Below are 54,192 nucleotides of genomic sequence, written 5' to 3' on the forward strand. Positions count from 1 at the left end.
AACGCCCGGTTACATTCCGAACCCGGAAGCTAAGCCTCACAGCGCCGATGGTACTGCAGGGGGGACCCTGTGGGAGAGTAGGACGCCGCCGAACTCATTTTAATAGCCGTGGTCCCTGGACTTTATTGTCCAGGGACCACGGCTTTTGTATTTCTGGGCCCTTTCGGGCCCTCGGCCACCCCTCTGCACCGCCGGCTGACAACTGAGGGTAAGGTCAGGGGGCATCATCGGCTCGTTTCCCACAGGAGGCCCCCGGGTGGAGGTCCAGGAGACTCGCGTCCAGACGGACCGGGTCCTCACCATCCCGAACATCCTCAGCATGGCGCGTCTCCTTGGCGTACCCCTCTTCCTGTGGCTGATCCTCAGGCCGGAGTTCGGCGGGCCCAAGAGTGACCACTGGGCGCTGCTGGTGCTGATGCTGAGCGGCATCAGTGACTATCTCGACGGCAAGCTGGCCCGCCGCTGGAACCAGATCAGCAACCTCGGGCGGCTGCTCGACCCGGCTGCCGACCGGCTCTATATCTTGTCGACGTTGCTCGGGCTCACGTGGCGGGAGATTCTTCCGCTGTGGGTGACCGCGGTGCTGCTCCTGCGCGAGCTGGTTCTGCTGGTGATGGTTGGGATCCTCAGGCGTCACGGCTATCCGCCGCCGCAGGTGAACTTCCTGGGCAAGGCCGCCACCTTCAACCTGATGTACGCCTTTCCACTACTGCTCCTCAGTGACGGCAGTGGCTGGATCAGCACTCTCGCTGCTATTTTCGGATGGGCGTTCGCAGGATGGGGTACAACTCTGTACTGGTGGGCAGGGATCCTCTACGTGGTTCAGGTCCGCCGACTTGTCCGTGCGGACGTCACGGCCGATTGAGCTTGCCGATTCGGCAGCTGTAGAGGCTTGCAGACCCGTAAGAGATATTTACGGGACTATCTTGGCGGGCTGAGTCGGCTAGATCGTCGCCTATTGAGGAGGACGCTTCCGACATGAAGGCCGTCGTAATGGCTGGAGGTGAAGGCACGCGCCTTCGCCCCATGACCTCGAGCATGCCCAAGCCGCTCCTGCCTGTGGCCAATAGGCCCATCATGGAGCATGTGCTGAGGCTGCTCAAAAGGCATGGACTCACCGAGACCGTAGTAACAGTCCAGTTCCTGGCCTCACTGGTCAAGAATTACTTCGGCGATGGTGAAGAGCTCGGGATGGAGCTCACCTATGCCAATGAGGAGAAGCCACTCGGCACTGCCGGGAGCGTGAAGAACGCCGAGGAGGCATTGAAGGACGATGCCTTCCTCGTGATCTCCGGTGATGCTCTGACCGATTTCGACCTCACCGAGCTGATCAACTTCCACAAGGAGAAGGGCGCGCTTGTCACCGTCTGCCTGACGCGCGTTCCCAATCCGCTGGAATTCGGCATCACCATCGTGGACGAAGAAGGAAAGGTCGAACGCTTCCTGGAGAAGCCGACCTGGGGACAGGTCTTCTCCGACACGGTGAACACGGGCATCTATGTGATGGAGCCCGAGGTCTTCGACTATGTCGACGCCGATGTGTCGGTCGACTGGTCCGGTGACGTCTTCCCCCAGCTCATGAAGGAAGGCAAGCCCGTCTACGGGTACATCGCCGAGGGCTACTGGGAGGACGTCGGCACGCACGAGAGCTACGTCAAGGCGCAGGCCGACGTGCTGGAGCGCAAGGTCGACGTCGAACTCGACGGCTTTGAGATCTCGCCCGGTGTGTGGGTCGCCGAAGGCGCCGAGGTGCACCCCGACGCCACGCTGCGGGGGCCGCTCTACATCGGTGACTACGCCAAGGTCGAGGCCGACGCCGAAATTCGTGAGCACACGGTCGTGGGCTCGAACGTGGTGGTCAAGACCGGCGCGTTCCTGCACAGGGCCGTCGTGCACGACAACGTCTACATCGGCCAGCACAGCAACCTGCGGGGCTGTGTCATCGGCAGGAACACCGACATCATGCGGGCCGCCCGCATCGAGGACGGTGCCGTCATCGGCGACGAGTGCCTCGTCGGTGAGGAATCGATTATCCAGGGCAATGTGCGGGTCTACCCGTTCAAGACGATCGAGGCCGGCGCGTTCGTCAACACGTCCGTCATCTGGGAGTCCCGCGGCCAAGCCCATCTCTTCGGTGCGCGCGGTGTCTCCGGAATCCTGAACGTGGAGATCACGCCGGAGCTCGCGGTGCGGCTCGCGGGGGCGTACGCCACGACCCTGAAGAAGGGCTCGACCGTCACCACGGCCCGTGACCACTCTCGAGGCGCCCGGGCGCTGAAGCGAGCGGTGATCTCGGCCCTCCAGGCCAGCGCCATCGACGTACGCGACCTGGAGAACGTGCCGCTGCCGGTGGCGCGGCAGCAGACGGCTCGGGGCAGTGCCGGCGGGATCATGATCCGGACGACGCCCGGGGTGCCGGACTCCGTCGACATCATGTTCTTCGACGCACGCGGGGCCGACCTGTCGCAGGGGAGTCAGCGGAAGCTGGACCGGGTGTACGCGCGCCAGGAGTACCGGCGTGCCTTCCCCGGGGAGATCGGGGATCTGCACTTCCCGTCCAGCGTCTTCGACTCCTACACCGGCTCGTTGCTGCGCAACGTCGACACCACGGGCGTGGCCGAGTCGGATCTGAAGGTGGTCGTCGACGCCTCCAACGGCAGTGCGGGCCTCGTGCTGCCGAGCCTGCTCGGGCGACTGGGCGTCGACGCGCTGACCATCAACCCCGGTCTCGACGAGTCGCGTCCGACCGAGACCTATGAGGCTCGCAGGTCGGGGCTTGTGCGGCTGGGCGAGATCGTGGCGTCGTCGCGTGCCGACTTCGGTGTGCGGTTCGACCCCGTGGGCGAGCGGCTTTCGCTCGTCGACGAGAAGGGGCGGATCATCGAGGACGACCGCGCGCTTCTCGTCATGCTCGATCTGGTCGCCGCGGAGCGCCGCAGCGGGCGGGTCGCGCTGCCGGTGACGACGACGCGCATCGGCGAGCAGGTGGCCGCGTATCACGGGACGCAGGTCGACTGGACGACGACGTCGCCCGACGATCTGACGCGCGTGGGGCGTGATGAGTCGACCATCTTCGGTGGCGACGGCCGCGGTGGATTCATCATTCCGGAGTTCAGCAGCGTCTTCGACGGTGCGGCGGCCTTCGTGCGGCTCATCGGTCTCGTCGCGCGGACGCAGCTCACGCTGAGCCAGATCGATGCCCGTATCCCGCGTGCGCATGTGCTGCGGCGTGACCTCGCGACGCCGTGGGCGGTCAAGGGGCTCGTGATGCGGACCGTGGTGGAGGCCGCGGGGGATCGGTCGGTGGACACGACCGACGGCGTCCGGGTCGTGGAGACCGACGGGCGGTGGGTGCTGGTGCTGCCCGACCCCGCGGAGGCCGTCACCCATCTGTGGGCCGAGGGACCCGACGACGCCTCCGCCCAGGCGTTGCTCGACGAGTGGTCCGCCGTGGTGGACAGCGCCGGTCGCTGACCGGCGGCGTGGGCCGGACGGCACCCGTGAGAGGTGCTGTCCGGCACGCCGGTGGGGCCATTCGGAGGTAGCGCCCGCGACGTGCGACGATGTGCGGCATGCCGCAGCAGCCCCCCGTTCGGAGCACCCCCTCGCGCCCCCGGCGCCCGGACGCCTCCATGTCGCTGCTGACCACGGTCATGGACCACAGTCTGGACGAGGGGTACGCAGAGGCGGCGGCCCGCAAGAAGGCGCAGGGCGCGGCCGGTGTGCCGCGTCCGCTGCGGGCGAAGCTCGGCCTCGCGCTCGGACTGGTGCTCGCGGCCCTGGTGGTGACGGTGGGTGCGGCGCAGGCGCGGATAGCCGCTCCGGTCGTCGCCAAGGAGCGCGTGGAGCTCATCGACCGCATCGAGTCGGCGACCTCGGACGCCGACGAGCTCGAAGAGGACGTCGAGACGCTCCGTGACGACGTGGGCGAGCGGCAGCGCGAGGCCTTGAAGAAACACGGGGGCAGCAAGGGCGAGTTGGTGTCCCTGCTCTCCGGTGCCACCAAGGTCCACGGGCTCGGTGTGAAGCTTGTCGTGGACGACGCGAAGGAAGCCGACCAGGGCGGGGGCGGGCCGCGCGAGAGCGCGGGATTCTCCGACACCGGACGGGTGCGCGACCGCGACATGCAGCGGGTCGTCAACGGCCTGTGGCAGTCCGGCGCTGAGGCGATCGCCATCAACGACCAGCGGCTGACGGCCCTGTCGGCGATCAGGGCCGCGGGTGACGCGATACTGGTCGACAACAAGCCGCTGGTGCCGCCGTATACGGTGCTTGCCGTGGGTGACGGTCAGCGCTTGAGCACGAGATTCCAGAACAGTCGCGACGGTCAGTATCTGCATGCTCTGCAGGAGAACTTCGGCGTACGGACCAGTATTTCCGTCCAGGAAGACGTCCGACTGCCGGCAGCACCGAGTGTGACCGTACGTACAGCAGAGCCGAAGGCAGGAAAGGGCACATCGTGATCGCCGTACTGGGCCTCGTCGTGGGAGTCGTGGCCGGATTGTTGGTCCGGCCCGAGGTTCCGGCGGTGGTCGAGCCGTACCTTCCGATCGCCGTGGTGGCGGCACTCGACGCGGTGTTCGGAGGTCTGCGGGCGATGCTCGACGGGATCTTCGACGACAAGGTCTTCGTGGTGTCGTTCCTCTCGAACGTGGTCGTGGCCGCCCTGATCGTGTTCCTGGGCGACAAGTTGGGCGTGGGCGCCCAGCTCTCCACCGGTGTCGTGGTGGTCCTCGGCATCCGGATCTTCTCGAACGCCGCCGCCATCCGCCGACACATCTTCAGGGCGTGACGCGCATGGGTACGGACGAGACGCCCGGGGGCGACAACCGCGGCAGGGCGCTTCCCGCCGAGGTGCACGGCGCTCCCGCGGAGCCCGTGCAGGCCGCGGGGCCCGAGCAGGGCGAACAGCGGGACGCACACCACGACGAGCAGCAGAACACGCAGCAGGACGGGCAGGCGCCGCTCAGCGGCCGTCGGCGGCTGGCGGAGGGGCTGTGGCCCCCTCGCGTCACGCGCCCCCAACTCATCGTCGCCCTGCTGCTGTTCGTGCTGGGGCTCGGTCTTGCCATCCAGGTGCGCTCCAACAACGACAGCAGCGCGTTGCGCGGCGCACGTCAGGAAGATCTCGTACGCATTCTCGATGAACTGGATGACCGTACACAGCGTCTGGAAGGTGAGAAGCAGCGTCTTGAGGACCAGCGCACCGGGCTTGAGAACAGCTCGGACCAGGCCGAGGAGGCCCGCAAGCAGACTGTCGAGAAAGAACGTCAACTCGGCATTCTGGCGGGCACCGTGGCGGCGCAGGGTCCTGGCATCACGCTGACCATCGATGACAAGAAGGAGTCGGTTGAGGCGGACATGCTGCTCGACGCCATTCAGGAGTTGCGTGCTGCGGGTGCCGAGGCCATCCAGATCAATGATGTACGCGTAGTGGCCAACACCTATCTGTCGGATACGGACAGTGGTGGTGTCCGGGTGGACGGCCGCAAGGTCGGCAAGCCCTACCGGTTCAAGGTGATCGGCAAGCCGCAGGACCTCGAGCCGGCGCTGAACATCCCAGGTGGCGTGGTGCAGACTCTGGAGAAGGAGCAGGCCACCGTCACCGTGACGCGAGCGGAGAAGATCGTGGTGGACGCCTTGCGAGCGGCGAAGCGGCCTGACTACGCTCGGTCGTCGTCCCAGTGAGGGCGGGGTGCATGGGGGCCGCCGGTCGAGGGCATGAGGTTGCGGGGGGTCGGCGCACTGTAAGCGTGGTGCGTGGTGGAAACTGTTTGGCGGATGCGGACGTTGTGAGGATGTCTGTGCTGCCGATGTATGCCGGTGTGTGCAATCAGGGTTCGTCCTGCCCCACGGGCGGGTCTGTTTCGGTCAAGGGGAATCGCCCGTGAAGTTGTTTGCGAAGTTGTTCGGCAAGAGCGCACGTGAGGACAGTGGCAACCCCGCCACTGCCCGGCACCGTGCCACGCGCCATGGAGATGCAGAGGAGCAGGGCGCCGAGCGCCCGATGTTCCGTGACCAGGTCGGTGGGCCAAGCGGTGACATTTCGGGCGCGCAGGGCGCGTCGTCTGTTGACCCTGCCGGTCCGGGCCGCATAGGTTTCGGAGAACCGTCAACCTCAAGTACGGGTGGAGGGTTTACCCCCGATCCGTACGCATCGAATGCCCCCGCGGGGCAGCCGCGGCAGGAGGATCCGTCCATGGCCCTGGTGTGTACGAGGTGCGGGAACCGCAACGCCGAGGCGAGCCGGTTCTGCTCCAACTGCGGCGCGCCGCTGCGGGCCGGGGCCGCGCCGGAGCGTCCCTCGGAGACGACCTCCACCATCTCCATCTCGGGCCTGGAGGCCTACGACGCGGAGGTGACGGGGCAGACCGCCTCGCCCGCCCTCTCGCCGGAGGCCCAGGCCGCCGTTGACGCACTGCCGCTCGGTTCCGCGCTCCTCGTGGTGCGCCGTGGGCCGAACTCGGGCAGCCGCTTCCTCCTGGACGGCGAGCTGACCACGGCGGGGCGCCACCCGCAGAGCGACATCTTCCTGGACGACGTGACCGTCTCGCGTCGCCACGTGGAGTTCCGTCGCCTCGGTGACGGTTCCTTCACCGTCGCCGACGTGGGCAGCCTCAACGGCACGTACGTCAATCGGGAGCGCATCGACTCGGTCGCGCTGTCGAACGGCGACGAGGTGCAGATCGGCAAGTACCGCCTGGTCTTCTACGCGAGCCAGCGGGCCATGGGTATCTGATCCGTCAGGAAGGTCCATGCTTCAAACACCGAGGGGCGGTGCCGGCAACGGCACCGCCGCCGAGGACCGTCGGCTGATGAGCATCGGCGCCGTGTTGAACGCGCTGCGTGACGAGTTTCCCGAGGTCACGATCTCCAAGATTCGTTTCCTGGAGTCGGAAGGGCTCATCGAGCCGGAGCGCACGCCGTCGGGCTATCGCAAGTTCAGCCCGCAGGACGTCGAGCGGCTCGGTCACGTCCTGAGGATGCAGCGGGACCACTATCTGCCGCTCAAGGTCATCCGGGAGCACCTGGACGCCCTGGAGCGCGGAGAGAAGGCTCCCGTGCCCTCTCTGGGGCAGCCGCGCGAGCCCGGTGACGCCTGGGGCGTGAGTGACGCCGATGAGCCCACTGCTGCCCGTGTGGGCCGTGCCGAGCTCCTTGCGGCCGCCGAGATCGACGCGGAGCAGCTCGCGGACTGGGAGACGTACGGGCTCATCGTGCCCTTGCCGGACGGCGGCTATGACGCGGAGGCCGTGACGGTGGCCGCGCTCGTCGTCGAACTCGGGCGGTTCGGTATCGAACCCAGACATCTGCGCACCCTGAAGTCGGCGGCCGAACGCGAGGCCGGGCTCGTCGACCAGGTCGTCGCGCCGCTGCGCCGGCACCGCAATCCGCAGACCAGAGCCCATGCGGAAGCTCGTACGAAGGAGCTCGCGGGACTGACCGGAAAGCTGCACTCTGCACTGGTGCAGACCGCGCTCGGGGTGCGGTTGCCCTGACTCAAGGGGTGCCCGACTACCCAAACCGGCCGGGCACGTCCTAGGGTTGCTGTGTGAACGAGCTCGACGTCGTAGGTGTCCGGGTGGAAATGCCCTCCAACCAACCGATCGTGCTCCTGCGTGAAGTGGGAGGCGATCGGTACCTCCCCATCTGGATCGGACCAGGTGAGGCGACCGCGATCGCCTTCGCACAGCAGGGGATGGCGCCCGCACGGCCGCTGACCCACGACCTGTTCAAGGACGTGCTGGAGGCGGTGGGACAGGAGCTCACCGAAGTGCGCATCACGGACCTCCGAGAAGGGGTCTTCTATGCGGAACTGGTCTTCGCCAGCGGAGTCGAGGTGAGCGCCCGGCCGTCCGACGCCATAGCGCTCGCCCTGCGCACCGGAACGCCGATCTACGGCAGTGACGGTGTCCTCGACGACGCGGGCATCGCCATTCCGGACGAGCAGGAGGACGAGGTGGAGAAGTTCCGCGAGTTCCTCGATCAGATCTCGCCCGAGGACTTCGGTACGAACAGCCAGTAGTCCGTCAGCCGGTGGTCCGTCGCTTCCGAAGGGGTCCGGCGGACCATTCGGCTAGCTTTTCCCGGCGGTGCGGTACGGCAAACCACTCTTAGGGTGATTATCACTCGGCGTGCCGAGTGTGGCGATCGTTGACGAGCCCCTGGTGACTGCCTACCGTCGAGAAGGCAGGTCAAGGACGGAGGTCGGCGTGGGAAGCAGCGGCGACGGTACGGCGATGGGCGGGCCGTATCCGCTTCACAGCAGCGCGGCCGGTCACTCTCCGAAGAGGCCGATGGTGGTTCAGGGGAGCGTTCAGGGGAGCGGGGACGCCACGTCCGGACAGTCCGAACAGGAACAGATCGGTTACCGGGGGCCGACCGCGTGCGCGGCCGCCGGCATCACCTACCGACAGCTCGACTACTGGGCCCGTACGGGTCTGGTCGAGCCCAGTGTGCGGTCCGCGGGCGGGTCGGGCACCCAGCGGCTCTACAGCTTCCGGGACGTCGTCGTCCTGAAGATCGTGAAGCGGTTCCTCGACACCGGTGTGTCCCTGCAGAACATCAGGACCACGGTCCAGCATCTGCGCGACCGCGGCTTCCAGGACCTGGAGCGGATGACGCTCATGAGCGACGGCGCGACGGTCTACGAGTGCACGTCGCCCGACGAGGTCCACGATCTGCTCCAGGGCGGCCAGGGGGTCTTCGGGATCGCCGTGGGTGTCGTGTGGCGGGACGTGGAGGCGGCGCTCTCGCAGCTGCACGGCGAGCGGATCGAGACCGGGGAGACGCTGGTGCGGCCGAACCCCGCCGACGAGCTCGCGCGGCGGCGCAACAGGGCCGTCTGAGGCCGCCGCGCGCGTCGCGGACCGGTCGCGGCCCGGTTGGGTGCGGGGTGGCGTTCTCGGGGCGTTGTCAGTGGCGTAGGGCAGCATCAGTGGTGTGAGAACCGCGCCCACGATTCTGCATCTGGACATGGATGCCTTCTACGCGTCCGCCGAGCAGGCCGCGAAGCCGAGTCTGCGCGGGAAAGCCGTGGTGGTGGGCGGGCTCGGACCGCGGGGCGTGGTGGCCACGGCCTCGTACGAGGCGCGGAAGTTCGGTGTGCACTCGGCGATGCCCATGGGGCAGGCGCGGCGTCTGGTGCCCAATGCCGCCTATCTGGTTCCGCGCTTCGCGCTCTACCGCGACATCAGCGACCAGGTGATGGCGCTGCTGCGTGAGCTGTCGCCGCTGGTGGAGCCGCTCAGCCTGGATGAGGCATTCGTCGACCTGGAGGCGGGCGGGGTGGCCGACGACCAGGCGTCGGCGCTGGCCGTGGGCGAGCGGTTGCGTGCCGACATCAAGGCGGTGACCGGGCTCGCGGGGTCGGTCGGGCTCGCCGCGTCCAAGATGCTGGCGAAGATCGCCTCGGAGGAGGCCAAGCCGGACGGCCTGCGGCTGATAGTGCCGGGGACCGAGCGGGACCTGCTCGGGCCGCTGTCGGTGCGCATCCTGCCCGGTGTGGGGCCGGCCACCGGGGACCATCTGCGGCGCGGCGGGATCACGACGGTGGGGGAGATCGCCGAGGCGGGCGAGGACGAGCTCGTCCGTCTCCTGGGCAAGTCGCACGGGAGCGCGCTGTACGCGATGGCGCTCGCGCGCGACGAGCGGCCCGTGGTGGCCGAGCGGGAGTCCAAGTCGGTCAGCGTCGAGGACACGTACGACGTGGACATCCATGACCGGGTGCGGGTCAGGGGCGAGGTGGCGCGGCTCGCCGACCGGTGTGTGGAGCGGCTGCGGGCGGCGGGGCACTCGGGGCGGACCATCGTCCTGAAGGTGCGGCGGTTCGACTTCTCGACGCTGACGCGTTCCGAGACGCTGCGGGGGCCGACGGACGACCCCGGGGTGGTGCGGGAGGCCGCCGCGCGGCTCCTGGAGTCCGTGGACACCACCGGAGGCGTGCGGCTGCTCGGCGTGGGCGTCACGGGGCTCGCCGACTACACGCAGGAGGATCTCTTCGCGCAGGCCCAGGCCCAGGCGCTGGCGCTGGCAGAGGGCCCTGAGCAGAGGGAGGGCGAGGCCGCGCCGGAGGGGGTGGCTGCCGAGACGGTGGAGGAGCCGGCCGAGGAGGTGCCGCTCGTCCTGCGCCGGTGGAGCGCGGGGCACGATGTGCGGCATGCGCGCTTCGGGCACGGGTGGGTGCAGGGGAGCGGGCTCGGGCGGGTGACGGTGCGGTTCGAGACACCGGGGTCTGCGCCGGGGCGGGTGAGGACCTTCCGGGTGGACGATGCCGAGCTCGTCCCCGCGGAGCCGTTGCCGCTGGTGACTCCGCCGGGGGAGGAGGGCTGAGCCGTGGGGTCAGGTGCTCTCCTGGCCCGCGATCTTTCCGAAGTCCTGGTCCGGCGGTGGCGCCGACTGCGGGGGCGTGATGTCCAGGCCGTAGTGGTGGTAGAGCTGTAGTTCCTGCTCGGGGGAGAGGTGGCGGCCCACGCCGAAGTCCGGGGCGTCCTTGACCAGGGAGCGGTCGAAGGGGATGCGCAGGGTGCCCTCGCTGGTGACCTCGCTGGGCTCCAGGGGGACGAAGGCGTCCCGGCTGAAGAGGCCCGTGCGTATGGCCGCCCACTCCGGGGCCCCGGTGGCGTCGTCGAGATAGACCTCGTCGATCGTGCCGATCTTCGCCCCGTTGCGGTCGAACGCCTTGCGGCCGATCAAGGTGCGTGGATCGATATCGGTCTGCACGGGCCCTCCAACTGGTCGAGGCTTGTCGAAGTGGGGCGTAACTCATCCTTGTTCGTTCGTATTCACTACGAAAGAGCACTTCGGGGCAGGCGGCCACTCGAGGGATCCTCCATCTCCTCGCTGGTAGGCTGGCGCTTGGCTGCTGACCCCGTGCGGGAGAGCTCTCCGGTGGACACACCGGAGGCGCCGAAGGAGCAACTCCTCCCCGGAATCTCTCAGGCCCCTGTACCGCACGGACGAGGTCACTCTGGAAAGTAGGGCGGGCGTCGGGCGGGCACGTTCGAAACCCTTCCTCACCGACGGTGAAAGCCGGTACGGCGTCTCTCGCGAGGCACGGACCGGTGAAGCTCTCAGGTTGAGATGACAGAGGGGGAGGCCGTCCGGGTACCCGCGCCGTGGTGCCCCTCGCAGGTCGCGTCAGACCCGCGTCAGACCAGGAGGCCTCCGCATGACCGCCACCCCTCGTATCCCGCTCTCGCAGCTCGAGCAGGGCATTCCCTTCGAGCAGCGGCACATCGGTCCCGATGTGGAAGCACGGGCCAAGATGCTCGCGCAGGTCGGATACGGCTCGCTGGACGAGCTGACCGCCGCCGCCGTGCCGGATGTGATCAAGAACGCCGAGGCGCTGAACCTGCCCGGGGCGCGCACCGAGGCCGAGGTCCTGGCCGAGCTGCGCTCTCTCGCGGACCGCAACCAGGTCCTCGACTCCATGATCGGGCTCGGTTACTACGGGACCTTCACTCCGCCGGTGATCCTGCGGAACGTGATGGAGAACCCCGCGTGGTACACCGCTTACACGCCGTACCAGCCCGAGATCTCCCAGGGGCGCCTCGAGGCGCTGCTGAACTTCCAGACCGTCGTCGCCGAGCTGACCGGGCTGCCCACCTCCGGTGCCTCGCTGCTCGACGAGGGCACCGCCGCCGCCGAGGCCATGGCGCTCTCGCGGCGCATGGGCAAGGTCAAGGACGGTGTCTTCCTGGTCGACGCCGACGCCCTGCCGCAGACCGTCGCCGTCATCCAGACCCGCGCGGAGCCGACCGGTGTCGAGGTCGTCGTCGCCGATCTGAGCGAGGGCATCCCGGCCGAGGTCGCCGAGCGCGGTGTCGTCGGCGTACTGATCCAGTACCCGGGCGCCTCCGGTGCCGTGCGCGACATCAAGCCGCTCATCGAGCAGGCGCACGAGATCGGTGCCATCGTCTCCGTCGCCGCCGACCTGCTGGCCCTGACGCTGCTCACCTCGCCCGGCGAGCTCGGCGCCGACATCGCCGTCGGCACCACGCAGCGCTTCGGTGTGCCGATGGGCTTCGGCGGCCCGCACGCCGGTTACATGGCGGTGCGCGAGAAGTTCGCGCGCAGCCTGCCGGGGCGGCTCGTCGGTGTGTCCGTGGACGCGGACGGGAACAAGGCCTACCGCCTGGCGCTGCAGACCCGTGAGCAGCACATCCGCCGCGAGAAGGCCACCAGCAACATCTGTACGGCGCAGGTGCTGCTCGCCGTGATGGCCGGGATGTACGCGGTCTACCACGGGCCCGAGGGCCTCAAGTCCATCGCGCGGCGTACCCACCGCTACGCGACCGTGCTCGCCGCGGGGCTCACCGCGGGCGGTGTCGAGGTCGTGCACGGCGCGTACTTCGACACCCTGACCGTTCGGGTGCCCGGCCGGGCCGAGGCGCTCGTGGCCGCGGCCCGCGAGGGCGGTGTCAACATCCACCAGATCGACGCCGACCACGTCTCCCTGGCCTGCGACGAGACCACCACGCGCAAGCAACTGACCGCGATCTGGACGGCGTTCGGCGTCGAGGCCGACGTCGAGGCGCTCGACGCGCAGACCGCGGACTCGCTCCCCGGCGCTCTGCTGCGCTCCGACGACTACCTGACGCACCCCGTCTTCCACCAGTACCGCTCCGAGACCGCGATGCTGCGCTACCTGCGCAAGCTGTCCGACCGCGACTACGCGCTCGACCGCGGCATGATCCCGCTGGGCTCCTGCACCATGAAGCTCAACGCGACCACGGAGATGGAGCCGGTCACCTGGCCCGAGTTCGGCCAGCTGCACCCCTTCGCCCCCGCCCAGCAGGCGCAGGGCTATCTGACGCTCATCCGTGAGCTGGAGGAGCGCCTCGCCGAGGTCACCGGGTACGACAAGGTCTCGCTGCAGCCCAACGCCGGTTCGCAGGGCGAGCTCGCCGGACTGCTCGCGGTGCGCGGCTACCACCGTGCCAACGGCGACGAGCAGCGCACCGTCTGCCTGATCCCGTCCTCCGCGCACGGCACCAACGCCGCGAGCGCCGTGATGGCCGGCATGAAGGTCGTCGTCGTGAAGACCAGCGACGACGGCGAGATCGACGTCGAGGACCTGCGCGCCAAGATCGAGAAGCACCGCGACGAGCTGTCCGTGCTCATGATCACCTACCCGTCCACGCACGGGGTGTTCGAGGAGCACGTCGCCGACATCTGCGCCTCCGTGCACGAGGCGGGCGGCCAGGTCTACGTCGACGGCGCGAACCTCAACGCCCTGGTCGGCCTCGCCCAGCCCGGCAAGTTCGGCGGCGACGTCTCGCACCTGAACCTGCACAAGACCTTCTGCATCCCGCACGGCGGCGGCGGCCCCGGCGTCGGCCCGGTCGGTGTGCGCGAGCACCTCGCGCCGTTCCTGCCCAACCACCCGCTGCAGCCCGCCGCGGGCCCCGAGACGGGCGTCGGGCCGATCTCCGCCGCGCCGTGGGGTTCCGCGGGAATCCTGCCGATCTCCTGGGCGTACGTACGCCTCATGGGCGGCGAGGGCCTCAAGCGCGCCACGCAGGTCGCCGTGCTCTCCGCCAACTACATCGCCAAGCGCCTCGAGCCGCACTACCCGGTGCTCTACACCGGCCCCGGCGGGCTCGTCGCGCACGAGTGCATCATCGATCTGCGCCCGCTGAGCAAGGCGACCGGTGTCAGCGTCGACGACATCGCCAAGCGGCTCATCGACTACGGCTTCCACGCGCCGACCATGTCCTTCCCGGTCGCGGGGACGCTGATGATCGAGCCCACCGAGAGCGAGGACCTGGTCGAGATCGACCGGTTCTGCGAGGCGATGATCAACATCCGCGCGGAGATCGAGAAGGTCGGCGCCGAGTGGACGGCGGACGACAACCCGCTGCGCAACGCGCCGCACACCGCCGCCGCGCTCGGCGGTGAGTGGGAGCACGCCTACAGCCGCGAGGAGGCCGTCTTCCCGGCCGGCGTCGTAGCCGCTGACAAGTACTGGCCGCCGGTGCGCCGCATCGACCAGGCGTACGGCGACCGGAATCTGGTCTGCTCCTGCCCGCCGCTGGATGCGTACGAGGACTGACAGCGCGTCCAGAACATGCGTGGGGGCCGGTCCGGAGGTTGTTGCTCCGGGTCGGCCCCTTTGTTGTCCGTGCCGTGATGGCGCCGCGTCAGGCGGCGGTCATGATCTTGTCCGTGCCCAGCGGTCGATGCGGGGCGATGATCTGGCCGTCCGGCAGCAGCTCACCGGTGTCCTCGAAGAGCAGGACGCCGTTGCACAGCAGGCTCCAGCCCTGCTCCGGGTGGCTCGCCGTGAGCAGTGCGGCTTCCCGGTCGGCGGAGTCGGCTGTCGGGCACGGTGGTTGGTGCTGGCACATGGAAGGGTTCTTTCGCTGCGGTGTGATGGCTGTGACGTCTGCCTTGCGGCTCGATGCGGTGTTCATGCCGCCCCCCGTTTAGTCGGTCCGATCCCAGTGTTGCCCTACGGACGTCAATCCGCAGGGATTTAGCGGCAGCGCTCCTTACTGCTTAATGACGTATCACCCGCCCGGACGGTTCAGCCCAACTGCACTGTCTCTTCGGGTGGTTCGGGGTGGTCATACTGGGCTAGTCCGTATGGGCACATCACGCGCCGAGCCCCGCGGCCGAGGTCGGCGGCGGGGCACGGGGACGTACGGCGAGGTCAGGCGGGCGAGCCGAGCAGCGGTGCCGGGGTCAGACGGTGGGTGAGGACCTTGAGGAGCTCCGCGGCGCGGTGCGGGCGGTGCGCCGCGATGCCGGGAGGCGCGGGCGCCAGGGGCACGAGGATGTCGGAGGGCGCGAGATCGCCGTCCGCGCCGTCCGCCGTGCAGTCGCCGTGCAGCCAGAGGGTCAGCATGTAGAGCTCGGGTACGGACAGCAGACGGGGTTGGTAGGGCATCGGCATCGCCTCGGCATGGCGCAGGGCGCGTTCGGTGGAGGCGATGTAGGGGCCCTCGAAGAAGTGGGAGAAGGCCCATCCGTCAGGGGTCAGCATCGTGTCCGCGGCGGCGACGGCTCGCTCGCCGGAGCGGATCAGGAAGCGCCACCCGGCGAGCCGGGTGGGCGATGTGCCCGACGGGGCGATCCGGTCGAGGACGTGGACGGGCAACGGGAGTTCGGGGCTCGTCGGTCCCTGCGCGGCACGCAGGGACGGGGTGCGGGCTTCGCGTACGGCGGTGGGTGAACCGAGTGCCGCGAGGACGCTGCGCAGGGCGGGCGCGGGAGCCGGGGGGACTTGCAGCGGCATGATGGGTCGCCTCTCTCATTCGACAGGCACGGTGGAACGAGGACAGGTGCGGACGTCGCTGTCTGCTCCGAAGTCAGAGGGGGCGGGGGCAGGGGACCGCGAGCGCCAACTCTCTGCCTCGTTCGCGGAGTTTATACGACACGTGTTCAGGCAGTGTTTCGTCTAACCGCACCCGATATTGCCTGCAAGGCGTTATTCGGTCGCCATTTTGCGGGCTTTATCCCGATCTCGGATGAGCCCAGGCGTTTGACCTCGGCTCCCTTCGCGGGAGCGGACGGCCGATTCTCGTCGGCGTTTTTCACCAGGGGTTCGGGGCGAGGAATCCCCGGCGTACCCCATGCCCGGTGAATGTGCCGCGTGGGCACGGCATCGAGCCTACTGGGCCGGAGGCATGTGCGGGGCGTTATCGATCACATTGCAGGGCATCATCCCCCGAGACATCGCGGCCGGATCATTGGCTGCCCATCCGAGGAGGGGACGCTTCGATGGGGGAGAAGGTCGTAGCAGGAACGTTTGACCTGGCCGAGCGGCACCGGTACCGGAGCAAGCTCAGGGAGTGTCTCGCGGGGCTGCGGAGACTGTTGGACGAGGAGCGGTTCGACCGCCCCCAGAACCTGATGGGGGTGGAGATAGAGTTGAATCTCGCGGGGCCCGACGGCATGCCGAGAATGCTGAATGCGGAAGTTCTCGAGCGCATCGCAAGCCGCGACTTCCAGACCGAACTCGGAATGTTCAATCTTGAAGTCAATATCGCCCCGCACCGATTGGGCGGACGGGTTCTCGACCGCCTCGCCGAAGAGCTGCGCACCGGCCTCGCCTATGCCCACCGGAAAGCCAACGAGGTGAACGCGGGCATTGTGATGATCGGTATTCTGCCGACGCTCGCCCACCACGACCTGGTCTCGGGGAACCTCTCCGACGTCGACCGCTACGCGCTGCTCAACGACCAGATCGTGGCCGCCCGCGGCGAGGACTTCGTCCTGGACATCCAGGGCATCGAGCGGCTGACCTGCACCTCCGCGTCGATCGCGCCCGAAGCGGCCTGCACCTCCGTGCAGTTGCACCTCCAGGTCACACCGGGCAGGTTCGCCGACGTGTGGAACGCGGCGCAGGCCGTCGCCGCGGCGCAGGTCGCCGTCGGCGCCAACGCGCCCTTCCTGTTCGGGCGCGAGCTGTGGCGCGAATCCCGGCCGCCGCTGTTCCTGCAGTCCACCGACACCCGCCCGCCCGAGCTACAGGCACAGGGCGTGCGGCCGCGGACCTGGTTCGGCGAACGCTGGATCAGCGACGCGTACGAGCTCTTCGAGGAGAACCTGCGCTACTTTCCCGCGCTGCTTCCCCTCATGGACGACGAGGACCCGCTGGAGGCGCTCGACGACGGCCGGGTGCCCCAGCTGGGCGAACTCGTCCTGCACAACGGCACCGTGTACCGCTGGAACCGTCCCGTGTACGGCATCGCCGGCGGCGTCCCGCACCTGCGCGTGGAGAACCGCGTCCTGCCCGCGGGCCCCACCGTCACCGACGTCATCGCCAACGCCGCCTTCTACTACGGCGTCGTACGCGCCCTCGCCGAGGAGCCCCGGCCCGTGTGGACCCGGCTGCCCTTCGAGGCCGCGGCGAGCAACTTCGACACCGCGTGCCGCGACGGCATCGAGGCCCGGCTGCAATGGCCCCGGCGCGGCCGCTACGGAGGGCTGGTCGAGGTGCCCGCGGTCGCTCTCGTACGCGACGAGCTGTTGCCGCTCGCCGCGGCGGGGCTCGACGCGTGGGGAGTCGAACCCGCCGACCGGGACTTCTACCTCGGCGTCATCGAGGAGCGCTGCAGGCGGCGGGTGAACGGGGCGTCCTGGCAGGCGGCGACCTACCACCAGGCCCTGGAGACCGGGCTCGAACGCGAGGCCGCGCTCGCGGCGACCACCCGGCGCTACGCCGAGCTGATGCACGCGGGGGACCCGGTGCACACCTGGCCGGTGGGGCTGCCCGAACCGGCCTTCCTGAGCTGAGGCGCCGCGCCGAGGCGCACGGGGGCGGGCTCAGCCGTGGCTGCCCGCCTCCATGATGGCCTTGAGGATGACCGCGTGGATCTGCGCCGGATCATCGACCTGGTGACCTGATCCGCCGGTCGCCTCCGCGATCTGCACGACCTCCTCCTTGTCCGCGTTCGGGCCGACCGCGATCGCGATGAGCGGCACCGGGCGCTTGGGGTCGGCGAGGTTCTCCAGCTGTGCGATGAGGTTGCTGCGCGAGATGGAGCCGAGGTCCTGGTTCGCGCCGTCCGTGAGCACCACGAGCGCGTTGAACTTGCCCTTCGCGTAGGTGGACGTGGCTTCCTTGTACGCCGCAAGCGTCGTGTCGTACAGGCCGGTCGCGCCGCCCGGGATGGGCGCCAGATCGCTGAAGGCCTCCGAGACCTTGTCCCGCTGGGTGCCGCCGCCCTTGCGGTCGCCGAGCCGCTCGGTCGGCACGAGCTTGCGGTAGTCGCGCTCGCCGTCCAGGAGGGTGGAGAACTCCCAGAGGCCGATCTCGTCCTCGTCGGTGAACCCCGCGAGGGCCTGGAGGAGCGAGGACTTGGTGACCTCCATCCGCGTCTGCCCCCGGCCCGGCACGAGCTGGCCCATGGAGTCCGAGACGTCGACGACGGTGCTGAGCCGGGCGCTCTGGACGGTGATCGTCCACATGCCGAGCGTCTCCTGCACCTCCTTCTCGGAGGGAGGATCGGTCGGTTCGTCGCCGTACGGCTGGGGGGTCCGGCCGCCTGCCGCCGTGATGAGCTTCGCCGACGGGGCCTCGGTGCCCGTCCTGAAGCCGTGCCTCTCCAGGATCGCGCGCCCCTCGTCGTCGCCGAACAGCGTCATGAAGCGCAGGGCGGCCCGGCTCTGGTCCGTGGACAGCTCGTCCTCCTGGACCAGCGTGTACGGGTAGTCGAGGCGCGGCGAGCCGTCCTTCGGATAGAACATGTCCAGGCTGTTCTCCTCGCCCGCCGTCGCGTTGTGCTTGAACGCGGCCTGCTCGGAGAGGATCAGCGCCTGGTTGCGGCGCGGGTTGCCCTGCTCGGTGCCGGAGGCGTCGCGGGCCAGGGTGTCAAGGAGCTGGCTGTCGCTGTCGGAGGTGCGCGCGGACAGGGCCTTGGCCAGCCCGGCGGCCTGGGTGTCGCCGTCCTTGCCGCCCGACTTCTTCGCCGAGGCGCTCAGCTTGGCGAGGGCCAGCAGGCCGGTCGCGCTGCGGGCCGGATCGGCGGCGCCGAGCCGCAGCTTGTCGCCCTTCATCGCCGCGCCGGTCAACTCCGGCCAGTCGTACGTCTTCTTGGGCCAGCCCAGGGATTCGGCGGCCGAAGGGACCATGGCCATGCCGACCGGCGACGAGGCTATGTTCCCCGCGGGCGACACCTTGTTCTGCCGGCCGCCCAGGCCCACGCGCTGCAGCCACAGTTCGGAGTCCGGCACCCACACGTCGTAGCCCGGATCGCCCTTGCCCGTGCGCAGCTGGTCGGCGACCTTGTAGGAGTCACGGGCGGTGACCCGTACGTCGATGCAGGCTCCGTCGGACGCGACCTCGTTCTCGCGCGCGTCGTCGGCGGCCGCGCGCAGGGCGGGGGCGATGTCGGGCGCGGCGACGACGTCCAGCTCCACCGCGTCGTCGCTGCACGAACCGCCGAAGGTGAGCAGGTCGCTGCGGACGGCGACCGCGGTGCCCGCCGCGACCGTCAGGACCAGTGCCGTCGCGATGGCCACGGTGCGGCCGCGGGTGCGTGGCCGAGGGTCGGGTGCGTCCGTCCCGTACTCATCGGGCAAGCTGTGACGTCCCATGGCGGTGGTGCCCCTCCTTGAGTGATGAAGCAAGGAAAGAGGGGGTGGCATGACCGCAGTCGGCGTCCGTCCCCCTCGGCCTGTCGCGCACGATCTTCGTAACTCTTTTCGAGACCCTAGCGGGGCGGAGATGGGGATGAGGCGGGAATACTCAACTGGAGGCGGAGTGCAAGCGGAGCCCGGGCCGTTGGCCGGTTCTTTTCGGGGCGAGGAGCCATCGCGACGGATCCTCCGGGACGAGACGCTGCTCGTCCTGGCACTTTCCCTGGGTGCGAGCGGTGTGTCCGCGCTGATCAGCTTTGTCGGGTCGGTCACCAAACCGGGTGGTCTGAAGGATCAGGCGGCGACCATGAACGCGTCGGCCGCTCCGGGGCGGCCATGGCTTGATCTCGCGTGGCAATTGTTCGGAATCTCCACCGCGTTGGTGCCGGTCGCGCTGGTCGCGCACTTCCTGATCCGGGAGGGCGCCGGGCTGCGCACGATCGGCTTCGACCGGAGCAGGCCGTGGCCGGACCTGGGGCGCGGGGCGGCGATCGCGGCGGTGATCGGCAGCACCGGGATCGCCTTCTATCTGGCGGCGCGCGGGCTCGGGTTCAACCTGACGGTGGTACCGGAGGACCTGCCCGACGTGTGGTGGAAGTACCCGGTGCTCGTGCTGTCCGCGGTGCAGAACGCGGTGCTCGAGGAAGTGATCGTCGTCGGCTATCTGCTGCGCAGGTTCGGGCAGTTGGGGTGGACGCCGATGGCCGCGCTGGTCGGCAGCTCGGTGCTGCGCGGCTCGTACCACCTCTACCAGGGCATCGGCGGGTTCATCGGGAACATGGCGATGGGGGTGGTCTTCGTGCTCCTGTACCGGCGGTGGGGGCGGGTCGGACCGCTGGTGGTGGCCCATTCGCTGTTGGACATCGGCGCGTTCGTCGGGTACGCGCTGCTCGCGGGGAAGGTGGGGTGGCTGCCGACGCCTTAGGCGGCGGGCAGGGCGGTGCTGGGCTGGCGCGGACGGTGCTGGGCTGGCGCGGACGGTGCTGTGGGGACGTACGACCGGGTGTCGTGCGTCCCCACGGTTGCGTCAGGTGTCAGGGGGTGGTGTCAGGCGTGGAGCTCGCCCTCGATGACGGTGACCGCGCGGCCGGTCACCACGGTGCGGTCGCCGCGCAGTTCCGTGCGGACGAGACCGCTGCGGGCCGAGGCCTGCAGGCCGTTGAGTTCCGCGCGGCCCAGGCGCTCGGACCAGAAGGGGGCCAGGGCGGTGTGGGCGCTGCCGGTCACCGGGTCCTCGTCGATGCCGACGCGCGGGAAGAAGCCGCGGGAGACGAAGTCGTAGCCGCGGCCGGGGTCTTCGGCGCGTGCGGTGGCGATGATGCCGCGCCTGGAGTGCTGGGCCAGGGCCTTGTGGTCCGGTGTGAGGGCGCGCACGGTCTTCTCGTCCGCGAGCTCGACCAGCAGGTCGCCGAGGTTCGCCCCGGTGTCGTACACCGCGAGCGGCTCGGCGCCGAGTGCCTCCGCCGCGCCGGCGGGGATCTCGGCCGGGGTGAGCGGGGCGGTCGGGAAGTCCATGGCGATGTTGCCGTCGGCGTGCGCGGTCGTGGTCAGGACACCGCTGCGGGTGGCGAAGCGCACGGTGCCCTCGGCGGTGCCGGTGGCCTGTAGCACGTGGGCCGTGGCGAGCGTGGCGTGGCCGCAGAGGTCGACCTCGGTGGTGGGCGTGAACCAACGCAGCGCCCAGTCGGCTTCGCCGTGCGCGGGGAGGCGGTGGGCGAAGGCGGTCTCGGCGTGGTTGACCTCCGCGGCCACGTTCTGGAGCCAGGCGTCCTCGGGGAATGCGTCGAGGAGGAGGACACCTGCGGGGTTGCCCGTGAAGGGGCGGTCGGAGAAGGCGTCGACGATGCGGATGCGGTGGGAAGTGGACATGTCGATGACGCTAGCGGGCCAATGCGGGGGTGGGACAAGGCCAATTGGGGGTTGGTGGCCCGTTGGGGGGCGGTTTGGGGGGTGCCACGCGTGAGTGGGGCTCGGTGGACTGGGTGTAGTGGGGGGCGGGGCTTGCTGGGGGCTGCCGTGGGGGCGCGGGTGCGGGGGTTGCCGGTGCCGGTGCCGGTGCCGGTGTGGTGGGGTCGACGGTGGTGGTCGGTGAGTCCGGTGGCGGCGCCGTCGGTGTGCGGTCGCTGCTCCCTCTCCGGTCGTGGCATCGGCGATGACCCGGCCTGTCCGGCCCAGTCGCCGGGTGGCCCTGCCCTCCCCTGCGGGTGCCGGTGCCGGTGCTGGTGCCGGTGTGGTGGGGCTGGCTGGCGGGTCGACGGTGGTGGTCGGTGAGTCCGGTGGCGGCGCCGTCGGTGTGCGGTCGCTGCTCCCTCTCCGTTCGGGCCGTTGGTGATGACCCGGCCTGTCCGGCCCAGCCGCCGGGTGGCCCTGCCCTGCCCTGCGGGTGTCGGCGCCGGTGTGGTGGGGCTGGCTTCGTGTGAGGCGTCGGCCGGGCTCGTGAGCGTGATCGCGTACGGCTCAGGGGGCGTCGTTGGCGGGGTCGACGGTGGTGGTCGGTGAGTCGGGTGGCGGCGCCGTCGGTGTGCGGTCGCTGCTCCCGCTCCGTTCGGGCCGTTGGTGATGACCCGGCCTGTCGTCCGACCCAGTCGCCGGGTGGCTCTGCCCTCCCCCCAAGCTCCTGACCTGCTGCTCTGCCCAACCCCTCAGAAGAGCCTTGCCATGCGAACTGTTCCGATATATCGTTGACGCATCGCGACAGATCAACGATGGCGCGATAGATCACCTACAAGATCAAGCACACGAGGAGTGATTGCTATGCGTTCCCACGGTTATGAACACGAGCACGGACGTGGAAAGTGCGGCCCCGGCCATGAGGGTCGGGGTGGCTTCGAGGGCCGGCGCGCCGCTTTCGGTCCCTTTGGGCCCGGCTTCGGCGGTCCCGGTGGACCCGGCGGCCCCTGGGGTGGCGGACGAGGCGGCAGGGGCGGTCCGCGCGGGAGGGCGCGGCGCGGCGACGTACGCGCGTCGATCCTGGCCCTGCTGAAGGACCGGCCGATGCACGGCTACGAGATGATCCAGGAGATCGCCGAGCGCAGCGGCGGGGCATGGAAGCCCAGCCCCGGTTCGGTCTACCCGACCCTCCAGCTCCTGGAGGACGAGGGTCTGATCAGAAGCGCGAGCGAGGGCGGCAAGAAGCTCTTCTCGCTCACCGAGGCCGGTGTCACCGCGGCCGAAGAAGGTCCTGACGCGCCTTGGGAAGAGGCCGGGCGCGGGGTCGACTGGGAGACGCTGAACGAGATCCGGCAGGCCGGCTTCGGTCTGATGGAGGCGTTCGGCCAGGTCTGGAAGACCGGCAGCAAGGAACAGCGCGAGAAGGCTCTCACGGTCATCAACGACGCCCGTAAGAAGCTGTACCTGATCCTCGCCGATGAGGACTGAGGTCGTGGGGGTCGATGACCCCCATGACCGCTGAGGCGCCCCGCACTTCGCGTGTGGGGCGCCTCTTTGCGTACGAGCTGCCTGCGGGGGAGTCTCGCTCAGGTCACCAGGCCCGCCAGCTTCCGCAAGGACTCGTTCAGCGCCGCCGTCGCCGAGTCCTTCAGCTTGCCCGCCATCAGGGAGACCGCCGCGCCCGTGAAGTCGCCGTCGATGCGTACGTTCGTCGCGTCCCCGTCGGGCGTGAGCGTGTAGCGCGTGCCGACCGTGACGCCCATCGGGCCCTTGCCCTTGATGGCCAGGGTGCGCTCGCTCTCCAGGTCCTCGATCGTCCAGTTGACCTCGGCGGGGAAGCCCATCAGCTTCATGTTCTCCAGGAACGTGCCGCCCACCTCCAGCGTGGTGGGACCGCCCTTGGGAAAGTTCGTGTGCGTGGCGTTCCACTCGCCGTACGAGGAGAAGTCGGTGAGCTGGGCCCAGACCTTCTCCGCGGGCGCCTCGATCCGTGCTTCCGCGCTGACTTCGGCCATGCGACACCCCTTCTCTGTGGGCGCTGCGGCGGGGCGCAGCTGTGGTGTCGCGGAACGTAGCCGCAGGGCCTGGAACATTCAATACTGATGAACCGTCAGATGTCGTGGACGCTCCGGGGTGCCGCCCCTGCTGCCCGGAACCGGGTCGGGTACTGTTGCCCTCCCCGCGACGGACGCGGGCAGACGGACACAGGAGGTGAGACCCATTACCGCAGCAGCAGGTCGGGCGCTCCCCCTTCGCGACCGCGCGGTTCACCCGGCATAGGTGACCGAGGGAGCCCCATAGGCGTCCCGAAAGGTTCCTCTTCTCATGTCGGTCTCACCTTCGTCACCCGCGGCATCCTCGTCACCCGCGGCACCCGCGGCACCCTCGTCTTCCGTGGCCCCCTCGTCACCCACGGCATCCGCCGCGTCGCCCATAACGCCCCTCGCGCCTTCCGTCATCGTCACCAGGCTGCGCGCCGCCGGTTGTGTCTTCGCCGAGGACGAGGCGCAGTTGCTCGCCGACACCGCGCGTGACCCCGCCGAGCTCGCCGCCATGGTGGAGCGGCGCGTCAGCGGTCGGCCGCTCGAACACGTCCTGGGCTGGGCGGAGTTCCGCGGTCTGCGGATCGCCGTGGACGCCGGGGTCTTCGTGCCCCGGCGGCGCACCGAGTTCCTCGTGCAGCAGGCCGCCGCCCTCGCCGGGCCCGGGGCGGTCGTCGTCGACCTGTGCTGCGGCTCGGGCGCGCTCGGGGCCGCGCTCGGCGCCGCCGTCGCCGGGGTCGAGCTGCACGCCGCCGACATCGACCCCGCCGCTGTGCGGTGCGCCCGGCGCAACCTCGCCGATGCCGGGGGGCGGGTGTACGAGGGCGACCTCTACGAGCCGCTGCCCGGCGCCCTTCAGGGCCGCGTCGACGTACTGCTGGCGAACGTCCCCTACGTACCCACCGAAGAGGTCGGTCTCCTGCCGCCGGAAGCCCGTATCCACGAGGCGCGTGTGGCGCTCGACGGTGGCGCGGACGGCCTCGACGTCCTGCGGCGGGTGACGGCGGACGCGGCGCGCTGGCTGGCTCCCGGCGGCCGGCTGCTGTTCGAGACGAGTGAGCGGCAGGTGCCGTACGCGCTCGACGCGGTCGCCGACGGCGGGCTCGTGGCGCGGTCGGTGAGCGACGAGGAGATGTACGCGACGGTCGTCATCGGGACGCGGCCCGCGTAGGTCTCGTCCGGGGAGCGCGGGGCCTGGCGGGGTCAGGGGGGCGTGGTTCAGCCGACCTTGCGTATGACCGCGGCGTCGAAGAGGTCGCACGCCCTGGGGAAGGGGCCCTCGTCGTGGCAGTGCCAGGCCTCCCAGAACAGGTCGGCGGGCAGTGCGTCATCGGGTGCGTACACCCGATACACGTACTGCCTGCCGTCGATCGCCGGCAGCGCGACCATCCAGCACTCGCACTCCATGCCTGAAAGACGAGTGACCGGTGCGTCATGGTTGCGTTCCCGGCGCGAATCAAGGCGGCGCGCGCCCCTCGGGGAAGAACAGTGGGATCTCATCCGTAAGGAGGAGAAGCCACACATGCGTACCCAACCTGTGTCGGACGCGAAGATGCTTCCCGCCGCCGATGACGGCGCTCTTGGGGGCTGATGGGGTGGGAGATGTGCAAAGCCGTACCCCGCAGGGCGCCGAGCCCGGCCCGACCCGAGCAGACATCGACTCCCGACTCAGCGCAGCGCTGGCGTCGGTGGTGGCAGGCGCGCGCCGGCGTGCGGTGCGCGACGGGGACCGGCAGATCGACACCGCGCATCTGCTGCACTCCCTGCTGGAGACCGACCCCGACGTGCGGGCGGCCTTCGACGACGGGGCGCACGTGGTGCGGCTGCTCGGCTATCTCGTCCAGCGCAGCATCGGCTACGGCCTGCAGTGGCAGGGGACGGTCGAGGACTCCGGAGCCGTGCCGCTGGTGCGGGCGGGCAACCCCGCCTCCGTGCAGTCCGCCCCGGTGAAGGAGACGGGCTGGTCGCCGTCCGCGACCGCCGCCATGGAGGCGGCCATCGAGCGGGCCGGCCGACGCGGTGAACCGCGTGCCCTCGGCATGGACCTCCTTGCGGCGCTCGCCGCCGATCCGGACTGCCGCGCGGTCGAGGTCCTGGGGCGGGCCGGGGTCGACGCGCGGGCGATCCTGCGGCGGATCGAGGACGATCCGTTCCCCGGGACGCCCGCCGACGCGTTTCCGTACGCCGACCCCTACGCCGAGACGTCCGCGGATTGAGACAGGGTCTACCGAGGATGACGCTCATGACACGCCCTGACATGCTGGGCCGGTGCAAGCGTCTCAGGGGAAACAGGCAGGCTCGCGGCTGAGCCACGGGAGAGGCGTCGGTCTGGGGCTCGCCCTGGGGTCGGCAGTCGCCTTCGGTGGTTCGGGTGTCGCGGCCAAGCCGCTGATCGAGGCGGGCCTCGACCCGCTGCATGTGGTGTGGCTGCGGGTGACGGGCGCCGCCCTGGTGATGCTGCCGGTCGCCTGGCGCCACCGCGGACTGCTGTTGCGCAGGCCCGCGCTGCTGCTCGGCTTCGGCCTGCTCGCCGTGGCCGGTGTCCAGGCCTGCTACTTCGCGGCGATCTCCCGCATCCCCGTGGGCGTCGCGCTCCTGATCGAGTACCTCGCGCCCGCGCTCGTCCTCGGCTGGGTGCGCTTCGTGCAGCGGCGGCCGGTGACGCGGGCGGCCGCGGTGGGCGTGGTGCTCGCGGTCGGCGGGCTCGCCTGTGTCGTGGAGGTGTGGGCCGGGCTGAGCTTCGACGCCGTGGGGCTGCTGCTCGCGCTGGGCGCCGCGTGCTGCCAGGTCGGCTACTTCGTCCTGTCCGACCAGGGCAGCGACGCGGGGGACGACTCTCCCGACCCGCTCGGCGTCATCGCGTTCGGACTGCTGATCGGCGCCGTGGTGGTGACCGTGGTGGCGCGGCCGTGGGGCATGGACTGGTCGGTGCTCGCAGGCAGCGCGGACATGGACGGCTCGGCCGTTCCCGCGTGGACGCTCATCGCCTGGATCGTGCTCGTCGCGACCGTCGTCGCCTACGTCACCGGGGTGCTCTCGGTGCGTCGGCTCTCCCCGCAGGTGGCAGGCGTCGTGGCCTGTCTGGAAGCGGTCATCGCGACCGTGCTGGCCTGGGTCATTCTGGGCGAACACCTGTCGGCGCCGCAGATCGTCGGGGGCGCCGTGGTGCTCGTCGGGGCGTTCATCGCGCAGTCGTCCACGCCCGCCAAGCCCCGGGAGGGGCCGACCGCGGGCGGCCTTCCGGAGCCGGAAGAGCAGTTGTCGTCGACCGGCACCGCCGCCTAGGGTGCTGATCATGCATTCACGCGCGCTCGTTCTTCCGCCTCCCGCCGCTTAAGCGCGGGCACCTCCTGGATCACACCCGGCCGGTCGCCGGGTGGAACGACGCTGCCCGCAGACGGAGCCAAGGACCTTCTTTTCCTTTCTGCGGAGAACTCACGTGTCGAATGTGTCGCATGTGTCGACTGTTGCCTCCGGCCTGTCCGTCGGACGCGGCCTCTTCTATCTGATCGTCGCCGGTACGGCCTGGGGCACCGCCGGTGCCGCCGCCGCACTGGTCTTCAACGCCAGTGACATGGGGCCGGTCGCCCTGTCCTTCTGGCGCTGCGCCGGCGGCTTCGTGCTGCTGTTCGCCGTCCGGCTGGTGCGGGCGCGCCGACGGCTCTCGTACGCCGCCGCGGGCGCGCCGCTGCGGCGCAGGCTGCCGCGGATCGTGGCCACCGGCGTGGCCCTCGCCGTGTTCCAGACCGCCTACTTCGCCGCCGTCGAGTCGACCGGGCTCGCGGTCGGCACGGTGGTCACCATGGGTGCCGGGCCCGTGCTCATCGCGCTCGGGGCGCGGTTCACCCTGGGGGAGCGGCTCGGGGCGGGCGGCGTCGTGGCCGTGGCCGGGGCCCTCGCCGGGCTCGTGGTGCTCGTCCTGGGCGGCGGCGGCGCCAGCGTGCGACCGCTGGGCGTCGGGTGGGGGCTGCTCTCGGCGGCCGCGTATGCCGCGATGACGCTGCTCACGCGGTGGTGGGGGCGGGACGGCGGCGCCGACTCGTCCGACACGACGGTCTGGTCGTTCGCCGTGGTGTCCGTCTGCCTGCTGCCGCTCGCCGCGGTGGAGGGCCTCGTCCCGCATGCCGCCGATCCGGCGCGGATGGGCCTCTACCTGCTGTACATCGTCGTGATCCCGACGGCGGTCGCCTACGCGCTGTACTTCGCGGGCGCCGCCGTCATCCGGTCCGCGACCGTCTCCGTGATCACGCTCCTCGAACCGCTGAGCGCCGCGGTCATCGCGGTCGTGCTGCTGGGCGAGGAGCTGACCGTCTCGACGGTGGTCGGCACCTTGCTGATGCTGGCCGCGGTGACGGGCCTCGCGGTCGCGGAGACGCGGGGCGTGGCCGCGGCGCGTCGGGAGGCGGCCGTGGCCTGAGAGGGCTCGCGGGGCGCGGCTTTTGTGACCGCGCCCCACGGGCGCCGCCCTCTGTCCGCGGGTTGGTGGGGGCTGGTCGCGCAGCTCCCCGCGACCCTGACGGGGCGCTCAGCGGCGGCGCAGTTGGTGTTCGTGTGCCGCCCTGTCGCGTGGGCCGTCGCGTTGCGTGAGGCCCGCCGCGATTCTGTTCCGGACCTCCTGCGGCTTGTGGCTCGCGTACTTGAACTTGGCTTGTACGTCCGTCACTTCGAGGCACAGGGCGCGGATGCCGGAGAGCATGCGGCCGAACGGCGCCTCGCCCACCGCTGCCGGGGCCGAGCCGCCCTCCGGCTGGAAGTGGGCGACCTGGCGGTTGAGCAGCTCGGCCTTCTCCTCCGGGGCGTCCACGATGCGGGCGGTGCACCGGAGCTGGACGGCGGCGTAGAAGCTGGTCGGCACGCCGTGCTCGGGCGGGGTGTCGGGGGGCGCCTGCCAGGGGCCCGGCACGTACACGTAGTCGTCCACCACGCTGAGCAGCACTTCCGGATCGGCTTCGAGCGCGGGCCACAGCGGGTTGGGGCGCGCCAGGTGGGTGATCACGCGGCCGTGCGGGCCGTGGTCCGGTTCGTAGGCGAAGTGCGCGGGCTGGACGTGCGGGGGCTCTCCGGGCAGGCCGTTCACGGCGAGCTGCCCGAAGTCGTGGGCGGCCAGCCACTGCTGCCACTCGGTGTCGGAGCGCGGCGCGTCCCAGGGGTGGATCAGCATCACAGCTCGATCAGGTAGTCGGGGGCCTCGATGCCGGGGGACAGGTCGGCCGACGGGACGAGCGGGTCGTGGCCCTTGCGCAGCGGGACGACGCCGGCCCAGTGGGGCAGGTCGAGGTCCTCGGGGTCGTCGTTCGGGCCGCCGGTGCGCACCTTGGCGGAGACCGCGGCGAGGTCGAGGCTGAGCACGGCGGTGGCCGCGAGCTCCTTGGCGTTCGCGGGGCGGGAGTCGGCGGAGCGGCCCGGCACGACATGGTCGACGAGTGCGTCCAGGGCGGCGCGCTTCTCCTCGGGGTCCGTGACCTGGTGGGCGGTGCCGTGGATCACCACGGAGCGGTAGTTGATCGAGTGGTGGAAGGCCGACCGGGCCAGGACGAGGCCGTCGACGTGGGTGACGGTCAGGCAGACCGCGAGCCCCGGGTCGGCTTCCTGCTGCCGGGCGTCGCCCGCCATCCGCAGCGGCCTAGAACCCGTCGAGCCGTGCACGTACAGGCGCTCGCCCACCCGGCCGTACAGCGTCGGCAGGACGATCGGGGAGCCGTCCCGCACGAAGCCGAGGTGGCAGACGTAGGCCTCGTCGAGTATCGCGTGCACCAGTTCCTGGTCGTACGCGGCGCGGTCGCGCCCGCGGGTGGGCACGGTCAGGTCGGTCGGCGCGTACGAGGCGGTGTCGGTGGCGGTCTCGACGCCGGTGTCGATGCCGGACTCGGATGCGACGCTCATTGCCTTCTCCATTGCACTAGTGCATAATCTGGTTTGTGCTAGGAGAGTATCGGATCGAAGGCCGGCGTGCAGCTGAGATCGCTGCCAGCGTGGAGCGCGCGGTGGGCGGCGGTGACCTGGAGCCGGGTCAACTGCTGCCGCCGATGCGCGAGTTGGCGGAGCGGCTCGGGGTGAATCCCAATACGGTGGCCGCCGCCTACCGCACGCTGCGCGAACGCGGCGTGATCGAGACGGCGGGGCGGCGCGGCAGCCGCGTACGCCCCAAGCCCGCGACGACGGTGCGTGAGCTGATCCGGGTGGACGTGCCCGCCGGTGTGCGCGACGTGTCGAACGGCAATCCGGACACGGCGCTGCTTCCGCCGCTCGCCGAGGCGTTCGCGGCCGCCGCCGCGGAGGGCGACCGGCATCCCGTGCTGTACGGGGAGGAGGCCGTGGACCCGGAAATGACCCGCCACGCGCGCGTGGCCCTCGACGAGGACGGCGTGCCGGACGGCCCTGTCGCCGTCACCTCGGGCTCCCTCGACGCGATCGAGCGCGTGCTCGCCGCGCACCTCAAGCCCGGCGACGCGGTGGCGGTGGAGGACCCGGGCTGGGGCAGCCTGCTCGACCTGATGCCGGTGCTCGGGCTGCGCACGGTCCCGGTGGGCGTCGACGACGACGGGCCGCTGCCCGCAGACGTGGAGGAGGCGCTGCGCGGCGGCGTGCGGGCGATCATCGTCACCGACCGCGCCCAGAACCCGACCGGCGCCGCGATCAGTGCTCCACGCGCGCGTGCCCTGCGCGAGGTGCTCTCCGCGCACAAGGACGTGCTGCTCGTGGAGGACGACCACGGCCACGCCATCGTCGACCTGCCGCTGCACCCGCTGGCGGGCGTGACCCGCAGCTGGGCCTTCGTCCGCTCCACGGCCAAGGCGTACGGACCGGACCTGCGGCTCGCCCTGCTCACGGGGGACGCCGTCACCGTCGATCGCGTGCAAGGGCGTCAGCGGCTCGGCCCCGGGTGGGTGAGCCATCTGTCGCAGCGCGCCGTGGTGCGTCTGTGGGAGGGCGGGGCGGTGGACCCGGCCCAGGTGGCGGCGTCCTACGGGAAGCGGCGTGACGCCCTGATCGCCGCACTCGCCGAGCGGGGCGTCGCGGCGCACGGGCGCAGCGGGATGAACGTGTGGGTGCCCGTGCCGGACGAGACCGGCGCGGTCGCCCGGCTGCTGCACGCGGGGTGGGCCGTCGCCCCGGGCGCGCGGTTCCGGATGGGTGCGCGGCCCGGGGTGCGGATCACGGTGTCGACGCTCGGCGCCGGTGACATCGAAGCGGTGGCGGACGCCGTCGCCTCCGCCACCGGGCCCGCTCCCGCTCGCCGCTACGAGTGAGCGGGCTGCGGGCGGCGGGCGGCGGTACGAGCCCACCGGTTTCCGCACGGCCCTACGAGTCGGCCGGTTTCCGTACGGCGTTACGAGTCGGCGGGCTTGCGGGAGCGGTCGCGCGGCCTGGACTGGGTGAGGGCCGCGCCCGCAAGGACGATCACCGCGCCGACCGGCGTCGACCAGCTCAGGGACTCGCCGAGTACGGCCACGCCCGCGGCGGTGGCGATGACCGGGACGAAGTACGTGACCATCTGGGCCGTCGTCGGCCCGACCTCGGCGACCAGGCCGTACTGGATCAGGAAGGCGACCCCGGTGCCGACGGCGCCCAGCGCCACGATCGCAAGGAGCGGCACCACGGGGAAGTGCGTGGGAAGGGACGTGAACAGCGGGGTCACCACGGCCAGTTCGACGGTCGCGATCAGCAGCTGGGCGCCGGTCAGCGAGAGGTTCGAGTGGCCGCAGCCGGCCAGGGTGCGGCGCACGTAGATCCAGCCGATCGGGTAGCAGAGCGAGGCGAGCAGCGCCATCGCCGTACCGCCGAAGTCCAGCCCGTTGAAGCCCTGCCAGGCGCCGAGGACCGTGAGCACGCCGAGGAAGCCGATGCCGAGACCCGCGACCCTGCGCCGCGTGGGGCGGTCCTCGGAGAGCGCGACCAGGGAGAGCGCCATGCCCCACAGGGGCGACGTCGCGTTGCAGATGCCGGCCAGCGTGGACGGGATCGTCAGCTCGGCGTAGGCGAACAGCGAGAACGGCAGGGCGTTGAGCAGCAGCGCCGCGACCGCGAGATGCGCCCACGTCCGTGCGCCGCGCGGCAGCCGCTCGCGCTTGGTCACGAGGACGGCCGCGACGACCGCGGTGCCGAAGACCAGGCGGCCCAGGGTGACTTGGAACGGCGCGTAGCCTTCCGTGCCGACCTTGATCAGCAGGAAGCTGAAGCCCCAGATCAGCGAGAGGATGCCGAAGCGCAGGCGCCAGCCGATGGCGCGGCGCTGCGGACCGGCGGGGGAGGGGCCGGTGAACGGGACGGAGGGGGCGGAGGGGGCGGAAAGGGAGCCGGGAGGGGTGGTGACGCGCATGTACGTCACCTTGAAGCAGCCGACCTCGTAGGACAAGCGAAATAAACTGCCCGGTATCGCGTAGCATCGCTTACATGTTGAACCTGGAGCGTCTGCGCACGCTCGACGCACTGGCCCGGCACGGCTCGGTCAGCGGAGCCGCGGCGGGACTGCACGTCACGACGTCGGCCGTCTCCCAGCAGATGACCAAGCTGGAGCGCGAGGTGGGCCAGCAGCTCCTGGCCAAGAACGGCCGCGGGGTGCGTCTCACCGACGCCGGACGGCTGCTCGCCGAGCACGCCGCGCGCATCCTCTCCCAGGTGGAGCTCGCCAAGGCCGACCTGGAGGAGCAGCGCGGCAAGGCCGTGGGCGAGTTGCGCATCGCCGCGTTCCCCACCGCGATGCGCGGTCTGCTGCCCGCCACGCTCGCCGCGCTGCGCACCGGCCACCCCGGCCTGCGCGTCCGCTCCCAGGAGCTGGAGCCGCAGCCCGCGGTGGCCGCCGTGGTGCGCGGCGACATCGACATGGCGGTCGTCCTCGACTGGTACAACAAGCCGCTGCCGATGCCCGAAGGCCTGGTCAAGGCATCCCTCCTGGACGACCCCGCCGATGTCGCCATGCCCGCGGCGCACCCGCTGGCCGACCGCATTGACGTGGACCTGGAGGAGTTCGCGGACGACGAGTGGATCACCTGGGCGGAGGGGGAGTTCTGCCACGAGTGGCTGATGTTCACGCTGCGCGCCAAGGGCATCGAGCCGCGGATCGCCCACCGCGCGGAGGAGCATCACACCCAGCTCGCGCTGGTGGCCGCGGGCCTCGGGGTGTGCGTGGCACCGCAGTTGGGGCGCGATCCGATGCCCGCCGGGGTCAGGACGGTCCCGGTGCGCCACCGGGTGCACCGTCATGTGTACGTGGTGTGGCGCGCGGACGCGGACCGCAGGCCGTCGATCAGGGCCGCGGTGGAGGCGCTCCAGGGGGCGGGGGCCGGTCCTGGCGGGTGATCAGGTGCGGGCCCCCAGCTCCGCCAGCTTCCGGAAGTCCCAGGACGCGATCGCGTCGGGCGTGAGTCGGATCCAGGCGTGCTTCCCGTCGTACGGCATCGTGTCGAGGCCGAAGTACTTCTGATTGAACAGCCGCTCGGGAACGTCGAGTTCCGGGCAGGGATCGCCCACGCGCGGCGACTCGCCGACGAAGACCGCCGTCCCGGACAGCTCCACGCCCCGCAGCTCTCCGTACTCCTCGCCGGAGTCGATCACCACGGCGATCCGCCCGTTGCCGCGCAGATCCGCCCAGCGCCTGCTGCGGGTGATCGAGAACAGCCACAGGGACGTGCCGTCCCAGGCGAACCAGAGCGCACTGACGTGCGGGGCGCCGTCGCCGGACACGGTGGCGACCCGGCAGGTGCGCTCCGTGCCGAGGAACGCGTCGAGCTCGCCCGGCGACATCATGATCCGGCGGCCCCGGCGCTGTGTGACGGCCATCGTTCCTCCCGCGACAAGTGGAAAGGGTGGGCGCACAAAGGCAACTGACTGGGCGTCAGTTGCGTGCGTCAGGAAAGCATGCGGTCTCTTCCGCCGTGGCGCAATGGCCGCTAACCTCCGCGCATCCCGGGCGCCGGTTGCCCCGGCGGTCCCGGACGACCCGGATGACCCGGACAGGGGGAGCCATGCCGTCGTACGAAGAGCTCAGGGAACTCCTCGATCCCGCCACCACCGTGCTGATGACCGTCGAGTGCCAGCAGGGCGTGGTGGGGACGGAGAGCGCGCTGCCCGAACTCGCCGACGAGGCACGCTCTTCGGGCTGCCTCGCCAATGTCGCGCGACTCGTCTCCGCCGCCCACCAGGCCGGGGTCCAGGTCCTGCACGCCGTCGCCGAACGGCGGCCCGACGGGCGGGGCGCCAACCGCAACGCCCGCCTCTTCCGCGCGGCGGGGCGGCTGCCCGTGCAGCAGCTGTGCGGGACCAGGGCCGTCCGGATCGCGCCGCCCATCGAGGTGGCCGACGAGGACCTGGTCGTACGGCGGCTGCACGGGCTCTCGCCCCTCGCGGGCACGGACGTCGACCCGCTCCTGCGCAACCTGGGCTGCCGCACCCTCGTGGTGACCGGTGTGTCGGCGAACGTGGCGATTCCCAACGCCGTCTTCGACGCGGTGAACCTGGGCTACACCGCCGTCGTGCCGTCGGACGCCATCGCGGGAGTCCCCTCCGACTATGCTCCCGCGATGATCCGCAACACGCTCGCCCTGGTGGCCACCATCGCCACCACCGAGGACGTTCTCGGCAGCTGGAAGCGCCCTAGGCCAGTGTGATCGACTCGCCCTCCACGGTGATCTCGGCGGCGGGCAGCGGCTTCGGCGCCGGGGAGGACTTCACGCTCCCGTCGGCGATCGAGAACTTGCTGCCGTGACAAGGGCAGTTGATGGTGCCGCCCTCGACGCTCGTCACCGGGCACTGTTTATGGGTGCAGCGGTTCGAGAAGGCCTTGAACTCGCCCTCCGTCGGCTGGGTCACCACCACCCCCTCCTCCTTGAAGATCTTGCCGCCGCCCACCGGGATCTCCGACGTCTTGGCGAGCACGGCCCTGGCGGCGCCGGCGGGCTCCTCGCCCTCCTTGCCCTCCTCGGGCGCCTTGTCCGCGGCCGGGTCGGAGTCGTAACCGTCGTCGCTCTCACCGCAGGCGGCGAGCGCCGCGGCCAGGCTGACGACACCGGCCGCCGCGACGACCGAACGGCGGGAAGGGGCGGGCAGATGTTCCTTCGAAATGGTCATGTCCGGTGGTACGAGGCCGCGCACCGCTGTGTTCAAACGCTCAAGCACTTGTTGCGCGAGCGGCGTTCGGACCGGCATTAACCTGGGGCAATGCTCACCGAAGTCACCGCGGTTCGCTACGCCACGCCCCTGCGGGAGGGCGGATCGCTCCCCGGCCTCGTGGAGGCCGTGGACAGCCAGGGAACGTACGCGGCGTACATCATGAAGTTCACCGGGGCCGGACAGGGCCGCAAGACGCTCGTCGCCGAGGTGATCTGCGGACAGCTGGCGCGCGGCCTGGGCCTTCGGGTGCCGGGCCTCGCGCAGATCCGCCTCGACCCGGTACTCGGCCTGGGCGAGCCCGATCAGCAGGTGCAGGAGCTGCTCAAGTCGAGCGGCGGCCTGAACCTGGGGATGGCGTACCTCTCGGGCGCGCTCGGCTTCGACTCGCTCGCGTACGGGATCGATCCGGCGGAGGCGGGCCGCGTCGTGTGGTTCGACGCGCTGATCAACAACGTGGACCGCTCCTGGCGCAATCCGAACATGCTCCTCTGGCACGGCGACCTGTGGCTCATCGACCACGGCGCGAGCATGATCTGGCACCACAACTGGCGCACCGCCGAGACCGCGGCCGCCAAGCCGTACGACGCCACCGACCACGCCCTGGCACCGTTCGGGCCCGACGTCGCGACGGCCGCGGCCGAGCTCGCGCCGCTCGTCACCGAGGAGCTGCTCGCCGCCGCCGCGGCCGACGTGCCCGACGCGTGGCTGGTGGACGAGCCGGGCTTCGAGAGCCCTGACGCCGTACGCCGCGCCTATGTGGCGGCGCTGCTGCCGCGGGCCAGGACCATCCACGAACGGATCCAGCTGCCCGAGAGCCTCTCCGGGCCGCAGCGGAAGGGTGCCACCCGATGACCGGACAGCTCTCGATCCAGCGGGACGTCTTCGAGTACGCCCTGGTGCGCGTCGTGCCGCGGGTGGAGCGCGGGGAGCAGTTCAACGCGGGGGTGGTGGTCTACTGCCGCGCCAAGTCCTTCGTGGCCGCCCGTACCCATCTCGACGAGGGCAAGCTGCGGGCCCTGGACCCGGAAGCCGACCTCGGGGGCATCAGGGCCGCGCTCGGCGCCGTCGAGCGGATCTGCGCGGGTGGCGAAGGGGCAGGTCAGGCCGAGCGGGACGATGCCGGGCGGCGCTTTCGGTGGCTGATCGCGCCGCGCTCGACCGTCGTGCAGCCCGGACCGGTGCACACGGGCCTCACGGCGGATCCTGCCGCAGAGGTGGACCGACTCCTCGACCTCCTGGTGAGGTAAAGAATCACAGGCCCCGGTGTGCCGTTGACACCGGGTGCCAGGGCTTCTAGCGTCTCGTTCAGCTGAAGGTACTAAGCGGTCGCTCACCATCGGGGCGTACCGTAGAGCCGCATCCCAAGGGCGAGGAGAACCAGCATGTCCACCACTGAGCAGCGCGTCGCGGTCGTGACCGGAGCAGCGCGAGGCATCGGCGCGGCGACCGCCGTGCGTCTGGCCGCCGAAGGCCGCGCCGTCGCGGTGATCGACCTCGACGAGGCCGCCTGCAAGGACACCGTCACGCAGATCACCGCTGCCGGTGGCAAGGCGATCGCCGTCGGCTGCGACGTGTCCGACGAGGCTCAGGTCGAGGCGGCCATCGCCCGCATCGCCGACGAGCTCGGCGCGCCCACGATCCTCGTGAACAACGCCGGTGTGCTCCGCGACAACCTCCTCTTCAAGATGAGCGCGAACGACTGGGACACCGTCATGAACGTGCACTTGCGCGGCGCGTTCCTGATGTCCCGCGCGATCCAGAAGCACATGGTGGACGCCAAGTTCGGCCGGATCGTGAACCTCTCCTCGTCCTCCGCGCTCGGCAACCGGGGCCAGGTCAACTACGCCGCGGCCAAGGCAGGCCTCCAGGGCTTCACCAAGACCCTGGCCAAGGAGCTCGGCAAGTTCGGCGTCACCGCCAACTCCGTGGCCCCGGGCTTCATCGTCACCGAGATGACCAAGTCCACCGCCGACCGCGTCGGCATGGGCTTCGAGGACTTCCAGGCCGCGGCCGCGACCCAGATCCCGGTGCAGCGCGTGGGCCGCCCCGAGGACATCGCCAACGCCATCGCCTTCTTCACGGGCGACGCCGCGGGCTTCGTCTCGGGTCAGGTCATGTACGTGGCCGGCGGCCCGCTCAACTAGTTCGGTACCGGTAGTTCTGTCCCGGAGGGATGCGGAGATGACTGTGCAGGACAGTGGAAAGGCGGCGCTCATCACGGGCGCCAGCCGCGGTATCGGCTACGGCATCGCGGAGGCGCTCGTCGCCCGCGGTGACCGCGTGTGCATCACCGGACGCAACGAGGACGCACTCAAGGAGGCCGTCGAGAAGCTCGGCGCCGACCGCGTCATCGGGGTCGCGGGCAAGGCCCACGACGAGGCCCACCAGGCGGTCGCCGTCGAGCGGGCCATGGAGGCCTTCGGGCGGGTCGACTTCCTTATCAACAATGCCGGTACGAATCCGGTGTTCGGGCCGATGGCGGAGCTCGACCTCAATGTGGCGCGCAAGGTCTTCGAGACCAACGTGATCTCGGCGCTCGGCTTCGCCCAGCAGACCTGGAAGGCCTGGCAGAGCGAGAACGGCGGCGCGATCGTGAACATCGCGTCCGTCGCGGGCGTCGCCCCCTCGCCGTTCATCGGCGCGTACGGCATGAGCAAGGCCGCCATGGTCAACCTCACCCTGCAGCTCGCGCACGAGTTCGCGCCGAAGGTGCGGGTCAACTCGATCGCGCCGGCCGTGGTCAAGACCAAGTTCGCCCAGGCCCTGTACGAGGGCCGCGAGGAGGAGGCCGCCGCTGCCTACCCCCTGGGGCGGCTCGGTGTGCCCGAGGACATCGGGGGCGCCGCGGCGTTCCTCACGTCCGCCCAGTCCGACTGGATCACGGGGCAGACACTCGTGGTCGATGGCGGCATCTTCCTCAATGCGGGCGTCAGCTGACGAAGGCGGCACAATCGCCTGGTACGCCACGTAAAAGGGACGTACACGCGCATCAAGTGCCCCGTCGGCGCCGCAAGTTGGCCCGGCGGGGCATTGCGATATTGTCTCCCGACCCATGGCATGGCCGATCGAGGAGCGTGCGCGTGTTCACTGAAGTTCGCCTGGTGGCGGCGGCGGGTCTCCGTGGCCTGGCCGGGCTGCCCCGCCGGGGCCTGCGGCCGGCCGCGGCGCTGGTGTCCATATCCCTGCTCTCGGGGTGCGGAGTCTTCTCGTCGGACGAGTCCGACGAGGAGCAGCAGATCACCGTCGGCACGATGAGTGCGCCCAGCACCCTCGACCCGGCGGCCGCCTGGGACAGCTCCTGGGAGCTGTACCGGAACGTCTTCCAGACCCTCCTGAGCTTCCCCAGCGGGGCGGCGGAGCCCGAGCCGGACGCTGCCGAGTCCTGCAAGTTCACCGACGCGACGAACAAGGTCTTCACCTGCGAGCTGCGGGAGGACCTCAAGTTCTCCGACGGTCACGCGCTCGACGCGAAGGCGGTCAAGTACACCTTCGACCGGATGCGGCGCATCGACGTGAAGGGCGGACCGACCGGTCTGCTCGGATCGCTCGACTCGGTCGAGACGAAGGGCGACCGGACGGTCACGTTCCGGCTCAAGAAGCCGGACGCCACGTTCCCGTTCGTGCTCTCCACACCCGCCATGTCGATCGTCGACCCCGGCGAGTACCCGGCGGACAAGCTCCGCGAAGGCACCTCGATCGCGGGCTCGGGGCCCTACTCCCTGGAGTCGTACAAGCCCGGCGAGCGGGCGGAGCTGGTCAAGAACACCCACTACAAGGGTGCGGCCGACCGGCAGAACGACGCCGTCACGATCCGCTACTTCAAGAAGTCGGCCACCATGGTCGAGGCCCTGAAGAACAAGCAGATCGACGTCACCTTCCGCGGACTCGCGGCGGAGGACATCGTCGAGATGCAGGCCAACAAGCACGCGCGCGAGGGCATCCAGCTCGTCGAGGGCTCGGGCACCGAGATTCGCTACCTGGTGTTCAATCCCGACGACCCCTGGGCCAGGAAGAAGCCGGTCCGTCAGGCCTTCGCCCAGGTCATCGACCGCCCGGCCATCGCCCACAAGATCTACCAGGACACGGTCGAGCCGCTGTACTCCATGGTCCCCCAGGGCCTCACGGGGCACGGCACCGGCTTCTTCGACGACTACGGGGACCCCGACACCGCCAAGGCCGCCAACATCCTCAAGAGCGCGGGCATCAACGAACCGGTGCCGCTCACGCTCTGGTACACGACCGACCGCTACGGTTCGGCGACCGAGGGCGAGTTCGAGGAGATCAAGCGGCAGCTTGAGGAGTCGGGCCTCTTCAAGATCACGCTGAAGGGCCGTCCCTGGACCGAGTTCGACGCGGGCACCAAGAAGCGCGAGTACCCCGTCTTCGGCCGTGGCTGGTTCCCCGACTTCCCCGACGCGGAGAACTTCATCGCGCCGTTCATCGGCACGAAGAACGTGCTCAACACGCCCTACCCGGCACGGGAGATCACCGACGAGGTGCTGCCGCGCTCACGCCGTGAGCCGGACCGGGGCGCGGTGGCCGACGACTTCGAGCGGGCGCAGCAGCTCCTCGTCGACGACGTGCGGCTGCTCCCGCTGTGGCAGGGCAAGCAATACATCATGGCGAGCGAGGAGATCGCGGGCGGCGAACGCGCCCTCGACCCCTCGGCGATCATGATGATGTGGGAGCTGCAGCGCAAGACCAGCTGGTAGCGGAGGCCGGGGGCGGCAGGGGCGAGGGCGCCGGGGCACGGAAGTGGGGGTCGGGAAGTGGGGGTCGGGCCGATTGTCAGTGGCCGCCGGTAGGTTCTGCGGTGAGAAGTGACCGCACACCGGAGGTTGTTGACGTGACCGACATCGCCATGCTGCCCGCGTCCTGGCGCGGAGTCCTCGGCGAGGAGCTCCAGAAGCCCTACTTCAAGGAGCTCACCGAGTTCGTCGAGGAAGAGCGGGGGAAGGGTCCCGTCTACCCTCCGCGTGACGAAGTGTTCGCCGCGCTCGACGCGACGCCGTACGACCAGGTCAAGGTGCTCGTCCTCGGCCAGGACCCGTACCACGGCGAGGGACAGGGGCACGGCCTCTGCTTCTCCGTGCGGCCGGGCGTGAAGACCCCGCCCTCGCTGCGCAACATCTACAAGGAGATGAAGGAGGAGCTCGGCCACCCCGTGCCGGACAACGGCTATCTGATGCCGTGGGCCCGGCAGGGCGTCCTGCTCCTGAACGCGGTGCTCACGGTCCGCGCGGGAGAGGCCAACTCCCACAAGGGCAAGGGCTGGGAGAAGTTCACCGACGCGGTGATCCGCGCGGTGGCCGACCGCCCCGACCCCGCCGTCTTCGTCCTGTGGGGCAACTACGCACAGAAGAAGCTCCCGCTCATCGACGAGGAGCGGCACGTGGTCGTGAAGGGCGCGCACCCCTCGCCGCTCTCCGCGAAGAAGTTCTTCGGCTCGCACCCTTTCACGCAGATCGACGAAGCGGTGGCGGCGCAGGGGCACGAGCCGATCGACTGGCGCATTCCGGATCTCGGCTGACCTCAGCCGACGGTGTACGTGAAGGTGTAGGGCACGGTGGAGTCGCCGTGCCGCGCGGTGAAGGACCCGGTGCCGCTCAGGCCCGCGAGATCACCCGCTCCCGAGCCGGGGTGCACGGAGAGCGCGCAGGTGATCGTGCCGTCGGCACCGAAGGAACCGCGCTGCTCCAGGACGAACGAGCCCGTGCGGCCGTCGACGCTTCCCGCGATGAACTCGTGCCCCACGAAGGAGCCGGTGGTCTCGTCGGTGTACACGAGCGTGTACTGGCAGGAGGTGCCGGTGGCCTCGATGGCACCGGTGAAGTCGTTCGTGACGGCGGCGTGCGCGATGCGTGTGCCGCCGTCCGCTCCGGCGACGGGCTTCTCGTCCCAGTGGGTGAAGGTGAAGGTGCCGGTGCCGGTGCCGGTGTTGGTGCTGGTGCTGGTGTCGGTGTTGGGGTCCGTGGCCATTTGATGCCTTTCTCGGTGACTCGGTGACTCGGTGACTCGGGTGGCGTGATGGCTCGGTGGCGCGGTGGGGTGGTGGGGTGGTCGGTGGTTGTTGAGAGGAAGCCTTTCACCGGTACCTGACACCTTCTGTCAGGTACCGGTGCAGACTTGGGTCCCATGCGCGCCGACCGGCTTCTCGCCCTGCTCCTGCTGCTCCAGAACCGGGGCCGCATGACCGCGCCCGAGCTCGCAGATGAGCTCGAGGTCTCCGTGCGGACCGTCTACCGGGACGCGGAGGCCCTGGCCGCCTCCGGTGTGCCCGTGTACGCCGAGCGCGGTCCGGCGGGCGGCTTCCGGCTGATGGACGGCTACCGCACCCGGCTGACCGGTCTCACGGACGACGAGGCCGACTCCCTCGCCCTCGCGGGCATGCCGGCGGCCGCGGCCGACCTCGGCCTGGGTGCCGAACTGGTCACCGCGCAGCTCAAGTTGGGCGCGGCGCTCCCGGCCGGGCTGGGTGAGCGGTCCCGGCGGATCCAGGAGCGCTTCCACCTGGACGCGGAGGGGTGGTTCCGCACGGCCGATCCCGCTCCGCTGCTGTCGGTCGTCGCCGACGCGGTGTGGCGCCGACGGGTGCTGCGGGCGCACTACCAGCGGTGGGGCGGCGAAGTGCGGCGCGAGCTGCACCCCTTGGGGCTCGTCCTCAAGGCGGGCAACTGGTATCTGGTGGCGTCGGCCGACGGCACCGTACGCACCTATCGGGTCTCCCGCTTCCTGGAGGCCACGGCGGCGGACGAGCCCTCCGAGTGTCCCGCCGGATTCGATCTGGCCGCCTACTGGGAGACGGCCTCCCGCGATCTGCGGGCGCGCGTGCTGCGGGGCACGGCGCGTGTGCGGCTCTCCCCGGCAGGGCTTCGGCTGCTGCCCGCGCTGTTCGGGTCGGCCGGGACACGGGCCGCTCAGAAGGCGGCGGCGCCGGACGCGGACGGCTGGCGGGTGGTCGACCTGGAGGTCGAGACGCTGCCGGTCGCCGTGAGCGACCTGCTCAGACTCGGTCTGGAGGCCGAGGTGCTCGGCCCGCCCGAACTCCGCGCCCAGCTGGCCGCGACCGTCACCGGCCTGGCCCAGCGGTATGCGTGAGCGCCTCGCGGCCGATCGCGCCTGACCGTGATTGTCGGTGGGGGCGGATAGCGTCGAGAGCGGTTCGCGCGATGGGCGTACGGCGTACGAGTGTGGAGGATCCGGTGGCGGAGCAGCAGGAGCAGGCGGCGGAAGACGTCGTGATGACCCGGATCGGGCAGGCGGTCATGCTGCACCACGGGGGTGATCGCGAGGAGGCGCAGGGCCGCTTCCTCGGCCTGTGGTCGGAGATCGGCGAGGAGGGCGACCCGCTGCACCGCTGCACGCTCGCGCACTACATGGCGGACACGCAGGAGGACCCGTCGGACGAACTGGCGTGGGACCTGCGGGCGTTGTCGGCGGCGGACGAGCTCACGGACGAGCGCCTGCACGAACACCACGACTCGATCGCGGTCCGTGGCTTCTACCCCTCCCTGCACCTCAACCTCGCTGCGGACTACGCGAAGCTGGGGCGCCCCGAGGCGGCGCGCAACCACATCCGGCGGGCGCGCGGGGCGGTCGGGGCACTGGGGGACGACGGGTACGGGGACGGGGTTCGGGCGGCCATCGGGCGGCTGGAGTTGCAGTTGGGGGAGGGCAGTGAGGTGGAGTGAGGTGAGGTGGAGTGAAGTGGAGTGGGTGAGGTGAGGTGGGAGGGGCGGTTGTGTTGCGGGCGTGCGGGCCGTGCGGTCAATGGCCGTAGGCGTCCTCGCAGATGACTGCTTCGGGGCTGCCCGGCTGCCAGCCGCCGTACTGCTTGCCCAGGGCGCAGGGGTCCACGTTCGTCGGTACGGCGGTGGGCAGCGCGGGCGGGTCGGCGGCCTCGGGGCGGTGACCGTGGCGGTGTGGTGGCGGGGCGGAGCGCTGCGCGGGGCTCGCGGTGCGGGGAGGTGCGGCGGGCACGGTCGGGGCGGTCCCAGTGGCGCGGGGCGCCGGGTCGCGGGGTGCTCCGATGAGCTCCAGCGCCTCGCGGGCGGGGGCTTCCACGACCCGCGGGCGGGAGTCGCCGTCGGGGCGGGGCGCCGGGGGCGGGGCGCTCGCGGCGGACGGCCCTTGAGCGGGCTGCCGCTCGACGCTCACACAGCCGGAGACGGCGGTGACCGCCACGGAGACCAGGAGTGTGGCGGTGGTCGTGGTTCGGTGCATTCGCGCAACTCTGAGGGTTGGGGGGTGCATTCGGCGAGGGAACGGGGGGAAGTTGGCCCGCATGGGTGAGTGCGCCTCTGGCCGGCGGGGGGAGCGGGGGTCTTGTGGCCTGGGGTGTCGGTTCTGTGCTCCGTGGTGGGGGCTTGGGGGGGGCTTGTCTGCGGGTTGACTCCGCCGTCCCGCCGCTTCGCGACGGATCTCCCCCACCCACCCACCCGATCACCCGGCAGTGCCACGCTCTGCCGCTTCGCGGCGGATCTCCCCCACCCACCCGGTCACCCGGCGGTGCCACGCTTTGCCGCTGCGCGGCGCGAGTTCCCCACCCGCCCGCCCGATCACCCGGCGGTGAGGGGGCGCCGTGCCGTTTCCGCGGCGTGGCTTTCCTGCCCGATCACCCGGCGGTGCCTTCGTTGCCTCGCCGCTTCGCGGCGCCATTTTCCCGCCCGCCCACCCGATCACCCGGCGGTGACAGGGTGTCGTGCCTGCCCAGTTGTTTCGCGGCGCGATTCTTGCGCCCACCCCGCCCGATTGCCCCGTGGTGCTGTGCTTGCTTGCCTTGCCGCTTCGCGGGGCGTTTCCCGGCCGTCGGCGTAGGGCCGCCCCGGTGCTACCTCCCCCTGGCGCTGCCGGGTGAACGGGCGGGTGGGTGGGTGGGGAGCTATGGCTTGGGGAGCATTCCCTGTAGGAGTTCGCGGAGGCCGGTTCGGAGGGATTCCTCCGTGGGGGGCGGGGTGCGGTACGAGCCCGCCACGTGGGAGAACAGCAGGCCCTCCGTCCAGGCGACGAGAGACAGCGCGTGTCGCTCGGGGGCCGGGGACCCCAGGGTTCGCATCAACGCCACCAGTGGCTCTCTGAACTGGGCTCCCGCCGCGTCGTAGTAGGCGCGCAGCTCCGGTCTGCGGGTTGCCTCCAGGGCCAGTTCGTAGCGGGAGATCAGCAGGTGGCGGCTGTCGCCGGTCAGGTAGCGGTGCATCACCAGGGCGAGTGATGTGATCACGGGCTCGCGGGTGATCGCGTCGGCGGACATGAGGTTCCGCAGCTCGGCGGGGGTGAGGACGTCCGCCTCCCGCTCCGCCAGCCTGCTCACCGCCGCCTCCAGGAGCGCCAGCCGAGTGCGCGCGTGGTTCGACGTCGAGCCCTGCGGGAGCCCCGCGGCCTCGTCCACGGCCCGGTGCGTCAGCCCCCGCATGCCGCGCTCGGCGAGCAGGGTCAGCGCCGTGTCGGCGATCAGTTCGCTGCGGGGCGGCCCCGGCGGCCCCGTACTGCTTCGGCGTGCGGTCATGGAACCCACCCTATCCCCGATCACTACAGGTGTAGTACGGTCGGCGCGCACCATCTACTACAGGTGTAGTGCTTGAGCTTCAGGAGGAGTCATGGCACAGCCCCACCAGGCTCATCGGTCCCGCCGACCCAACCGCCCCAACCGACCCAACCGCCCCAATCAACCACCCCACCAGCCCCACCAGCCCCACGCCGTCGTCATCGGCGGCGGCATCGGCGGCCTCACCTCCGCCATCGCCCTGCACCGCTCGGGCTGGCGCGTCACCGTCCTGGAGCGGGCCGCCACCCTGGAGCCCGTCGGCTCCGGCATCGGGCTCGCCCCCAACTCCCAGCGCGCCCTGGACGTCCTGGGCCTCGGTGACCGGGTCCGCGAGTTGGCCGCCTGGGAGGGCGACGGGGGGATGCGCGCGCAGAACGGGCGCTGGCTCGTGCGGACGAGCGCCGCGGCGACCGCGGCGGAGTTCGGCGGCGCGCTCGTCCTCGTGCACCGCGCGACCCTCGTCGAGCTGCTCGTCGCCTCACTGCCCGCCGACGCCCTGCGCACCGGAGTGCGGGCCGAGCTCGCCGACCCGGGAGCGGCCGACCGCAGGGCCGTCGTCCGTACCGACGACGGGGACGTCGAGGCGGACCTCGTGGTCGGTGCCGACGGCATCAACTCTGCCGCGCGTTCGGCCCTCTTCCCGGCGCACCCGCAGCCGACGTACACCGGATTCACGGCCTGGCGCCTCATCGCCCCCGCCCCCGACCGCCCCTTCGCACCGCACGAGACCTGGGGGCACGGCGGCGTCTGGGGCACCCATCCGCTCAAGGACGGCAGGATCTACGCGTACGCCACCGCCACCGTCCCCGCGGGCGGCCGCAGCCCCGACGGCGAGAAGGCCGAGCTGACGCGCCGCTTCGCCGACTGGCACGACCCGATCCCCGAGATCATCGCCGCCGCACGCCCCGAGGACATCCTGCGCAACGACGTGCGCCACATGAGCACGCCCCTCGTGCGCTATCACCGGGGCCGTGTCGCCCTCATCGGCGACGCCGCGCACGCCATGGCGCCCACCCTGGCCCAGGGCGGCAACCAGGCCATCGAGGACGCCGTCGTCCTGGCCCACCACGTGGCCCCGGGAGGCGACCTGGCCGCCGGTCTCGCCGGCTACAGCGCGGTGCGGGTGCCGCGGACGACGGCGATCGTCCGGCAGGCGGCGCGCGCCGCCCGCATGAACCATCTGACGAGCGCCCCGCTCATCGCCGTACGCAACAACCTCATCGCCGCGGCGGCCCGCCTCGGCCCGAACCTGATCCTGCGGAGCTTCGCCTCCATCGCCGACTGGCGCCCGCCGCAGCAGCCGTATGCTGCGGGAACAGAACTCGCACAACGGTAGAACACAGCCGTAGAACACAGCCGTAGGACACAGCCGTAGGAAACAGCGGCGGAACGAAGCGGCAGAGGAGACAGGGGACAGTGGTGAAGGTCGGCTGTATCGGACTCGGTGACATCGCGGAGAAGGCGTACCTGCCTGTGCTCACCACCCTGCCGGGGGTCGAGCTGCACCTGCAGACGCGCACGCCCGCGACGCTCGCCCGTGTCGCGGGCGTCCACCACATCCCCGACGAGCGCTGCCACACCGACCTGGACGCGCTGCTCGCCCAGGGCATCGACGCCGCCTTCGTGCACGCCTCCACCTCCGCCCACCCGGAGATCGTGACCCGGCTGCTCGAAGCGGGCGTGGCGACCTACGTCGACAAGCCCCTCGCGTACGAACTCGCCGACTCGGAGCGGCTCGTGGGCCTCGCCGACGAGCGCGCGACGAGCCTGGCCGTCGGCTTCAACCGCCGCTTCGCCCCCGGCTACGCGCAGTGCGTCGAGCACCCGCGCGAGCTGATCCTGATGCAGAAGAACCGCGTCGGCCTGCCCGAGGACGCGCGCACGCTCGTCCTCGACGACTTCATCCACGTCGTGGACACGCTGCGCTTCCTCGCGCCCGGACCGATCGACCACGTCGGCGTGCGCGCCCGCATGCAGGACGGGCTCATGGAGCATGTCGTGCTGCAGCTCGCGGGAGACGGGTTCACCGCGATCGGCATGATGAACCGGCTGAGCGGTTCCACCGAGGAGATCCTCGAGGTGTCCGGCCAGGACACCAAGCGGCAGGTGCTCAACCTCGCCGAGGTCATCGACCACAAGGGCCAGCCCAGCGTGCGGCGGCGCGGCGACTGGGTGCCGGTGGCCCGCCAGCGCGGCATCGAGCAGGTCGTGCTCGCCTTCCTCGACGCCGTGCGCGCGGGCAAGGTGCTCAGTGCCCGGGATGCGCTGGCGACCCATGAGCTGTGCGAGCGCGTGGTCCGTGCGGCTCAGGAGCAGGCCGCCTGAACCGCCCCTTCGCGGGTCCCCGCAGGGACCGCACTCCCAGCGTCGCGCAGAGCGCAGCGAGCACCGCGAGGGCCGCGTGCAGGGGCCAGTCGCCCAGCCTGACGTACGGCGTGACGCCCGTGGCCAGCGGAATGTCGTACGTCGCCGTGGTGCTCGCCGAGGTGCCGAGCGGGGCTCCGACCCGCTCGCCGTCCGCGCCGTAGACCGCGGAGACGCCGGTGAGGGTGGCGTGCACCATCGGGCGGCCGGTCTCGGCGGCCCGTATCGCGGCCAGCGAGGCGTGCTGCTCGGGCGCCCAGCTGGACTGGAACGTCGAGGTCGAGGACTGCGCGAGCAGCAACTGGGCGCCCTCGCGCGTCAGATGACGGCTCATGTCGGGGAACGCGGACTCGAAGCACACCAGCGGGCCGACCTTCAGGCCGTCCCCTACGTTCATCACGACCGGACGCTCGCCGCGCCTGCGGTCCTCGCCCGCAGCTTTCCCCACGGACGTCGCCCAGCCGAGGAGCGAGCGTGCGGGGACGTACTCGCCGAAGGGGACGAGCCGCATCTTGTCGTAGCGGTCGCCGGTGGGGCCCTGGGGGCCCACGAGGACGGAGCTCTTGAAGATGCCCGGCCGGTCGGAGCGGCGCGCGTCCACGTTCACCATGATGTCGGCGCCGACCTCCCGGGACAGCGCCGCTATCCGCCGCGCGACGTCGGGGCGCTCCGCGAGGTCGTAGCCGACGCTGCTCTCGCCCCAGACGACGAGGTCGAGGTCCCGGCCCGCCAGACCGCGGGTCAGCTCTTCCTCGCGCGCGAGCCGCTTGTCGGGGCCGCCGACCCCGTCGATGACGCCGGGCTGGACCACGGCCACGCGCATCGAGCCCGCCGGCTCGGGGCGCGGTGCCCACGCCCAGGCGGAGGTGGTCACGGCGGCGACGGCCACGAGTCCGGCGGTGGCGGTGGCAGCGGCGGTGGCGGGGGCGGTCCGGGCCGTCGTCGTCGTACGTGACGTCCCGGGTGTACGTGACGTCCCCGTTGTACGTGGCGTTCCGTGCGGGCGTGCGGCGTGGGCCACGACGAGCGCCACGATGCCGGTGTTCAGGGCGACGATCAGGGCGCTGACCAGCCACACCCCGCCGACCGACGCGAGGCGCAGGGCGGGGTCCACCTGCCACTGACTGGAGCCGAGCAGCCCCCAGGGTCCGCCCAACCCCTCCCAGGACCTGACCAGTTCGACCATCAGCCAGGCCGACGGCAGGACGACCAGCGCGGCCGCGGTCCGCCCGGCCGACGCCACCCCGCCCAGGAGCCGCCGCACCAGCCAGCCCCACGGCGCCCACAGCAGGCCGAGCAGCGCGGCGATGACGAGGGTGAACACATGCAGGCTCGGCAGCAGCCAGTGGTGCACCGCCACCATGAACCCGAGGCCGCCCAGCCAGCCGTCGAGCGCCGCCCTGCGCCCGGTGGCCGCCGAGCGGGCGAGCAGGATCCAGGGCACGAGCGCTATGCAGGCGAACCACCACAGCGACGGGGCGGGGAAGGCGAGGGCGGGCAGGGCGCCGGCGAGGACGGCGAGGACGCCGCGCCATCGGGCCGAGGCGAGTACCCCCGATGCGGCTGCGGGCAGCCTCGATGCCGAGGCGAGCAGCCCCGCCGGTGAGGCGCCCGAAAAGGCGCCCGAAAGGCGTGGCCGCCGCCGGTCCCGGTCGTCGCTGAGTTGATCCATGCAGCGCCTCCCTCGGCCCCGACGCCCGGTCGTTCCTCCAGTGTGCGCGCCCCGGACGATCTAGAACAGTGCGCCGACCGCGCCCCTGCTCAGGTGGGCGTGTGGTCCCGGGAGCGCTCCTGTACCTGGCGCCACTTCTCCTGCACGGTCACCTGGCGCAGCCGCCAGCCCTGGGGCGTACGCAGCGTGGTGAAGGCGTACCGGCCGCCGCAGATGAAGTCCGGGGCCGAGGATTCCGATGCGCCGCTGTTGCTGCCGCTCTCGCCCTCCCGTGCCGTGAAGCGCATCGGGTTCACGTAGTCGGCCTGTACCTGCGCGATGTCGCCGATGTCCTGGTCGAGCGTCCCGAACCGCAGCCTCCTGTTGACGATCAGATGCTGGCGCATCGGGAAGAGCTCCATCGTCCCGGCCAGCCATCCGGCCACTTCGGCGGCGCTCGCGTCGATGCCTCCCGCCGAGCTGTAGTCGGCGCGTCCGTCCGGGGTGAAGAGCCCCTGGTAGGCGTCCCAGTCGCCGTCGTCGACGGTCAATGCGTACTCGGTGATGAGGGAGTCGATGGCCAACCGGTCCATCACGGCGGCGAGTTCCACGCGCTGCGTCATCGGGTCAGTGTTGGGCACCGGGGGTGCCGAGCCAAGAGGCGTGCAAGAACGTGCGGGAAAGGGCCCGGAAGCCGGTGTGGCGATGAGGGCGGTGATGGGGGTGGTGACGGGGTGGTGACGGGTGCGGAAAAGCGGCGCGCGTGCTGCGGTCGAGACGGGTCGCGCATCGCTGAACTGTCGTACCATGCCCGGCAGTTGAGGATTCCCCGATGCGGGAACGGCCCGAGCTGGGAGGCCCGGTGAAGAACGAACAGCGGATCGCCGCGTACAAACGGCAGGGCAACCGCCGGGAACTGACGGGGCGGCAGAAGCGCCGCCTCGCGAAGAAGGAGCGCCAGGGCAAGGGCTGACGCGGCGGCCGTTGACGGTGAAGGCACGGCTCGGCGAAGGCGTGGCTCGGCGAAGGTACGCCTCATGAGCTCGCACGCCCGAGTGAGCTCGCACGTCCGCGTGAGCCCGCACGTCCGCGTGAGCCCGCATGCCCGCGGCGTTGTCAGCCCGCATGCCCGCGGCGTCCTGATCGACGTCGGCGGTGTGCTCGTCCGCGAGTACCTGCCCGCCGCCGCTGCCGCCTGGGGCAGGCGGCTGGGGCTCCCGGCCGCCGCCTTCATGGCCGCGCTGTACGAGGGGGACGAATCCGGGGTCCTCATCGGCCGGGTCGGCGCGGACGCGTGGTGGGAGACCGTGGGTGAGCGGCTTCGCACGGGGCCGGACGTGATCGCCGAGCTGCGCCGGGACCTGGCGGCGAGGGAGACCTGGGACGAGGCGCTCGTGGCGTGCCTGCGCGGCCTGCGGGGGCGGGGCGTCCCGACGGCCGTCGTCAGCAACACCTGGCCCGGCCTGCGCACGCGGATGGCGGACGGCGGTCTCCTGGACATCGCCGACCACGTCGTCCTGTCCTGCGAGGTCGGATGCGCCAAGCCGGACCGGCGGATCTACGAGATCGCGCTGCGGCCGCTCGGAATCGAGCCCGCGGCGGCGCTGTTCGTCGACGACACCCCCGGCAACGTCGAGGCCGCGCAGGCGCTGGGGATGGCAGGGCATGTGCACACCGGAACGGCCGAAACCCTCGCGCGCATAGAGGAGTTCACGGCGCGGCGGTGAGCGCTCGAAGGCGCCGGCCGAGGCTTCCCGGCGAGCGCCGCTCGGTGCGCCGGGGTGTCAACTAGGCCGCCTCCACGACCTCTTCGCGCACGGCTGTCGCCCACTCCGTCACCAACTGTTCGTACTCACGGCGCTGTTCGGCCGAGAGGCGGCCGCCGGCGCGCAACCACAGGCCGCGGATCCGCTCGTTCAGTTCCGCGGCTGAGCGCGCGGAACCAGGGGGATGGGGGTTTAAGGGCATGCGTCAAGCCTAGGGGATACCTACGACAATCGGAACTCTCCGCTACCGGGCAGATCCCCCAAGTGAGCATTCGCACAGCAAGACGCGCCACATGCCGCACATGCGCCGCATGGGACGCCGTACTGCAGCCACCGCGTCACAGTCCGTCACCCGTACGGCCCATCAGCGGGCCGTGCCCGACCGTGGCTGCTGATATCCAGGAGAAGGGACGCGCCGGAAGCCGCGCGCCGTGGGGGATTCATCGCCCTGACGCCGTTGTGGCGCACGGGGCTCATCGAGTGGAGGGCCACTCATGTCCCAGTACATCAGTCTCTCCGTGGACTTCACCCAGGGCCTCAACGACGCCTGGTCGAAGGTCGCGCAATTCGTGCCGAAACTGATCGGCTTCCTGGTCGTCCTGGCCATCGGCTGGTTCGTCTCGAAGATGATCGCCAAGGTTCTCGACCGGGTCCTGCGCAAGGTCGGCTCCGAGAAGCTCGCCGAACGGGCGGGCGCGTCGCGCATGCTGGCGAACTCCAAGTACGACATGACGGGGATCGTCTGCAAGGTCGTGTACTTCGCGCTGCTCCTGATCACCCTGCAGCTCGGCTTCGGCGTCTTCGGCAGCAACCCGGTCTCCTCGATGCTCGACGGCATCGTCTCCTGGATCCCGCGCGGCGTCGTCGCCATCGTCCTGATGGTCGTCGCCATGGCGGTGGCCAACATCGTGCGGGACATCGTCACCAGCGCCCTGTCCTCGATGTCGTACGGGAAGACCGTCGGCACGATCGTCTGGGCCTGCATCGTCGCGCTCGGCGTGATCGCGGCGCTGGGCCAGGCGGGCATCGCCACGACGGTCACCCAGCCCGTCCTGTACGCGGCCCTCGCGGCCGGCGCGGGCATCCTGATCGTCGGCGTGGGCGGTGGCCTCATCGGCCCGATGCGGGCGCGCTGGGAGCGCTGGCTGAACACGGCGGAGCAGGAGACGGCCAAGGCGCGCGGCAGTGTCGGCGCCTACCAGGCGGGCCGGCAGGACGCGATGACCAACCAGCCGGTGGAGGAGCGCGAGCGCTTCGACATCTGACCGGCCGGGTCTCAGGACCCGGAGGCCTCCGGCACCAGGTCGTGCCGCCTCACCAGCCAGGAGATGGCGGTGAGGCGGCACACCGCGTAGTCGTGGCCCACGGGCTCGCGCCACCCGTTCTCGGCCAGGGCGTCGAGGAACCCCAGGGCGTAGTCCGCGAGGATTTCCGGATCCGGCGCCGGCGGCACGAGCCCGGCCCCACGCATCTCAAGCCGCTCCCGCAATTCGGCGACGTGCTGGTCCACGGCGGCCGTGAAACCGGGCTCGAAGGCGAACTCGGCGAAGCGCGGGGCGTACGAGGCGCTGATGCGGGCGAGGGGCGACATCCCTTCACCGTAGGCCGGTCAAACCCTCCTGAAGAGGGTCTTTCGGCATGCCATTGGTCACAGCGCCGCTGCCCCGCCCCCGCCTGCGACCGGGCCGGGATCAGCCCGCGGACTCACCGGCGTGCGGACTGAGTGTGCCCGCGCCGACCAGGATGAACAGGATGATGCCGAGCAGGATGCGGTAGTACACGAACGGCATGAAGCTCTTGGTCGTAATGAACTTCATAAACCACGCAATTACGGCATATCCGACAATGAAGGCGATGATCGTCGCGAAGATCGTCGGGCCCCAGGACACGTGCCCGCCCTCGCCCGCGTCCTTGAGTTCGAAGGCGCCGGACGCGAGGACGGCCGGGATGGCGAGCAGGAAGGAATAGCGGGCTGCCGCCTCGCGGGTGTAGCCCATGAGCAGGCCGCCGCTGATCGTGGCGCCGGAGCGCGATACGCCCGGGATCAGGGCCATCGCCTGGCAGATGCCGAAGATCAGGCCGTCGCGGACGCCCAGTTCCCGCAGGCTCTTGCGTTCCTTTACGGCGCGGTGCTTGCCGCCGGTCTCGTCGCGGGCCGCCAGGCGGTCGGCGATGCCGAGGACGATGCCCATCACGATCAGCGTCGTGGCGATGAGCCGCAGATCGCGGAACGGGCCCTCGATCTGGTCCTTGAACGTGACGCCGAGCACGCCGATCGGGATCGAGCCGACGATGACCAGCCAGCCCATCTGCGCGTCGTGGTCCGAGCGCGGCACCTTGCCGAAGAGGGAGCCGAACCACGCGGAGATGATCCTCGCGATGTCCTTGCGGAAGTAGATCAGCACGGCGGCCTCGGTGCCGATCTGGGTGATCGCGGTGAACGCGGCCCCCGGATCGTGCCAGCCCGCGAACGCCGCGGTCAGCCGCAGATGCGCGCTGGACGAGATCGGGAGGAACTCGGTCAGTCCCTGGACGAGCCCGAGAATGAAGGATTCAAGCCAAGACATGGAAACTGCGCCGTCCAACTACGGATCATGGGCTGCGGGTGCGGTCATGTGATGGGGGATACGGGAGGTGTGAGTGCGAGGGGTGATCACTCCCTTGCCGTGGGGCAGCGTAGCGTCACTTGGTTACGAGACCGCTGGAGGGCCGTCGTCCGCGGGCGCGGCCACCTGTATGACACCTCCTGTTCAATTTCCGTACATCCGGACCGACGACGGCGTGATGCTGCCGTGGCTCATCTCGAAGCGTGCGCCCGCCCCGAACGTCGGCACCACGGCGTCGACGAAGGGCACCACGTCGACCGAAGCGACCAGCGCCGACTCGGCGCGGCTCCAGGTGGGGCACCCCTTGGTGCCCGGCATGCGCGAGGCCTTGTCGGCCAGGGCCGCGTACGCCTCGTTCTCGATGTGGGCGAAATTCGTGCCGTCCGGGGGCTTCGGTCCGGAGACGAAGGGCCTGAGCTGGGGCGGGAGCGCCAGGCCGAGCGGCAGGACGGCGGCGTCCCAGGACGCGTTGCCCGCGACCACCTGGTTGATGCCCGTGTTGTCGACCCCCTTGAGCGTCACGTCGGCCCCCACGTCCTGCCAGGCCTTCTGGACCAGCTCGGCCGCGGAGGCGGCCGGCTGGCCCAGCTGGCTGGAGTAGACGAGGGTCAGGGTGAGGCGTTTGCCGTTCTTCACCCGGACGCCATCGGCGGTCTCCTTCCAACCGGCCTCGTCGAGGAGCGACTTGGCCGCGCGCACGTCGTGGGTCGGCAGCTTTCCGGCCACCGTGTCGTCCTTGCAGGCCTTCGGATCGATGCTGATGAGGCTGCGCGACGGCTTGCCGGTCCCCGCGGTGAGCACCTTGCCGATGTCCCCCAGGTCGACGGCCCTGGCGAGTGCGCGGCGCACCGGCTCGTCCCGCGTCGGGCGGTCCGGGGCCTGGTTGAACCACATCTCGCCCCGCGCCGAGGCCGAGTCGGCGTGGAACTGGCCGCGGCCCAGGAGGCGCTGCTGGTCGGGTCCGCCGAGGCTCGCGGCGTTCAGTTCGCCGGACAGGAGCAGGTTCGCCGCGGTGGTCTCGTTGGCGATGACGCGGATGTGGACCTTGTCCGGCAGCCCCTTCTGCCCGGCCTTCCATGTGCCCGGGCCCCAGGCGTAGTCCTTGCGCCGGGTCAGGGTGTAGTGATCGCCCGGCACCGCCTCGGTGAGGGTGAACATGCCGGTGCCGTGCTGTCCTTGGGCGAGCGCACCGCGGTCGGCCAGGCCCTTGCCGCAGGCCATGGGCACCATGCCGACGTTGCGCAGCAGGAAGGCGTCGGGGATCTTGCTGGTGACGGTGATCTTGCGGGTCCTGGAATCCGCCTTCACCTTGGTCCCCGGGTTCACGAACACGCCGGCCAGCGGCGACCTGTTCTCCGGGTCGGCCACGAACGCGATGTTCGCCGCCACGTCCCGCGCGGTCAGCGGCGCACCGTCCGCGCAGGTGAGGCCTGGCCGCAGGGTGAAGCGGGCGGTGGTGGTGTCCGCCTCCCACTTCTCGGCGAGGCCCGCGGTCACGCCGCCGTCCTTGGCCACGTGGATCAGCGGGTCGTAGAGGAAGCGGTCGACCTGGATGGCACCCGCCATGACGGTCATCGCCGGGTCGAGCGTGCCGGGATCGGACGGCAGCGCCATGGTGAAGCTCCTGCCGTCGGCCAGGCTGCCGCCCGACGCCGCGGGGCCGCCGGCGTCCGGCGCCCCGCCGCAAGCGGTGAGGCCCAGAGCGGCGACGCCGATGACCGCCGCGGCGATCCGCGCAGATCTCATCCGTGTCTCCCTGCGGTGTGGTGTTCAGCGGGCGGGCTGCTGCCTCAGCCTCGGGCGGTGTACCGGCGCAGATGGTCGACGGCGAGGCGGGCGGTGCGCCCGATCGAGGCGTCGACGGCGGGGAGCCGTTCGTCGAGCGTGGCGGCCCGGGTGAAGACGGCCACGGCGAAGCGGCGGCCGTCGGGGCAGGTCACCACTCCGGCTTCGTTGCGTACGGCGGGCAGCGTGCCGGTCTTCGCGGCGACCGTGACACCGGACGCGAAGCCGGACGAGAGGCGGTGCGGCCAGATCTGACGGGACATCATGCTCCGTACGCACGCGCAGGCTTCGGGCGGACCGGCCCGGTCGGTCCAGATCGCGTCGAGGAGCCGGGTCGTGTCGCGCG

56 protein-coding genes, 1 rRNA gene and 1 riboswitch (1 of these 58 only partly in view) are annotated in these 54,192 nt (G+C 70.7%); of the genes, 35 read left to right on the plus strand and 22 right to left on the minus strand.

Annotation, left to right across the window (positions count from 1 at the left end):
• The 11 genes from rrf to ACZ6ZP_RS35630 form a co-directional block, all read left to right on the plus strand.
• A 5S ribosomal RNA gene (gene rrf, locus ACZ6ZP_RS35580) occupies positions 1-94 on the plus strand; the annotation flags it as partial.
• A gap of 162 nt (positions 95-256) precedes the next feature.
• Positions 257-865 (plus strand): CDP-alcohol phosphatidyltransferase family protein, encoded by a 609-nt coding sequence (locus tag ACZ6ZP_RS35585; protein ID WP_351170073.1) that lies wholly within the window; start codon positions 257-259, stop codon positions 863-865.
• A gap of 113 nt (positions 866-978) precedes the next feature.
• Positions 979-3,474 (plus strand): mannose-1-phosphate guanyltransferase, encoded by a 2,496-nt coding sequence (locus ACZ6ZP_RS35590; RefSeq protein WP_351170070.1) that lies wholly within the window; start codon positions 979-981, stop codon positions 3,472-3,474.
• Between the two features lie 89 nt (positions 3,475-3,563).
• The gene (locus ACZ6ZP_RS35595; RefSeq protein WP_351170068.1) at positions 3,564-4,463 is read left to right on the plus strand and encodes a DUF881 domain-containing protein; all 900 of its coding nucleotides are present in this window, start codon (positions 3,564-3,566) and stop codon (positions 4,461-4,463) included.
• Positions 4,460-4,792 (plus strand): small basic family protein, encoded by a 333-nt coding sequence (locus ACZ6ZP_RS35600; protein ID WP_030794354.1) that lies wholly within the window; start codon positions 4,460-4,462, stop codon positions 4,790-4,792. Before ACZ6ZP_RS35595 ends, ACZ6ZP_RS35600 begins: the two co-directional genes overlap by 4 nt.
• Positions 4,793-4,797: 5 nt before the next feature.
• Positions 4,798-5,688: a DUF881 domain-containing protein gene (locus tag ACZ6ZP_RS35605; RefSeq protein WP_469410189.1), complete on the plus strand. Its 891-nt coding sequence runs from the start codon at positions 4,798-4,800 to the stop codon at positions 5,686-5,688.
• A gap of 82 nt (positions 5,689-5,770) precedes the next feature.
• Complete coding sequence (locus ACZ6ZP_RS35610) at positions 5,771-6,739, plus strand: FHA domain-containing protein (RefSeq protein WP_469410190.1); 969 nt, start codon at positions 5,771-5,773, stop codon at positions 6,737-6,739.
• 16 nt (positions 6,740-6,755) lie between these two features.
• A complete protein-coding gene (gene ftsR, locus ACZ6ZP_RS35615) occupies positions 6,756-7,499 on the plus strand; it encodes a transcriptional regulator FtsR (protein WP_351170066.1) in 744 nt (247 codons plus the stop codon).
• Between the two features lie 53 nt (positions 7,500-7,552).
• Positions 7,553-8,026, plus strand: coding sequence for a bifunctional nuclease family protein (locus ACZ6ZP_RS35620; RefSeq protein ID WP_006123076.1), 474 nt, complete (start codon positions 7,553-7,555; stop codon positions 8,024-8,026).
• Positions 8,027-8,213: 187 nt separating this feature from the next.
• Positions 8,214-8,849 carry a MerR family transcriptional regulator gene (locus ACZ6ZP_RS35625; protein WP_351170064.1) on the plus strand — a complete coding sequence of 212 codons (636 nt, stop codon included), beginning with the start codon at positions 8,214-8,216 and terminating at the stop codon, positions 8,847-8,849.
• A gap of 94 nt (positions 8,850-8,943) precedes the next feature.
• Positions 8,944-10,332, plus strand: coding sequence for a DNA polymerase IV (locus ACZ6ZP_RS35630; protein WP_361469395.1), 1,389 nt, complete (start codon positions 8,944-8,946; stop codon positions 10,330-10,332).
• Between the two features lie 9 nt (positions 10,333-10,341).
• Here ACZ6ZP_RS35630 and ACZ6ZP_RS35635 read toward each other — a convergent pair whose 3' ends face one another.
• Positions 10,342-10,722: a PRC-barrel domain-containing protein gene (locus tag ACZ6ZP_RS35635; protein ID WP_351170060.1), complete on the minus strand. Its 381-nt coding sequence runs from the start codon at positions 10,720-10,722 to the stop codon at positions 10,342-10,344.
• A gap of 143 nt (positions 10,723-10,865) precedes the next feature.
• Positions 10,866-10,963, plus strand: a riboswitch (glycine riboswitch).
• 207 nt (positions 10,964-11,170) lie between these two features.
• Between ACZ6ZP_RS35635 and gcvP the strand changes: the two genes are divergently transcribed.
• Entirely contained in the window at positions 11,171-14,056 is a 2,886-nt protein-coding gene (gcvP, locus tag ACZ6ZP_RS35640; protein WP_366463129.1) for an aminomethyl-transferring glycine dehydrogenase, read from the plus strand.
• Positions 14,057-14,144: 88 nt separating this feature from the next.
• Here gcvP and ACZ6ZP_RS35645 read toward each other — a convergent pair whose 3' ends face one another.
• Together ACZ6ZP_RS35645 and ACZ6ZP_RS35650 are read right to left on the minus strand one after the other, a co-directional pair.
• A complete protein-coding gene (locus ACZ6ZP_RS35645) occupies positions 14,145-14,351 on the minus strand; it encodes a DUF5999 family protein (protein WP_351170055.1) in 207 nt (68 codons plus the stop codon).
• 305 nt (positions 14,352-14,656) lie between these two features.
• Positions 14,657-15,241, minus strand: a complete 585-nt coding sequence (locus ACZ6ZP_RS35650; protein ID WP_351170052.1) for a hypothetical protein — start codon at positions 15,239-15,241, stop codon at positions 14,657-14,659.
• Positions 15,242-15,726: 485 nt separating this feature from the next.
• On the opposite strand from ACZ6ZP_RS35650, the gene ACZ6ZP_RS35655 reads away from it, so the two are divergent.
• On the plus strand, positions 15,727-17,244 hold the full coding sequence (locus ACZ6ZP_RS35655) for a glutamate-cysteine ligase family protein (protein WP_351170049.1): 1,518 nt from the start codon (positions 15,727-15,729) through the stop codon (positions 17,242-17,244).
• Positions 17,245-17,274: 30 nt separating this feature from the next.
• Here the strand turns inward: ACZ6ZP_RS35655 and ACZ6ZP_RS35660 are convergent, their stop codons facing one another.
• Positions 17,275-19,047: a substrate-binding and VWA domain-containing protein gene (locus tag ACZ6ZP_RS35660; RefSeq protein WP_469409951.1), complete on the minus strand. Its 1,773-nt coding sequence runs from the start codon at positions 19,045-19,047 to the stop codon at positions 17,275-17,277.
• Positions 19,048-19,213: 166 nt separating this feature from the next.
• Here ACZ6ZP_RS35660 and ACZ6ZP_RS35665 point away from each other — a divergent pair, with 166 nt between their 5' ends.
• Positions 19,214-20,014 (plus strand): CPBP family intramembrane glutamic endopeptidase, encoded by an 801-nt coding sequence (locus ACZ6ZP_RS35665; protein WP_383825867.1) that lies wholly within the window; start codon positions 19,214-19,216, stop codon positions 20,012-20,014.
• Between the two features lie 122 nt (positions 20,015-20,136).
• Here ACZ6ZP_RS35665 and ACZ6ZP_RS35670 read toward each other — a convergent pair whose 3' ends face one another.
• Entirely contained in the window at positions 20,137-20,958 is an 822-nt protein-coding gene (locus ACZ6ZP_RS35670) for a PhzF family phenazine biosynthesis protein (RefSeq protein WP_469409952.1), read from the minus strand.
• 885 nt (positions 20,959-21,843) lie between these two features.
• Between ACZ6ZP_RS35670 and ACZ6ZP_RS35675 the strand changes: the two genes are divergently transcribed.
• Complete coding sequence (locus ACZ6ZP_RS35675; protein ID WP_469409954.1) at positions 21,844-22,467, plus strand: PadR family transcriptional regulator; 624 nt, start codon at positions 21,844-21,846, stop codon at positions 22,465-22,467.
• Positions 22,468-22,565: 98 nt separating this feature from the next.
• Here ACZ6ZP_RS35675 and ACZ6ZP_RS35680 read toward each other — a convergent pair whose 3' ends face one another.
• Positions 22,566-22,994 carry a type II toxin-antitoxin system Rv0910 family toxin gene (locus tag ACZ6ZP_RS35680; protein ID WP_361469375.1) on the minus strand — a complete coding sequence of 143 codons (429 nt, stop codon included), beginning with the start codon at positions 22,992-22,994 and terminating at the stop codon, positions 22,566-22,568.
• A gap of 310 nt (positions 22,995-23,304) precedes the next feature.
• Between ACZ6ZP_RS35680 and ACZ6ZP_RS35685 the strand changes: the two genes are divergently transcribed.
• Positions 23,305-24,192 (plus strand): putative protein N(5)-glutamine methyltransferase, encoded by an 888-nt coding sequence (locus ACZ6ZP_RS35685; protein WP_469409958.1) that lies wholly within the window; start codon positions 23,305-23,307, stop codon positions 24,190-24,192.
• Positions 24,193-24,239: 47 nt separating this feature from the next.
• Here the strand turns inward: ACZ6ZP_RS35685 and ACZ6ZP_RS35690 are convergent, their stop codons facing one another.
• Positions 24,240-24,410 (minus strand): hypothetical protein, encoded by a 171-nt coding sequence (locus ACZ6ZP_RS35690; protein WP_351170032.1) that lies wholly within the window; start codon positions 24,408-24,410, stop codon positions 24,240-24,242.
• Positions 24,411-24,625: 215 nt separating this feature from the next.
• On the opposite strand from ACZ6ZP_RS35690, the gene ACZ6ZP_RS35695 reads away from it, so the two are divergent.
• The 3 genes from ACZ6ZP_RS35695 to ACZ6ZP_RS35705 all read left to right on the plus strand — a co-directional run bounded on the left by ACZ6ZP_RS35695 (position 24,626) and on the right by ACZ6ZP_RS35705 (position 27,438).
• Positions 24,626-25,237, plus strand: a complete 612-nt coding sequence (locus ACZ6ZP_RS35695) for a Clp protease N-terminal domain-containing protein (RefSeq protein ID WP_361469369.1) — start codon at positions 24,626-24,628, stop codon at positions 25,235-25,237.
• 52 nt (positions 25,238-25,289) lie between these two features.
• Positions 25,290-26,306 carry an EamA family transporter gene (locus ACZ6ZP_RS35700; protein WP_351170026.1) on the plus strand — a complete coding sequence of 339 codons (1,017 nt, stop codon included), beginning with the start codon at positions 25,290-25,292 and terminating at the stop codon, positions 26,304-26,306.
• A 172-nt stretch (positions 26,307-26,478) separates the two neighbouring features.
• Positions 26,479-27,438: a DMT family transporter gene (locus ACZ6ZP_RS35705; protein WP_469409961.1), complete on the plus strand. Its 960-nt coding sequence runs from the start codon at positions 26,479-26,481 to the stop codon at positions 27,436-27,438.
• A gap of 108 nt (positions 27,439-27,546) precedes the next feature.
• On the opposite strand, the gene ACZ6ZP_RS35710 is transcribed toward ACZ6ZP_RS35705, so the two are convergent.
• Positions 27,547-28,182, minus strand: a complete 636-nt coding sequence (locus tag ACZ6ZP_RS35710; protein ID WP_351170020.1) for an FMN-binding negative transcriptional regulator — start codon at positions 28,180-28,182, stop codon at positions 27,547-27,549.
• On the minus strand, positions 28,182-28,904 hold the full coding sequence (locus tag ACZ6ZP_RS35715) for a pyridoxamine 5'-phosphate oxidase family protein (RefSeq protein WP_361469360.1): 723 nt from the start codon (positions 28,902-28,904) through the stop codon (positions 28,182-28,184). The genes ACZ6ZP_RS35710 and ACZ6ZP_RS35715 overlap by 1 nt, the downstream gene beginning before the upstream one ends.
• A 35-nt stretch (positions 28,905-28,939) precedes the next feature.
• Here ACZ6ZP_RS35715 and ACZ6ZP_RS35720 point away from each other — a divergent pair, with 35 nt between their 5' ends.
• Positions 28,940-30,271 (plus strand): aminotransferase class I/II-fold pyridoxal phosphate-dependent enzyme, encoded by a 1,332-nt coding sequence (locus ACZ6ZP_RS35720; protein WP_383825850.1) that lies wholly within the window; start codon positions 28,940-28,942, stop codon positions 30,269-30,271.
• 80 nt (positions 30,272-30,351) lie between these two features.
• Here the strand turns inward: ACZ6ZP_RS35720 and ACZ6ZP_RS35725 are convergent, their stop codons facing one another.
• Entirely contained in the window at positions 30,352-31,341 is a 990-nt protein-coding gene (locus tag ACZ6ZP_RS35725) for a DMT family transporter (RefSeq protein ID WP_469410191.1), read from the minus strand.
• Between the two features lie 74 nt (positions 31,342-31,415).
• On the opposite strand from ACZ6ZP_RS35725, the gene ACZ6ZP_RS35730 reads away from it, so the two are divergent.
• Positions 31,416-32,321: a LysR family transcriptional regulator gene (locus ACZ6ZP_RS35730; RefSeq protein ID WP_383825847.1), complete on the plus strand. Its 906-nt coding sequence runs from the start codon at positions 31,416-31,418 to the stop codon at positions 32,319-32,321.
• Here ACZ6ZP_RS35730 and ACZ6ZP_RS35735 read toward each other — a convergent pair whose 3' ends face one another.
• Positions 32,322-32,801 carry a pyridoxamine 5'-phosphate oxidase family protein gene (locus tag ACZ6ZP_RS35735; RefSeq protein WP_469409965.1) on the minus strand — a complete coding sequence of 160 codons (480 nt, stop codon included), beginning with the start codon at positions 32,799-32,801 and terminating at the stop codon, positions 32,322-32,324.
• Positions 32,802-32,986: 185 nt separating this feature from the next.
• Here ACZ6ZP_RS35735 and ACZ6ZP_RS35740 point away from each other — a divergent pair, with 185 nt between their 5' ends.
• Positions 32,987-33,628, plus strand: a complete 642-nt coding sequence (locus tag ACZ6ZP_RS35740; protein ID WP_361469356.1) for a cysteine hydrolase family protein — start codon at positions 32,987-32,989, stop codon at positions 33,626-33,628.
• Here the strand turns inward: ACZ6ZP_RS35740 and ACZ6ZP_RS35745 are convergent.
• On the minus strand, positions 33,615-34,088 hold the full coding sequence (locus ACZ6ZP_RS35745; protein ID WP_469409967.1) for a Rieske (2Fe-2S) protein: 474 nt from the start codon (positions 34,086-34,088) through the stop codon (positions 33,615-33,617). The two genes, ACZ6ZP_RS35740 and ACZ6ZP_RS35745, sit on opposite strands and share 14 nt — an antisense overlap.
• Before the next feature lie 90 nt (positions 34,089-34,178).
• Here ACZ6ZP_RS35745 and ACZ6ZP_RS35750 point away from each other — a divergent pair, with 90 nt between their 5' ends.
• The 6 genes from ACZ6ZP_RS35750 to ung all read left to right on the plus strand — a co-directional run bounded on the left by ACZ6ZP_RS35750 (position 34,179) and on the right by ung (position 39,660).
• The gene (locus tag ACZ6ZP_RS35750; protein ID WP_469409970.1) at positions 34,179-34,982 is read left to right on the plus strand and encodes a HipA family kinase; all 804 of its coding nucleotides are present in this window, start codon (positions 34,179-34,181) and stop codon (positions 34,980-34,982) included.
• On the plus strand, positions 34,979-35,377 hold the full coding sequence (locus tag ACZ6ZP_RS35755; RefSeq protein WP_351169997.1) for a DUF3037 domain-containing protein: 399 nt from the start codon (positions 34,979-34,981) through the stop codon (positions 35,375-35,377). Before ACZ6ZP_RS35750 ends, ACZ6ZP_RS35755 begins: the two co-directional genes overlap by 4 nt.
• 135 nt (positions 35,378-35,512) lie before the next feature.
• Positions 35,513-36,274 carry a 3-oxoacyl-ACP reductase FabG gene (gene fabG, locus ACZ6ZP_RS35760; protein WP_351169994.1) on the plus strand — a complete coding sequence of 254 codons (762 nt, stop codon included), beginning with the start codon at positions 35,513-35,515 and terminating at the stop codon, positions 36,272-36,274.
• Positions 36,275-36,311: 37 nt separating this feature from the next.
• A complete protein-coding gene (locus ACZ6ZP_RS35765; protein WP_351169991.1) occupies positions 36,312-37,067 on the plus strand; it encodes an SDR family oxidoreductase in 756 nt (251 codons plus the stop codon).
• A 164-nt stretch (positions 37,068-37,231) separates the two neighbouring features.
• On the plus strand, positions 37,232-38,842 hold the full coding sequence (locus ACZ6ZP_RS35770) for an ABC transporter substrate-binding protein (protein WP_469410192.1): 1,611 nt from the start codon (positions 37,232-37,234) through the stop codon (positions 38,840-38,842).
• Between the two features lie 134 nt (positions 38,843-38,976).
• Positions 38,977-39,660, plus strand: a complete 684-nt coding sequence (ung, locus tag ACZ6ZP_RS35775) for a uracil-DNA glycosylase (protein WP_351169988.1) — start codon at positions 38,977-38,979, stop codon at positions 39,658-39,660.
• Positions 39,661-39,662: 2 nt separating this feature from the next.
• Here the strand turns inward: ung and ACZ6ZP_RS35780 are convergent, their stop codons facing one another.
• A complete protein-coding gene (locus tag ACZ6ZP_RS35780) occupies positions 39,663-40,109 on the minus strand; it encodes a DUF3224 domain-containing protein (protein ID WP_469409973.1) in 447 nt (148 codons plus the stop codon).
• A 156-nt stretch (positions 40,110-40,265) separates the two neighbouring features.
• Here ACZ6ZP_RS35780 and ACZ6ZP_RS35785 point away from each other — a divergent pair, with 156 nt between their 5' ends.
• Positions 40,266-41,228 (plus strand): helix-turn-helix transcriptional regulator, encoded by a 963-nt coding sequence (locus ACZ6ZP_RS35785; protein ID WP_469409975.1) that lies wholly within the window; start codon positions 40,266-40,268, stop codon positions 41,226-41,228.
• Positions 41,229-41,332: 104 nt separating this feature from the next.
• On the plus strand, positions 41,333-41,821 hold the full coding sequence (locus tag ACZ6ZP_RS35790) for a hypothetical protein (protein WP_351169979.1): 489 nt from the start codon (positions 41,333-41,335) through the stop codon (positions 41,819-41,821).
• 76 nt (positions 41,822-41,897) lie between these two features.
• On the opposite strand, the gene ACZ6ZP_RS35795 is transcribed toward ACZ6ZP_RS35790, so the two are convergent.
• Positions 41,898-42,353, minus strand: coding sequence for a hypothetical protein (locus ACZ6ZP_RS35795; RefSeq protein WP_351169976.1), 456 nt, complete (start codon positions 42,351-42,353; stop codon positions 41,898-41,900).
• Positions 42,354-43,011: 658 nt separating this feature from the next.
• Positions 43,012-43,635, minus strand: coding sequence for a TetR/AcrR family transcriptional regulator (locus ACZ6ZP_RS35800; RefSeq protein WP_351169973.1), 624 nt, complete (start codon positions 43,633-43,635; stop codon positions 43,012-43,014).
• Between the two features lie 91 nt (positions 43,636-43,726).
• Here ACZ6ZP_RS35800 and ACZ6ZP_RS35805 point away from each other — a divergent pair, with 91 nt between their 5' ends.
• Positions 43,727-45,010: an FAD-dependent monooxygenase gene (locus tag ACZ6ZP_RS35805; protein ID WP_469409978.1), complete on the plus strand. Its 1,284-nt coding sequence runs from the start codon at positions 43,727-43,729 to the stop codon at positions 45,008-45,010.
• 83 nt (positions 45,011-45,093) lie between these two features.
• Positions 45,094-45,999 (plus strand): Gfo/Idh/MocA family protein, encoded by a 906-nt coding sequence (locus ACZ6ZP_RS35810; protein WP_351170093.1) that lies wholly within the window; start codon positions 45,094-45,096, stop codon positions 45,997-45,999.
• On the opposite strand, the gene lnt is transcribed toward ACZ6ZP_RS35810, so the two are convergent.
• Together lnt and ACZ6ZP_RS35820 are read right to left on the minus strand one after the other, a co-directional pair.
• Positions 45,923-47,710, minus strand: a complete 1,788-nt coding sequence (gene lnt / locus ACZ6ZP_RS35815; RefSeq protein WP_469409980.1) for an apolipoprotein N-acyltransferase — start codon at positions 47,708-47,710, stop codon at positions 45,923-45,925. The two genes, ACZ6ZP_RS35810 and lnt, sit on opposite strands and share 77 nt — an antisense overlap.
• 89 nt (positions 47,711-47,799) lie before the next feature.
• Positions 47,800-48,312: a nuclear transport factor 2 family protein gene (locus ACZ6ZP_RS35820; RefSeq protein WP_469409982.1), complete on the minus strand. Its 513-nt coding sequence runs from the start codon at positions 48,310-48,312 to the stop codon at positions 47,800-47,802.
• A 209-nt stretch (positions 48,313-48,521) separates the two neighbouring features.
• Between ACZ6ZP_RS35820 and ACZ6ZP_RS35825 the strand changes: the two genes are divergently transcribed.
• Together ACZ6ZP_RS35825 and ACZ6ZP_RS35830 are read left to right on the plus strand one after the other, a co-directional pair.
• On the plus strand, positions 48,522-48,662 hold the full coding sequence (locus ACZ6ZP_RS35825; protein WP_351169962.1) for a hypothetical protein: 141 nt from the start codon (positions 48,522-48,524) through the stop codon (positions 48,660-48,662).
• 64 nt (positions 48,663-48,726) lie between these two features.
• Complete coding sequence (locus ACZ6ZP_RS35830; RefSeq protein WP_469409985.1) at positions 48,727-49,416, plus strand: HAD family hydrolase; 690 nt, start codon at positions 48,727-48,729, stop codon at positions 49,414-49,416.
• A gap of 61 nt (positions 49,417-49,477) precedes the next feature.
• Here ACZ6ZP_RS35830 and ACZ6ZP_RS35835 read toward each other — a convergent pair whose 3' ends face one another.
• Positions 49,478-49,657: a hypothetical protein gene (locus ACZ6ZP_RS35835; protein ID WP_351169956.1), complete on the minus strand. Its 180-nt coding sequence runs from the start codon at positions 49,655-49,657 to the stop codon at positions 49,478-49,480.
• Positions 49,658-49,949: 292 nt separating this feature from the next.
• Here ACZ6ZP_RS35835 and ACZ6ZP_RS35840 point away from each other — a divergent pair, with 292 nt between their 5' ends.
• Entirely contained in the window at positions 49,950-50,720 is a 771-nt protein-coding gene (locus ACZ6ZP_RS35840) for a mechanosensitive ion channel family protein (RefSeq protein ID WP_351169953.1), read from the plus strand.
• An 11-nt stretch (positions 50,721-50,731) separates the two neighbouring features.
• Here the strand turns inward: ACZ6ZP_RS35840 and ACZ6ZP_RS35845 are convergent, their stop codons facing one another.
• From ACZ6ZP_RS35845 to ACZ6ZP_RS35860, 4 genes are all read right to left on the minus strand, one after another.
• The gene (locus ACZ6ZP_RS35845) at positions 50,732-51,046 is read right to left on the minus strand and encodes a DUF6401 family natural product biosynthesis protein (RefSeq protein WP_351169950.1); all 315 of its coding nucleotides are present in this window, start codon (positions 51,044-51,046) and stop codon (positions 50,732-50,734) included.
• A 100-nt stretch (positions 51,047-51,146) separates the two neighbouring features.
• A complete protein-coding gene (locus ACZ6ZP_RS35850; protein WP_351169947.1) occupies positions 51,147-52,022 on the minus strand; it encodes an undecaprenyl-diphosphate phosphatase in 876 nt (291 codons plus the stop codon).
• 183 nt (positions 52,023-52,205) lie between these two features.
• Complete coding sequence (locus ACZ6ZP_RS35855; RefSeq protein WP_469409989.1) at positions 52,206-53,807, minus strand: ABC transporter substrate-binding protein; 1,602 nt, start codon at positions 53,805-53,807, stop codon at positions 52,206-52,208.
• 44 nt (positions 53,808-53,851) lie between these two features.
• Positions 53,852-54,192, minus strand: the end of a protein-coding gene (locus ACZ6ZP_RS35860) for a serine hydrolase (protein ID WP_469409992.1). 661 nt of this gene lie beyond the right edge of the window; only the last 341 of its 1,002 coding nucleotides appear in the window; its start codon lies off the right edge, out of view — the gene reads right to left on this strand; the stop codon is at positions 53,852-53,854.

This window comes from Streptomyces sp. NPDC054047, from assembly GCF_055585065.1.

What these genes read in the sequence shown, in the direction of transcription:
- ACZ6ZP_RS35715 (WP_361469360.1), bottom strand. Translation starts at nt 28,904, where the DNA reads ATGAGCGTCGCATCCGAGTCCGGCATCGACACCGGCGTCGAGACCGCC.
- ACZ6ZP_RS35765 (WP_351169991.1), top strand. Translation starts at nt 36,312, where the DNA reads ATGACTGTGCAGGACAGTGGAAAGGCGGCGCTCATCACGGGCGCCAGC.
- gcvP (WP_366463129.1), top strand. Translation starts at nt 11,171, where the DNA reads ATGACCGCCACCCCTCGTATCCCGCTCTCGCAGCTCGAGCAGGGCATT.
- ACZ6ZP_RS35590 (WP_351170070.1), top strand. Translation starts at nt 979, where the DNA reads ATGAAGGCCGTCGTAATGGCTGGAGGTGAAGGCACGCGCCTTCGCCCC.
- ACZ6ZP_RS35645 (WP_351170055.1), bottom strand. Translation starts at nt 14,351, where the DNA reads ATGTGCCAGCACCAACCACCGTGCCCGACAGCCGACTCCGCCGACCGG.
- ACZ6ZP_RS35850 (WP_351169947.1), bottom strand. Translation starts at nt 52,022, where the DNA reads ATGTCTTGGCTTGAATCCTTCATTCTCGGGCTCGTCCAGGGACTGACC.
- ACZ6ZP_RS35675 (WP_469409954.1), top strand. Translation starts at nt 21,844, where the DNA reads ATGCGTTCCCACGGTTATGAACACGAGCACGGACGTGGAAAGTGCGGC.
- ACZ6ZP_RS35605 (WP_469410189.1), top strand. Translation starts at nt 4,798, where the DNA reads ATGGGTACGGACGAGACGCCCGGGGGCGACAACCGCGGCAGGGCGCTT.
- ACZ6ZP_RS35690 (WP_351170032.1), bottom strand. Translation starts at nt 24,410, where the DNA reads ATGGTCGCGCTGCCGGCGATCGACGGCAGGCAGTACGTGTATCGGGTG.
- ACZ6ZP_RS35795 (WP_351169976.1), bottom strand. Translation starts at nt 42,353, where the DNA reads ATGCACCGAACCACGACCACCGCCACACTCCTGGTCTCCGTGGCGGTC.
- ACZ6ZP_RS35830 (WP_469409985.1), top strand. Translation starts at nt 48,727, where the DNA reads ATGAGCTCGCACGCCCGAGTGAGCTCGCACGTCCGCGTGAGCCCGCAC.
- ACZ6ZP_RS35820 (WP_469409982.1), bottom strand. Translation starts at nt 48,312, where the DNA reads ATGACGCAGCGCGTGGAACTCGCCGCCGTGATGGACCGGTTGGCCATC.
- ACZ6ZP_RS35680 (WP_361469375.1), bottom strand. Translation starts at nt 22,994, where the DNA reads ATGGCCGAAGTCAGCGCGGAAGCACGGATCGAGGCGCCCGCGGAGAAG.
- ACZ6ZP_RS35595 (WP_351170068.1), top strand. Translation starts at nt 3,564, where the DNA reads ATGTGCGGCATGCCGCAGCAGCCCCCCGTTCGGAGCACCCCCTCGCGC.
- ACZ6ZP_RS35740 (WP_361469356.1), top strand. Translation starts at nt 32,987, where the DNA reads ATGCCGTCGTACGAAGAGCTCAGGGAACTCCTCGATCCCGCCACCACC.
- ACZ6ZP_RS35755 (WP_351169997.1), top strand. Translation starts at nt 34,979, where the DNA reads ATGACCGGACAGCTCTCGATCCAGCGGGACGTCTTCGAGTACGCCCTG.
- ACZ6ZP_RS35800 (WP_351169973.1), bottom strand. Translation starts at nt 43,635, where the DNA reads ATGACCGCACGCCGAAGCAGTACGGGGCCGCCGGGGCCGCCCCGCAGC.
- ACZ6ZP_RS35780 (WP_469409973.1), bottom strand. Translation starts at nt 40,109, where the DNA reads ATGGCCACGGACCCCAACACCGACACCAGCACCAGCACCAACACCGGC.
- ACZ6ZP_RS35840 (WP_351169953.1), top strand. Translation starts at nt 49,950, where the DNA reads ATGTCCCAGTACATCAGTCTCTCCGTGGACTTCACCCAGGGCCTCAAC.
- ACZ6ZP_RS35835 (WP_351169956.1), bottom strand. Translation starts at nt 49,657, where the DNA reads ATGCCCTTAAACCCCCATCCCCCTGGTTCCGCGCGCTCAGCCGCGGAA.
- fabG (WP_351169994.1), top strand. Translation starts at nt 35,513, where the DNA reads ATGTCCACCACTGAGCAGCGCGTCGCGGTCGTGACCGGAGCAGCGCGA.
- lnt (WP_469409980.1), bottom strand. Translation starts at nt 47,710, where the DNA reads ATGGATCAACTCAGCGACGACCGGGACCGGCGGCGGCCACGCCTTTCG.
- ACZ6ZP_RS35660 (WP_469409951.1), bottom strand. Translation starts at nt 19,047, where the DNA reads ATGGGACGTCACAGCTTGCCCGATGAGTACGGGACGGACGCACCCGAC.
- ACZ6ZP_RS35650 (WP_351170052.1), bottom strand. Translation starts at nt 15,241, where the DNA reads ATGCCGCTGCAAGTCCCCCCGGCTCCCGCGCCCGCCCTGCGCAGCGTC.
- ACZ6ZP_RS35825 (WP_351169962.1), top strand. Translation starts at nt 48,522, where the DNA reads ATGCGGGAACGGCCCGAGCTGGGAGGCCCGGTGAAGAACGAACAGCGG.
- ACZ6ZP_RS35785 (WP_469409975.1), top strand. Translation starts at nt 40,266, where the DNA reads ATGCGCGCCGACCGGCTTCTCGCCCTGCTCCTGCTGCTCCAGAACCGG.
- ftsR (WP_351170066.1), top strand. Translation starts at nt 6,756, where the DNA reads ATGCTTCAAACACCGAGGGGCGGTGCCGGCAACGGCACCGCCGCCGAG.
- ACZ6ZP_RS35745 (WP_469409967.1), bottom strand. Translation starts at nt 34,088, where the DNA reads ATGACCATTTCGAAGGAACATCTGCCCGCCCCTTCCCGCCGTTCGGTC.
- ACZ6ZP_RS35670 (WP_469409952.1), bottom strand. Translation starts at nt 20,958, where the DNA reads ATGTCCACTTCCCACCGCATCCGCATCGTCGACGCCTTCTCCGACCGC.
- ACZ6ZP_RS35685 (WP_469409958.1), top strand. Translation starts at nt 23,305, where the DNA reads ATGTCGGTCTCACCTTCGTCACCCGCGGCATCCTCGTCACCCGCGGCA.
- ACZ6ZP_RS35725 (WP_469410191.1), bottom strand. Translation starts at nt 31,341, where the DNA reads ATGCGCGTCACCACCCCTCCCGGCTCCCTTTCCGCCCCCTCCGCCCCC.
- ACZ6ZP_RS35845 (WP_351169950.1), bottom strand. Translation starts at nt 51,046, where the DNA reads ATGTCGCCCCTCGCCCGCATCAGCGCCTCGTACGCCCCGCGCTTCGCC.
- ACZ6ZP_RS35750 (WP_469409970.1), top strand. Translation starts at nt 34,179, where the DNA reads ATGCTCACCGAAGTCACCGCGGTTCGCTACGCCACGCCCCTGCGGGAG.
- ACZ6ZP_RS35655 (WP_351170049.1), top strand. Translation starts at nt 15,727, where the DNA reads ATGGGGGAGAAGGTCGTAGCAGGAACGTTTGACCTGGCCGAGCGGCAC.
- ACZ6ZP_RS35710 (WP_351170020.1), bottom strand. Translation starts at nt 28,182, where the DNA reads ATGCTGATCCACCCCTGGGACGCGCCGCGCTCCGACACCGAGTGGCAG.
- ACZ6ZP_RS35855 (WP_469409989.1), bottom strand. Translation starts at nt 53,807, where the DNA reads ATGAGATCTGCGCGGATCGCCGCGGCGGTCATCGGCGTCGCCGCTCTG.
- ACZ6ZP_RS35805 (WP_469409978.1), top strand. Translation starts at nt 43,727, where the DNA reads ATGGCACAGCCCCACCAGGCTCATCGGTCCCGCCGACCCAACCGCCCC.
- ACZ6ZP_RS35730 (WP_383825847.1), top strand. Translation starts at nt 31,416, where the DNA reads ATGTTGAACCTGGAGCGTCTGCGCACGCTCGACGCACTGGCCCGGCAC.
- ACZ6ZP_RS35735 (WP_469409965.1), bottom strand. Translation starts at nt 32,801, where the DNA reads ATGGCCGTCACACAGCGCCGGGGCCGCCGGATCATGATGTCGCCGGGC.